The following is a 56,602-nucleotide window of genomic DNA, read 5'->3' as shown; positions in this document are numbered from 1 at the left end:
TTTTCTAGCGAGTTAATAAATGGCTGCACGTCCATTGTGCGTGGTTCGACAGGCTCACCATGAGGGAGAGTGAGGATTGCAGGGCGCTAAATCCTGAGACGTTTGCGAATGAACTTAATGCGCGACATTTCCGGTGAGCTTTGCAACCAAACCGTCTCCCTCATGGTGAGCTTGTCGAACCACGCACCACTGATGTGTGCAACTCTTCTAACGCTCCGGCAACTTCAACGGGCTGCCGGTTTTGATCGTACGGATAGCGAAGTTTGAGCGCACGTCGGAAATGCCAGGGATAACGAGCAGTTTTTCTATGAGAAACCGCTCGTAAGCACTCAAATCCTCGACCACCACTTCTGCCAGAAAATCCGCTGTTCCGGAAATCAGAAACGCGCCGGTGACTTCAGGCATGGCAATCAGCGCGGCCTGTTGTGCGTCAGAGTTTTCACGGCTGTGCTGGCCCACCTTGATTTCGACGAAGACAGTCAGGCCAAGGCCAACCCCTTTACGATCGATGTCCGCACGATAGCCGCGAATAACGCCGGATTTTTCCAGATTGCGGATACGGCGCAGGCAGGGTGAGGGCGAGAGATTCACCTTCTCGGCAATTTCCACATTTGTGGCGCGTGCATCCTGTTGCAGCACCTCAAGGATACCAATATCGAATTTATCAAGATTTGGCATAAATCACCTTTTAGATAGATGAAACTTCCCGAATATTGCTTAAGCACTAATCACAGTGGCATCAACTTGCAAGGACATGCTCATGCACTTGGAGGTAATCTCTTTTCAACAGAAGTCATTCGGACAAATTTGAAAGGAAACTCCAATGGTCGCTATCACTCCTGAAATCAACAAGTCCAACTCGCTCGGCGCCGGCTATGCCGGGGCGCTGATTACGGTTTTCATCTGGGCAACGTGGATTATTGCCACCCGCCACAGCAGTGGCGCGCATCTCGGCACAATCGATCTCGGGCTGATCCGTTACGGAGTGCCTGCGCTGGTTCTTTCCCCGGTCTGGCTGCGCACAGGTCTCATTCCACGCAACGTGCCATTGATCCTGCTGGCTGTCATGGTTTTGGGTGCGGGTGCAGTGTTCTTCCAGCTCACGACATTTGCCATTCATTCGACCCCGGCATCAGCCGTGGGCGTGCTTCTCGGCGGATCAATGCCGCTGGCCGCTGCTTTGATGGGCGTCGTGCTGTTCGGCGAGCGGCCAGATCTGTCGCGTAGTCTGGGTCTTGCTGCCATCCTCGGTGGATTGGCAATTCTGCTGATACGCGGTCTGGCTGCGCATGAGATTACATGGATCAGCTTCGTCTTCCTGCCGCTGGGTGCGCTGCTATGGGCCGGTTATACCCATGCCTTCCGTCGTTCGGGGCTGACGGCTCTGGAGGGTGGCGCACTGATCGCTGTCTGGTCCTTTATCATCCATGTTGGCCTTGCTTTGGTCTTCGGCACTACAATCGCCAGCGTTCCGCTGCCGGAAATTGGCCTGCAGTTTTTGAGCCAGGGCGTGCTGTCGGGTCTGGCCGCCATGCTCGCCTACGGCATAGCAGTTCGCGCCCTTGGCGGCAGTCAGGCTGCTGCCTTTAGTGCCCTGACACCCGTCCTTGCAACTTTTGGTGGAGCTATCTTCCTTGACGAGCCGGTCGGCGTCTGGGAAATTGGGGCAGCAGTGATTACTGGACTCGGCGTTGCGCTTTCCACCGGTGTTCTTTCGCATCGCCTTAAGGGGTAATGTGAAACGGCAGGCGTTCGTTGACCCGGCAGTCCTTTTCGATGGAAAGAGCCGCAATGGACAAGCCGAAGAAGACCCCTAAAATTAATCAGGCCATGGTTGAAGCCTATGATGAATATACACATCTGACACTCGACCGCCGTGCCTTTATGGACAAGCTCGCCAAACTGGCGGGTTCGGGAGCCGCCGCCGCTGTCATCGCTCCGATGCTGGCGGCGAATTCCGCACAGGCTGCCGTTGTCGCATCAGACGATCCCCGGCTTCTCACCAAAGACGTGATTCACTCCGGACCTTCGGGTGACATGAAGGGCTACAGTGTCCGCCTTTCAGACACGACAGAGAAATTGCCGGTGGTGGTGGTCATTCATGAAAATCGCGGCCTCAACGATCATATCCGCGATATTGCCCGGCGCATGGCGCTGGAAGGATTTACGGTCTTTGCGCCGGACTTCCTCTCATCGGTTGGAGGTACACCTTCAGATGAAGACAAGGCGCGGGACTTGATTGCCAATCTCGACCCCAACAAGACCATTGCCGAAGGGGTGGCAACGATCTCGTCTCTGAAGGAGGCGAAATATGCCAATGGCAAGGTGGGCGTCATGGGTTTTTGCTGGGGCGGCGGATTGGTCAATGATCTTGCTGTCAATGCGCCGGAGCTTAACGCCGGCGTGGCTTATTATGGCCGCCAGCCAAAGGCCGAGGACGTGGCAAAGATCAAGGCGCCGTTGCTTTTACACTATGCCGGGCTGGATACGCGGATCAATGCGGGCATTGATGGCTACCGGAAGGCTCTGCAAGACAGTGGCAAGACCTTCGACATCGAAGTCTATGAAGGCGCGAACCACGCATTCAACAATGATACGTCAACAGCGCGTTACAGCAAGGAAGCGGCTGATCTGGCCTGGAGCCGGACTGTCGCATTTTTCAAAAAATATCTGAGCTAGGTAATCCCGGTAATGATGTTCGCAGAACATCTGTGAAACCAATTGCTTGCCAGACCGTTCCAAGCGTTGCTAGTCAGAATTAAATAGAACGTGACGAGGACTGTCTTCATGCGATTTTCAACCGCCATTTTGGCTTTCGCCCTGCTCTGGGCCACTTGCCAATCGAGTTTAGCGCAGGAGGCGGTTTTTCCGGAAGGCTCGAGTGTGGGCCTGGTTGTGCCGAAAGGTATGCAGCCGTCGTCAGCATTCAGCGGTTTTCAGGATCTGACCAAAGGATCATCCATCGTTCTGACTGAGTTGCCGGCGGAGGCTTACGCGCAAATTGCGGCGAAGTTCAATGCCGAAGGTTTGCTGCCAACGGGCATCGTTGTTGCGGGTCAACCCGAGGACTGGTCGGTCAAAGGGGCATCCCATGCAAAGATGATCCACGGCAGCCAGATTGCGTCGGGTGTTAAATACCGCAAATGGCTTGTTCTTGCGCAGGGGCCGACGACCACGACGATGATTACCGTGCAGATTCCGGATGGGGTTCCGGACGGCCTGTCCGATGCGGATGTCGACAACACCCTGCGGTCGATAACCGTTCGCACACCGCCAACCATGGAAGAGCAAGTGGCGGCCTTGCCGTTCAAAGTTGCGGATATGGCTGCTTTCCGCCCGATCCGCGTCATTGCAGGTGCAACCTACATTCTGACAGACGGTCCGCAGGACGTGCCCGCCAATTCCTCGCAGCCAGTTGTCATCATTGCTTCAAACCTTGGAAAGGCGCCCGAAGCGGCCGAGCGTATGGATTTTTCCAAACAGGCATTTGCTTCGCTGACCGGCATCAAGGACGTCCGCTCCGACAATGAAACAAGTGCCGTGGCGGATGGTGGGGAATGGGTGGAAATTGATGGACGTGCCACGGATTCGGCCAGCAGCGATCAGTTGTATGTGGCGCAGATCGCGCGGTTCGAAACGAATCGCTATGTCCGGGCAATCCTGATTGTGCGCGATAGCGAGAAGGATAAATTTGCCGATCGTTTTCGCAGACTCGCCAAGTCCATGACTTTCAATTAAAATTAGTCATGGATAAAACGTACCGACTCACCAAAGACGAGATACGGCCATTGGTACGCAATTACGGTGGCTGTATCGCAACGGATACGATCACAATCGACGGGTATCCCGTGCGGTTCATGTACCGGGAAGACCCCGACAACGAAATGGACAGCGGCTGGCGTTTTCTTTCGGGTTTCGAAAGTGACGACTACATGGAAGATCCTGAAAATAGCGGGATTTTCGATGTGAACACCATCGCCAATTATGATCCCAGCATTATACCTCTTCTCGACTCTCCCATCGGCAGCGTTTTTGAACGGACCGGCGAGCAGGAGCGCTTTATCCGGGTGACGGATTGGGAGCCGAGCGAGGATGATGACGATGAGGACTAGGATTAGTTTTCCTTGAGTTTGATCGCCTTTGCTGCTGTTTTGACCAATTTCCGCTTGAACCCTTGCGGTTATCTCACACAGAGTTACAACTGGACAAGTCGCGTGCACTGACTGAAAATGCAGGCGAATTAGACGAATCCTCGATTGGAATTCGGGAGACCGGAATGGCATTGGCTGATGCAGGGGCAATGGTGCGCAATGAAAATGGTATTGCGACCGTTGTTTCTATTCTCAAGAAGCGGTTTGGCGACAGCGCGCAGACGGGTAAATCCATCCGCGAGCAGCATGCTCATACGACAAGCTATGTTCCCAATCAGGCCCCGGATCTGGTCGTTTTTGCCGAGACAACGGAAGACGTGCAGGAAATCGTGCGCCTGTGCGGCGAATGGCACGTGCCGATCATTCCGTTTGGAACCGGTACTTCGCTGGAAGGCCAAGTAAACGCCCCGGCAGGCGGTGTCTCAATTGATCTGTCGCGGATGAACCGTATCCTCAAGGTCTATAATGAAGACCTGAATGTTGTTGTAGAACCCGGTGTTACCCGCAAGGAACTCAACGAATATCTGCGCGATACCGGCCTGTTTTTCCCGATTGATCCGGGTGCCAATGCCAGCCTTGGCGGCATGGCGGCCACGCGCGCATCGGGCACCAATGCTGTGCGTTATGGCACGATGCGGGAAAATGTGCTGGCATTGAAGGCTGTCATGCCGGATGGCCGTTTGATCAGTACGGCCAAGCGAGTGAAGAAGACCTCGGCCGGTTATGATTTGACTCGCCTGCTTGTCGGGTCGGAAGGCACACTCGGAATCATCACGGAATTGACCCTGAAGCTCTATGGAATTCCGCAGGCGATTTCCGGTGGCATCTGCGCGTTTCCAGATCTGGAAAGCGCCTGCAACGCGGTCATCGAAACCATCCAGATGGGCATCCCGGTGGCGCGTATCGAACTGGTCAATAGTTTGGAAATGCAGGCGATGATCAATTATTCCAAGCTGGATTATCCGGTCGCGCCCTATCTGTTTCTGGAGTTTCACGGCAGCGATGCAGGCGTGGCAGAACAGGCCGAATTGTTTGGAGAGATTGCCGCAGCCAATGGCGGCGGCGAGTTCAAATGGACAGCCAATCTGGAAGAGCGTGAAAAGCTCTGGTCAGCGCGGCATAATTCCTATTTTGCCTGCATGACGCTCGCACCCGGCAAGCAATCCTTGTCCACGGATGTGTGCGTGCCGATTTCCCGGCTTGCCGAATGCATTGTCGAGACAGAGAAAGACATCGAGAAGAGCGGTCTGATCGCTCCGATTGTTGGGCATGCCGGGGACGGTAACTTTCACGTGCTGATCCTGTTCGATGACAAGAACCCCGAAGAAATCCAGAATGTGGAGGCTTTCGTCGAACGGCTCAACCTTCGGGCGATCGCCATGGATGGAACCTGTACGGGCGAACACGGTATCGGACAGGGAAAGATCAAATTCCTGCGGCTTGAACTCGGCGGGGCGGTTGATGTCATGGAGTCGATCAAACGGGCGATCGATCCGGGCAATATCATGAATCCGGGCAAGATCTTACGGCTGTAACCTGGCACTTTGATTCCGCATCTTCGCCCAATTTGTGAACGATGCGGTGTATAAGGTGCCCGGCATACGGGAATGGAGTTGAAATACTGACACGCCTCTTTGTCCTGATCGGCGGATTATTGGTACTGGTGCTGACTGCAGCGCTGGTGGTGCCGTACTTTGTCGATTGGGCCGGCTACCGTTCATCATTCGAGCGTGAAGCTTCAGCCCTGCTTGGACGGCCGGTCACGGTTGCTGGGACCGCCAGTGCACGGCTCTTGCCGTTTCCTTCCGTGACATTCTCCAATGTAAAGGTTGGTGATCCCGGTTCCGAGCCGGTCATGACTATCGACAAGTTCTCGATGGATGCGGAGCTTGCACCCTTCCTGCGCGGTGAAATTCTGATTTTCGATATGCGTCTGGAGAAGCCGACTGCCTCGGTCAATATCGACAAGAGCGGCATGATTGACTGGGCAATCCGTCCGCAGACATCGTTTGGTTCAGCGCAGGTGAAGTTGGAGAATATGCAGATTACCAATGGCTCGGTGGTCATTCGTGATGCATCGACCTCTACCGTGCGTACAGTCAGCGATCTCGATGCAAGGCTATCGGCAGCCAATCTGAGCGGACCGTGGAAATTCGACGGGACGCTGCTTTTCAATGGCGAGCGCACGGCTATTTCCGCCTCCACGGGAAAGGTGAAAGCCGATGGCTCAATCAATCTGCACGCGCGGGTCTCGCCCGATGGTATACCTGCGGTGCTGGAAACCGATGGTGGACTGACGCTGGATAGCGGTGCATTGAAATATGCGGGTAATATCAGCATCCGGTCCGCTGACGAGATGCCTGCCAATGCGGGTTCCGTGAAAAATGCCAAAACAGCTGCCCCCGAAGATAAACCGCTTCTTTCCAGCGTTCGCGCTACGGGCCGCTTTGAAGCAGATCATGCGAAGATCACCATTCCCGAATTTCGTATGGAACAGGGGACGATCATCGATCCCTATATCGTCAACGGCAATGCGCTGTTCGATTATGGCAACAATCCCCGGTTTGAAATCAAGGCGGATGGCCAGCAGGTTACATTCGACAATCAGAATGACGATGCCAAGGGGAGCAGGCCGAAGCCGCATAATGCCGCTCAACGTCTTGGCGTATTCCGGCGGCTGATGGACCAATTGCCGATACCGAGCGTGCCCGGCTCTATCGATTTGAAACTTCCGGCTATTGTGGCGGGCGACACGACGATCCGTTCTGTGACAATTGATGCCGAGCCCTCTGCGGGTCAATGGAAGATCAATCAGCTCAAGGCGGAATTGCCGGGGCGGACCCAGTTTGAAGCCAACGGCATGCTGCAGATCGGCGCGGATTTCGGCTTTGACGGGAAATTGCTGGTCGCATCGCGCCAGCCTTCGGGACTTGCCGCGTGGCTGACCGATACGGTGGATGAGGCAATCCGGCGGCTGCCTGGCGCCGGTTTTTCGGCAGATGTGAAGCTGCATGACGAATTGCAGCGCATGGATAATCTGGAAGTAGCATTGGGCGGAGCCTCGTTAAAGGGTTCGCTGATCCGCAGTGCCAAGGGCGAATCTGTGCCACTGACCCAATTAACGCTGGAAGGCGGTGCACTGGACGGCGATGCATTGGAAGCCTTTGCTGCCATTTTTGGCAGGAACGCCCCCTCCGAAGCAGGTAACGGAGCGCCGCAATTGGCGGGGCAGGACCTTGATGTTCGTTTGAAAGCAGGACCTGTGAGCCATGGCGGTTTGGTTGCTGAGTCTTTGGATACAGGCTTTCGCTTGCGCGATGGCGTTTTTGATATTGACCGCCTGATCATCAACAATCTTTCCGGTGCTACGATTACAGCGACCGGCAAGATGGAGCCATTCAAGGACGAGGCGACTGGATCGCTGGATGCGACCATTCTTTCGGACAATCTGGCACCGTTCGTCTCGGCGCTTGCCAAGCGATTTCCTGATTTCCCATTTATTGCGGCTCTGAACGACCATGCTGCCAAATATCCTGATCTGTTTCAGGATACGCAGCTGAGCATTCTCGCCAATGCCCTGCATGGGAAGAATGCCTCGGACGAATTCTCTCTGAGCACTGCCGGTAAAACCGGTGGCATGGATATCACGCTTTCCGGAACGACCAGTCAGGGCACTGACAAGCTCAGAGCGCTTGAATTGACCATGAATGCCCGCAGCGACCATGGTGAGCCCCTGATGGCCCTGATGGGGCTGCCTGCACTGCCCCTGGGACTGGTCGGCGAGCTTGAGGCTGATCTTGCTTTGAAGGGCAATGGCAAGGATGGCATTCAAACCCAGCTATCGCTGAAAGCGCCTGACGGTCAGGCGCTGATTGACGGAAGTTTGCGCAGCATCAACGGCCTGTTGAACGGCGAGGGCCGGGCTTCGATCAAGGCCGGTGATCTCGAGCCGTTTCTTGCAACGGCAGGTTATTCGCTGCCGGGATTTGGCAGCGGTATGCCGGTCGATATGGCCAGCAGTTTCCAGCTGGCGAAGGGCAGGCTTGTGCTGCCGGATCTGAACGGCAAGGTAGATGATACGAAAATAGGCGGGCGGCTTGATCTGGGTGTCGAGAACAATATCCCGGATGTTCAGGGTAATCTCGCGTTCACCAGGCTGGATCTCAAATCTCTGGCAGAATTCATGCTTGGTACCGGCGCTGTCGATGAAAGCGGCGAAAAGTTCTGGCCGAAGGAGACCTTTGCCCGTGCGCCGCTTTTTCCGGTGGGCTTCAACCTGAAAATCAGGGCCGATGAGGCGGATGCCGGTATTCTTGGCCCCGTCACCAAATTGCAATCAAGTGCTTCGCTCAAAGATGGATATTTGCGGCTTGATGATGCGCAGGGTGAAATCCTTGGCGGTACGTTCAAAGGCATGTTCGAGCTGCGCAATACGAGCGGCAATGGTTTGGCAACCGGGCAATTTACGCTGGATCAGGCAGCGCTGGATGACCTTTATACGCCAGACGACAAAGAGCCATTGATGGGCACCGCGAAAATTGCGGCATCGGTCAATGCCAGTGGCACGTCCGTGACCGAAATGATGGCGTCCGTCGCGGGTTCGGGTGTCATCTCAGTTGAAGACCTTGCTATCGATGCGATCAATCCGGACGCGCTGAAACCCATCCTTGGGGATGCCGATACGCTGCAGGGTTCAGTGACCAGCGATGCCGTGAACGCGGTGATTGGCAAATATCTGCATGCCGGTCCCTTCAATGTCGGTTCGGCGGAGTTTGCCTTCACCATTGCGGGCGGGATGGCGCGCACTTCAACATTCCAGCTGAAAAGTGCGGGCGCAACTCTGGCCGCCGACCTGCGGCTCAATCTGCCTGACATGACTGTTACTTCACAGGGACGATTTGCATTCGATCCGGGCAAACTGGTCGTTGCCGGAGCTGAACCGGTGGTCGAATTCAGCGGTGAAGGGCCATGGCGCAATCCGAAGTGGACGTTGAACCGGCAGCCGCTCGAACAATTCTTGACCCAGCGCACGCTGGAGCGGGAGCAGCAGCGGGTCGAAACCATGCAGGCCTCGCTGGTTGAAAAGCAACGGCTTCGGCGTGAAGTGTTGCTTTATCAGAGCGAGGCGACCGAGCGGCAGAAACTGGCTGAAGAAACAAGATTGAGGGCAGAACAGGAAGCCGCTGCGCGTGCCGAGGCTGAACGGCTGGCAGCGGAAAAGGCAGCGGTGGAGAAGGCGGCGGCAGAAAAGGCCGAGGCTGAAAAACGTGCGGCTGATGAGGCTGCCCGTAAAGCGCGCGAACAACAGCCCGCACCAAATGGCGGGGCACAAGCGCAGCCGCAAGGCAGTGGCGCGCTTAACAAACAATCGGTCGATGATTTCCTGAAAACACTGGGTCCAACGGTTCAATAGCGCTGTTGGTTGGACGCTGACACGATGATTGTGCGTGGTTCGACAAGCTCACCATGAGGGAGATGGGTGGTCTGCAGCGCTAATTGCCGTGGTGCAGATTATATTCCCTGCACTCCTCACTCTCCTCATGGTGAGCGCTGTTGGATTGGACGCTGACACGATGATTGTGTGTGGTTCGACAGGCTCACCATGAGGAAGATGGGTGGGCTGCAGGGCTAATTGCCGTGGTGCGATTATACTCCCTGCATTCCTCACTCTCCTCATGGTGAGCCCGTCGAACCACGTACCATCGCCTTGCAAGGATTCAGGAATCAAATCAGAGATTTAGGGTGTGGTCTTCGTGTCAGTCCTGACCCACTCCAAGGCGTAAATCCGCAGCGCCGAGGACAGGTTGGAATTGCGGTCGCGGCCTTCATCGATCTCGGCAATCAGGCCTGCAAGTGTCATATCGCGGCTTTGGGCAATCGACGTGATAATGTCATAAAAGGCATCTTCGAGGGAAAAGCTGGTGCGATGACCGCGAATGGTCACTGAGCGTTTGCGGACAAGACTCACGTCTTGTCGGCTTCATCATCGCCAGAAGGCTGGTTGCCTTCAAGGCGGTTGCTGTCAAGAAACAGGTCAGCTTTCCGGCTGGCTTTGTACTCAAACTGTTTCTCGGTTTTGGTACGGCCGAACACAATCCTGTTTTCGGCCGCACTTTGTTCTTTGGCGTCCTTCGCCTTGCGTTTTCTGAACAATCGCAGATTGACGACGTCGGCCATCTCAGCGGTTACTTTTTCTTGCGGAAGGAATCCAGTGAAACCACGGAGGCCGATGCCTTCTCGCCGGTTTCCTCGCGCGGAGCATCAGCTTTCTCGCCGGCCTTCGCGGGCTTTTTGGCTGGCTTGGCTGAAGACTTGGCTTTTGTTGCCGCTGGCACAGCCTTGGGCTTCTCGGCAGGCTGCACAGGGGCAATACTGGTAATGCCCTGATCGTTGTCGCCAACCGTTTCCTCAACTTCAACATCAAATTCCAGTTCGAAATTGACGGAAGGATCATAGAAGCCACGAATGGCAGAGAACGGCACCACAAGGCGCTCCGGTACGTCACCAAAGGACAGGCCAACTTCAAACAGCGTATCGGTGACCTGCAGGTCCCAGAACTGATGCTGCAGAACGATGGTCATCTGTTCAGGGTATTTTTCATGCAGGCGCGTTGAAATACGTACACCAGACGCGCCCGTCAGGAAGGTGACGAAAAAATGATGGTTGCCGGGAAGACCAGCCTTGGCGACTTCACCAAGGACTTTGCGGATGACGCCGCGTAGCGCTTCCTGGGCCAATATATCGTAGCGGATCATATCTTGTGGCATGCACTCTTATCCCATGGATTCGCCCCTCTCTGTCAAGCAGAGATGACAAACACGTTTGAGCTATTATGGCGCATGGATAAAGGAAATGCGACCGCTTGTAAGCTCTCTGATTAAATTAGCTCGTAAACTCATAAATCTGGCTGAAATGGCGCCTGAAACGGCAAGAAAATGCGCGGAGAGGCGAGAAGGGCGAGGCCTTTCCCCTGGCTGAGCGGTTCGACACTGCAGCTTGCAGCCGTTTCAGCGCCTGGGGCTATAGTCCGTTTCCCCGGTTAAAATGTCATCCAACGGCCTTGGCGAGAGGTGCTGGAGCCGCAATATTTACCACCGGCGCCGAATAGGCTCGCAGGAAGGTACGGACTGCATTGCGCGCCGCATTTTCGAGTTCCTCATCGCTTGGCGTCTCGCCAAACAGGGTGATCATTTGCAAATCGGCGTTGACCAGAGCCAGAAACTGCCGGGCGGCCAAGTCAAAATCATCTATTTGCAGGACGCCGCCATAGGAAAGACGGGCAAAGAGCGCGGCAAGGGCGGTTCCGATCTTTCCCGGTCCGTGCTTGCGCCAGCCTTCGAACAATTGCGGGTAACGTTCCCCTTCGGATTGGACGAGCTTGCGCAAGAATTTGCCATCCTGATTGCATAGGCAATTCTTTGTCAGCCCGAGGGCAAATGTGCTGAGATCGTCTTCAAGATTGTCGGGTTTATCGGGAAATGTCGCCAGAATTGAAAAAAGGCTGGAATTGGTCCGGTTGGTCACGTCTTCAACCACTGCGGTAAAGAGGGTTTCCTTTTCGCGGTAGTGGTTGTATATAGTCTGGCGTGAAACGCACGCTTCCGCGGCGATTTCATCAATACTCGCTCCGGCAAAGCCTTCCCGGCAAAACACCTCAGCCGCTGCATCCAATATCGATAGCCGTTTTGAACATTGACCACGTTGAGTATGGCCGGTCGCCTTATGCGCTGCTTCTTTTGGATTTTTCATAAAGCCAAGGTAATGCGCATTGACGTTTTAGACAATGGTGTCTAGTTTGACACTTGTGTCTAAAAATATTGACACTTTGTTTTTGCTATGTGAGGTCGCGTCGTCTCCCAAGCACGCGTAATTGCATCGCACGTTGTAAAAATTCTGAACCACTCCTGAGAGCAACGCAGCATCCAAGCTGATGAGCTTGTTGTTGCCGTTTTCTGAAAGATAAACACCATGACAACTTCTTTCTTTCGTACAGCCCTCATTCTTGGTCTCTTATCGGCCATCGGGCCATTTGCGATCGACATGTATCTTCCGGCGCTGCCATCAATCGGCAAGGATCTGAGCGCCGAGAACAATGTCGTACAAATGAGCCTTCTCGCCTTCTTCATCTCCTTTGCGATCTTCCAGCTGATCTATGGACCCCTGTCGGATATGTGGGGCCGCAAGGCGCCGCTCTATATGGGCATCGGCCTGTTTGCGGTGGCCAGTGTGGGTTGTGCTCTGTCGAAGGATATTGAAACCCTGATTGCATTCCGCTTCCTGCAGGGCATTGGCGGGGCAGCGGGTATGGTCATTCCACGTGCGATCGTGCGTGACATGCATACGGGTGTTCAGGCTGCACGCCTGATGTCTTTGCTGATGCTGGTTTTCAGTATTTCGCCAATTCTTGCTCCGCTGACAGGCAGTGCCGTCATCAGCGTCTATGGCTGGCGCGGTGTGTTCTGGGCGGTGATGATTGCAGCCTTTATCGGCCTCATCCTGCTGTCGACACAGCTGAAGGAAACCCGGCCCAAGGATGCCCGGCAGGAAAGCAGCCTTCGCAGCGCTTTGGCAGCTTACCGTCTGCTGATGGGCGACCGGAATTTTCTGACACTCACCTTTATCGGCGGTCTGAGTATCTCCAGCTTTCTGGTTTACCTCGCCAATTCACCGTTTGTGCTGATTGATCACTACGGTCTCACGCCAACCCAGTATAGTATTGCGTTCTCAATCAATGCCGTGTCGTTTTTCACGGTATCGCAGCTGACGGGTTGGCTCGGTGAACGCTTTGGCCTGGTGCGGGTGATGCGTGTGGCGCTGACGGCATTTTCGTTCACCATGGCTGCCATGGTTGTGGTTATGGCGCTCGGCTTCAACCAGTTGCCGGTCTTGGCCACATTCCTGTTCATAGGCTACGGCTTCCTCGGTCTCGTTATCCCGACAACGGCGGTTCTCGCGCTTGAAGATCACGGCGAGATCGCCGGTACGGCATCCGCCTTGATGGGAACGCTGCACTTTGTGACAGCTGCCGTTGCAATGGTGGTTGCCGGACTGTTCTTCGATGGAACTGCATTACCAATGGCTGCAGGCATTGGCCTCTGTGCCGTCGGAGCCTTCGTTCTGACGCAGGCAACGATCGGTCGCCGCCGGATCGTTGAAGCGGAAGCTGCAGCGGAATAATAACCGCGCTTCTATCAGACGAAAGCAAAAGGCCCGGAACGCGCTGTTCCGGGCCTTTTCTATAGCGGTAACGGAATGTACGCTGCGCGTCGATCGATAAAATGACAAAAGATGTGCCGAACCCAAATGGGTCTGGCAGCACGGCAGATTTCAGAAAGGAAAGTGGAGGTTTCTGTTGCCAGGTACCTCCGAACCCCGCCTAGAAGTGCGAACCCCTAGGACTTAATTTGAAGCTATCGCACCGCATTAAGCGGCGAGACGTGCTTCCGCATAGTTGTCGTTTGCAACTACTGAGTTAGCCCGATAACGGTGGTACTATGCCGGGCAAAAGAGCGATTTTTACACCCTTGTCGATCCTATTTCGCCCCCGCCACAATGCACTCTCGCAACTGCACTCTGGTGGAGGCGCCGGGTACCGCCCCCGGGTCCAATAGGCTTATTGTATCGTCCGTTTATCACCATAGCTGGCCGAAACCAGCAGGACCTATATAGGTGGTGTCGCGACGAAATGAAAGAGTGGCATTGACACGTTCCTGTTGGTGAGGAATGTTTCCTGTGTCTAATGAGTCATCGCCTCATGCATCTGCCGGTTGTGCGATGTCTTTCGTGTCAGGGAGGTTCCAGTGCCAGGCATTGAATCTCACAATCAGGGGTCTTTCCATGAGTGACTATCTAAAAGACGTACGTCATTATGATGCCGGTGCAGACGAAGCGACAGTCGCAAAAATCGTCAAACATCTCGGAATTGCTCTGCGCAACAGGGATTCCTCTCTGGTTTCCTGCTCTGATCCGGAAGAGCTCGGCCGTGTTCGCACCAGCTGGGTTGGCAAGAAGCTCGGTGTTACCGACGCTGCCAAGGCTGATGCGGCAATTCAGGCGGTTTGCGCGATTATGAAGGATGACCGCTCGAAAGGCCGCGTCACTTTCTACTATCTGACGGCAAAAGAACTCGGTCTGCTCGGCAGTCTCTGATTTTTCTCGGATGAAAAATCATCCCCGGTGATTCGCCGGGGATGATTGTCGTTCCTGACTGTGGATCACACAGAAGTTTTACGCATTGATAGGGCGAATCTGCTAAAGAGGTGCCATGCGCACTTATCTTGATCTTCTTCAGCACGTGCTCGATTCGGGCGTTGATCGCGGTGACCGGACCGGTACCGGCACGCGTTCCGTCTTCGGATACCAGATGCGTTTTGACCTTGCCGCCGGTTTTCCCGTTCTGACAACAAAAAAACTGCATCTGAAATCGATCATTCACGAACTGCTGTGGTTCCTGCAGGGCGATACCAACATTGCCTATCTCAAGGAAAACGGCGTTACGATCTGGGATGAGTGGGCTGACGAGAATGGCGATCTGGGACCAGTCTACGGCTATCAGTGGCGCTCGTGGCCAGCGCCCGATGGCCGTCACATCGACCAGATCGCGAATCTTTTGAGCGAGATACGCAAAAACCCTAATTCACGGCGCTTGATTGTCTCGGCATGGAATCCTGCGCTTGTGGATGAAATGGCGCTGCCGCCATGTCACTGCCTTTTCCAGTTCTATGTGTCGGACGGCAAACTCTCCTGCCAGCTTTATCAGCGCTCTGCCGATATTTTTCTTGGTGTGCCCTTCAATATTGCTTCCTATGCCTTGCTGACACTGATGGTGGCGCAGGTAACCGGATTGCAGCCGGGAGATTTCGTTCACACGCTGGGCGATGCCCATCTTTACTCAAACCATTTTGAACAGGCAAAATTGCAATTGGCCCGTAAACCCGGTCATTTGCCAACTATGCGCATAAACCCGGATGTGACAGATCTCTTCGCCTTCAAATTCGAAGATTTCAGTCTTGAGAACTACGTTTCAGAAGCGAGTATCAAGGCACCCATCGCCGTATAGGCCATTATCGGGAGACCATTGTGCTGAAACGCTTATGTTTGTCTGCTCTGCTCGCCTTGTTTGCTCAACCATCCCTGTCGCTGGCGAATGACACGTCTGCCTCACTCTCGACCGGGGGACTGGTTTTCCTGCGCAGCCAGGACATATGGATGCAGCAGGAAGATCTTTTCATTTCGGAAAAGCAGGTTCGGGTCGATTATATCTTCAAGAACAGCGCCAAGGTTGATGTTGAGAGCATAGTTGCATTTCCGATGCCGGATATGGTGGCTGAAAACGATTCAATGATCTCAATTCCGCATCGGGAGTCGGATAATTTTCTCGATTTTACGGTCACGGCAGACGGACAGCCTATTACGCCCACGTTGCAGCAAAGGGCAGCGACCGACGGTCTTGATGTTACGGATATTCTGGCCGGAAAGGGTATACCGGTCTCACCTTTTGACAGCAAAGTGGGTGCGGCAATCAATGCCTTGGATGATCAAACCAAGGAAGACTGGATCAGTCGCGGCCTTCTTATTGAAAGCAGCGAGTCCACCGATGGTAAAGTTATCTTCAATCCGGGCTGGACGTTGAAGTCGACTTTCTGGTGGTCGATGAAGTTTCCGGCCGGGAAAGAGCTTCGCGTCTCGCATCGCTACAAGCCCAGCGTTGGCGGTGGTGTAGGGCTGAGATTTGATCCGACGGGGAAGGCCCCGATGGCGGATGATGCGGAGCACACCCGCAAATATTGTCGTGATAAGGACTTCAACCAAACTGTTGCCAAGATTGTGGAGAAAGAACCACCGAACTCCTATCCACTTTACGAAAACTGGATTTCTTATGTTTTGACGACAGGAGCCAATTGGGCGGGTTCCATTCAGAAATTCAAACTGACAATCGACAAGGGCGACCCGGACACTTTGATCAGTTTCTGTGGCAAGAATGTCAGGAAAACCGGACCAACGACTTTTGAAATGACTGCCGAGAACTTCTTGCCGCAGGAGGATCTCAACATACTGCTTCTGGAAAGGAAATAGGGCTTGATGATCAGCTTTGTTGTTGCTGTTGCACAGAACGGCGTTATCGGTCGCGATAACGGGCTGCCTTGGCGGCTCTCATCGGACATGAAGCGCTTCAAGGCGATTACCATGGGCAAGCCGATCGTCATGGGTAGAAAGACATGGGATTCGCTCGGCAAACCGTTGCCTGGCCGCACCAATATCGTGATTACCCGTGATCCGGCGTTTTCCGTCGAAGGCGTTATCGCGGCGCGTTCCGTGGACGAGGCCCTGATGATTGCAGGCAGCCATGCCAGCGCCGACAAAGTGGACGAAATCTGCGTGATCGGTGGTGGCGAAATCTATCGCCAGCTTCTGGACAGAGCGGACCGTCTGCACCTGACTTGGGTTCTTGCAGATATTGAAGGGGATGCATTTTTCCCGGCGATTGATCCGAAAATCTGGAAGGAAGTTTCGCAGGAGGAATTTCCCGCCGGTGAAAAAGACAACTATGCAACCCGCTATGTCGTTTACGAGCGGTTGTAGAAATTGAGCGCCGTGTTGCAAGCGGTATGAAAATTTCGTGATAAACGGTCATAATCATTCATCTTTTTACCAAATCCGCATGAAAAACCGCGCTGCGCGTTGAAAGCGGGCCTCGCCATCCCTATAAACGGGATATCGGGTTAGCGGGACGTTGCCATGGGGTGGCGAATCTCGTTCCAAAACATGAGGTAGGAATGCCCTGGAGTAATCAGAACGGTGGCGGCGGCCCTTGGGGTGGCGGCGGTAACAATAACGGTGGCGGTGGTGGCCCTTGGGGTCAAAAACCGCAAGGAGGAGGCCCCGGAGGCAATCCGCCCGACCTTGAAGACATTATCCGCCGTGGTCAGGACCGTCTGCGCCAGGCGATCCCCGGCGGTCCCGGCAGTGGCACAACGATTTTCGGTCTGGCCGCGCTTGCGCTGGTCGCATTCTGGTTGTTCCAATGCATCTATACCGTCCAGCCTGATGAGCGGGCCGTCGAATTGCGCTTTGGTAAACCCAAGGCTGATATCGCCGAACCGGGTCTGCATTTCCATTTCTGGCCAATCGAAACCTACGAAAAAGTCGAGATCGTTGAAAAGCAGAAGAAGATTGGCGGACAGGGCGTTTCCGGTGCCAAGGAAGGTCTCATGCTTACGGGTGATCAGAACATTGTAAATGTTCAGTTCTCCGTCCTTTACAGGGTTTCGGATCCGGTCGCTTATCTCTTCCATGTTGAAAGCCCTGAAAACATGGTTCAGCAAGTATCCGAAAGCGCGATGCGCGAAATCGTTGGCCGCAGTCCGGCGCAGGATATTTTCCGCGACAATCGTGCCGGGATAGCCAATGACGTGCGCGGCATCATTCAAAAGACGCTTGATGAATATGGTGCGGGTATACAGGTCAACGCGGTTTCAATTGAAGATGCTTCTCCACCCCGTGAAGTAGCGGATGCCTTCGATGAAGTGCAGCGTGCGGAACAGGACGAAGACCGGTTTGTCGAAGAGTCGAACCAGTATTCCAACCAGAAGCTCGGTCAGGCTCGCGGTGAAGGTGCGCAGATCCGCGAAGATGCAGCCGCCTACAAGAACCGTATCGTGCAGGAAGCACAGGGTGAGGCCCAACGTTTCACATCGGTCTATGACCAGTATGTGAAGGCGCCGGAAGTTACCCGTAAACGTCTGTTCCTTGAAACAATGGAGCGTGTACTGAAAGATTCGAACAAGGTGATTGTTGATCAAAACAATGGCCAGGGCATCGTTCCCTACCTGCCATTGTCTGAGATTACCAAGCAGCAGCGCCCGGTAGAGGGAACAAAGTGATGAACCAGAACCGTCTTCCTCTTATTGCCGGTCTGATCGCGTTTGTCGCTTTGCTGGTCTATTCCTCTATCTTCGTTGTCAATGAACGCCAACAAGCCATTGTCTTGCGCTTCGGTCAGATCGTCGATGTAAAAACCAAGCCAGGTGTTTACTTCAAGCTGCCATTCGGTTTCCTTGAAGCCGACAGTGTGCAGATGATCGAAGATCGTCTTCTGAGCTTTGAACTGGATAATATCCGGGTTCAGGTTTCAGGCGGCAAGTTCTATGAAGTCGATGCGTTTCTGGTCTATCGTATTACCGATCCGCGCAAGTTCCGCCAAACGGTGTCGGGTGACGTGACATTCGCTGAATCGCGTTTGCGCACTCGTCTCGATGCATCGTTGCGTAGCGTTTATGGTTTGCGGGGCTTTGAGGCTGCGCTTTCCGACGAGCGTGCCGGAATGATGCGTGAAGTGCGTGAGCAGCTGCGTCCTGACGCCGAGTCACTCGGTCTTGAGATTACCGACGTGCGTATTCGCCGGACGGATTTGACTCAGGAAGTTTCACAACAGACGTTCGAACGCATGAAGGCCGAACGTCTCGCGCAGGCTGAATTCCTTCGTGCCCGTGGCCGTGAAGCTGCACAGCGGATCAAGGCGATTGCGGATCGTCAGGTTGTCGAGATCGTTGCGGAAGCCCGCAAGGAATCGGAAATCGCCCGCGGTGAGGGTGAAGGGGAACGCAGCCGAATCTTTGCGGATGTTTTCTCGAAAGATCCGGATTTCTTTGCGTTCTACCGTTCGATGTCGGCCTACGCGACAGCGCTGGATAATACCGGAACAACGATGGTGCTTTCGCCCAATTCCGAGTTCTTCCGTTATTTCCAGGACGCCAACGGAACATTGCCGCCGGTCAAAGGCAGCACACCACCAGTTCCTCCCAAACCTGCCCCACAATAGGGGCAGGTCAGAATGATTGATTTTCTGGATGCCGTAGGGTTGTTTCTCGTTTTCGAGGGACTGCTCTACGGCTGTTTCCCTTGATCGCAAAACGCGTTGCGCGGGATGTCAGCGGACAGCCTGACGGTTTTCTGCGGGTTGCCGGAGTTGCATCCATTGCGCTTGGCGTGGGTGTGGTCTGGCTCGCACGAGGATAATGGCGATAAAAATTCGCCATTATCAAACTTAGAGCCGTTGGTCATATTTTCGTCTACTCTCACGGCTCTGTTGTATTCCACTGCTGTTTATTTTTAATCTGACCACACAGACAAAGGCCCGAACGCATGGTTTTCACTACTGGTCGCCCATTTTTCCGTTCTGCCACTGCCGCGCTGGCTTTGTTTGCGCTGACCGCCACGAATGTCACGCCTGCCTTTGTGACTGTCGCAGCGGCCCAATCGGCTCAACCCCGCGCGCAAGGTCCGGCATCTGTTGCCGATCTCGCCGAGGGGCTGCTTGATGCTGTGGTCAATATCTCCACGTCGCAGACGGTAAAGGGACAGGATGGCGATTCAGGACCCGTTCCAATGCCAAAGGTACCCGAGGGCTCACCGTTCCAGGAATTCTTCGATGAGTATTTCGGCAAACAGGGACCGGGAAAGAGCAATCCTTCCCATAAGGTTCAATCTCTCGGATCGGGCTTTGTCATCGACGCCGAGCAGGGGATCATTGTTACCAACAACCATGTGATCGCGGATGCCGACGACATTGAAGTCAATTTCACCGACGGCTCCAAATTGAAAGCCGAACTGGTTGGCAAGGATCTCAAAACCGATCTGGCGGTTCTCAAGGTCGACCCGAAAAAGCGCAAGCTGGTCGCGGTCAAGTTTGGCGATTCTTCGAAAGCCCGCATCGGTGATTGGGTGATGGCTATCGGCAATCCGTTCGGCCTTGGCGGCACGGTGACTGTCGGTATCGTCTCAGCCCGCAATCGCGATATCAATTCCGGTCCGTATGATAATTTCATCCAGACGGATGCTGCGATCAACCGGGGTAATTCCGGTGGTCCGCTGTTCGATATGTATGGTCAGGTCATTGGCATCAATACGGCTATTATCTCGCCAACAGGCGGATCGATCGGTATCGGGTTTGCCATTCCGGCTGAACTTGCATCAGGCGTTATCGCGCAGCTGCGGGACCATGGTGAAGTGCAGCGCGGCTGGCTCGGTGTGCGTATTCAGCCTGTTACGGACGATATCGCTGAAAGTCTTGGCATGACGTCCAGCAAGGGTGCGCTGGTTGCCGGCATTATTGACAAGGGCCCGGTTGCGAATGGTTCAATCCTTGCCGGCGATGTCATCACCAAATTTGACGGCAAGCCGGTCAACAATGTGAAGGATTTGCCGCGCGCCGTTGCGGAAAGCCCTGTTGGCAAGGAAGTTGACGTTGTTGTGATCCGCAAGGGCAAGGAGCAGACCGTTAAGGTTACGCTCGGCCGGCTTGAGGATACGGATGCCAAGACCAAAGAAAAGAGCCCGTCCCAGAGTGATCAGGATGAGGATACCAACCAGGATGTTGATGTTCTTGGCATGACCCTTGGTGCTCTCGATGAGGATACAAGGAAAACATTCGGTATCGCAAAAGAGGTCGAGGGTGTGCTCATCACGGAAGTGCAGGCCGAATCGGTGGCTGCCAACAAGCGCATCGTGGCGGGTGACGTGATTGTCGATATCGCTCAGGAAGCGGTGAAGACCCCGGAAGATGTGGCTGCGCGCATTGAAAAACTGCGTGATGAAGGCCGGAAAAATGCATTGCTGATGCTGGCTTCGAAGACCGGAGAGTTGCGGTTCGTCACCCTGCAGATGAATTGATCACAGGCAAAATGATCAAGAAAAGGCGGCCAATGGCCGCCTTTTTTATTTGCACGATCAGACCACGAAATCAGTCTTTCGGTAGCCCTGAATATAAAGAAGCGCCGTCAGGTCGCTGTGGTTTATGCGTACTTTCGCCTGTGCCGCCACGGACGGTTTGGCATGCAGCGCGACGCCGGTCCCCGCCAGTTGCAGCATGCCCAGATCATTGGCACCGTCGCCAACGGCCAAAGCTTCCTGCGGCGAGAGATTGAAGCGGTCGCAGATCGAATTCAGTGCTGCAACTTTCGCCTCACGTCCCAGAATGGGCTCGCTGACTTCGCCGGTCAGATTTGTGCCGTCGTCAAGCAATGTGTTGGCACTGTTTTCGTGAAAACCGATCATCGCCGCGATGCGCTGGGTGAAGACCGTGAACCCGCCGGAGACGAGTGCTGTATAAGCGCCGTGTTTCTTCATGGTACGCACGAGTTCCGGACCGCCCGGCATCAGGGTGATCCGGCTGGCAATGACCTTGTCGATGACGGTGTAGGGCAGGCCTTTGAGCAGGGCAACGCGTTCGCGCAGGGCGGGTTCAAATGCTATTTCGCCATTCATGGCGCGGGCAGTAATCGCCGCGACTTTGTTGCGCAAACCAGCTTCTTCAGCCAGTTCGTCAATGCATTCCTGCTGGATCATCGTCGAGTCCATGTCGGCGATAAGGATTTTTTGCGCCTTGTATCCTGATCCTGCACAACAATATCAATCGGCTCGCCGTCTACGATCCGCGCAAGCTCGGCATAGCTCTCGGTGACGTTCGAACCTGTTCGCAGCGCAATATCACATGCGATTCCGTCAGCCAGCCAATAAAGTCCTGTTGCATTGACTGCCGCTGAGGCTTTAATCCCGAGCGAGGCGCTGAGACTGGGTGAAGCCGGGTTGGCGATGAGCGTGGCCATCAAGGGCATGAGTATTTCCTGATTGGACGATTGACGTGAAAAGTAGACAGACAATCCTGATAGCCGGACCAACGGCCAGCGGCAAGTCAGCGTTAGCGCTGCAGTTGGCCGAACAGACAGGCGGTCTGATCGTCAACACCGATTCCATGCAGGTCTATGATGTGCTCAACGTTCTGACGGCACGGCCCGGACCCGGCGACCTCAAGGCCGTACCGCATTTGCTCTACGGCCATGTTCCCCCTGCAGTTGCCTATTCCACCGGCCGCTGGTTCGCCGATGTCGAAGCGCTTGTAAAAGAAACAGAAACTGAAGCTAAGCCTTTGATCTTCGTCGGCGGCACAGGGCTGTATTTCCGCGCGCTTCTGGGCGGGCTCTCGGCTATGCCGGATATTCCCGGGAATGTTCGAAACTACTGGCGCCAGCAGGATGCCGAAGCTGGCGCAGCGCAGTTGCACAAGATTCTTGAACAAAAAGACCCCTTGGCGGCGGCTGCGCTTCGCTCGACAGACAGCCAGCGCATCGTTCGGGCCTTGGAAGTGATCGATGCTTCGGGGCGATCGATTATCGAATGGCAAAAGGAAACCGGCACGCCTTTGATCGATACGTCGTCCGCCCGCAAGATTGTCATTGATCCCGATCGCGCCTGGCTCGGCGAGCGTATTGCGGGACGATTTAACGCCATGATGGAAAATGGAGCAGTGGAAGAAGTCAAAGCCTTGCTGGGGCTGGGCCTCTCGCCTGATCTGCCAGCTATGCGCGCCATTGGTGTCAGCGAGATTGCGGCGGTGCTCGAGGGGAGCCGCACTCCTGCGCAAGCAATAGAGCTTTCCACCATTGCCACACGGCAATATGCGAAACGGCAAATGACATGGTTCCGCAACCAGCTTGGCGAAGACTGGGAGCGAATTTCCTATCCCTAGGGGTTGTCAGGTTTTATCGTTGCGGAAGGAGCGGATGAGGTCGCTGGCACGGAAACCTTCCGGTTCTGATCGCGCCGGCTTTCGTGGTTCCTCAATAATCGGCGAGGACTCAGCGGCGCGCCATTGTGTCCGTACCGGTATTGCCGGTATGGGCGCAGAAACCCGTTGCTCAATGGCAGGTTTATCAAAAGCACTAAAATTGCTGGCCTTGTCTTCGATCGCGCTGTTATCGGCGGCGTTGAGCTGGCGCATACGCGTCAAAACAGCGTCCAGTGATACATGCGCATCTCCCGACCGCATGGCCTCCTGCTGCTGGGTCATGTGCGCGGCGGGCAGATGCTGCGGAGCAATGGTTTCAAACATCATACGCATCGGGGTAGGTACGGCTTCACCGAAGGCGATGGCTTCGCGGTTGGCAATGGATGAGAGGAGCCCGATAGCGCTTTGCGATGCGCCGCTGATCGCACCGCGAATAATTTCCTGATCGCGTTCATTGCCAAGACGCATGGCGAAAACCGTACTGCATTGAGACAGAATCGTGGGGTCGAGTTCGCCCGGCCGCTGGGTGATGACCGAAAGATAGACGCCGTATTTGCGGCCTTCCTTGGCGATACGCGCAATGGCCTGGCGCGTTGGCCAGAAACCTGCACTGGCATCTGCCGGTATGTAACGATGTGCTTCTTCACACACGACCAGCGTTTGCACATTGCCATCGCTGGACACAGCCAGATCGAAGGCCAGACGGCACAGGACCGAGGCAACGGAATTGACGACTTCTGACGGCAATCCGGCCAGCTGGAAAACGCAGATCGGTCGGTCGTTCTTCGGCACACGGAAGATATGGCCGATTGTCTGACGCATTGTATCAAGCGTGGTTGGTGCCGAGAACATGAAACGATAGCGCGGATCCGCGATCAATGCCTGCAACCGGTAGCGCAGGGCTTTCATAGTCGGACGATCGGTCTTGCCGTCCAATTGGCCAATACGCTCGTCGAGCAATTTGATCAGATCCGCCATGCGATAGGGCGACGGCGTGTCGGCTGTCATTGAGGCGATATCGCGCTCTTTTTTCAACAGCGAAGAGGTGGATGCCGCTTCAGCATTGGCAAAGCGTTCTTTAGCCAGCGGTATGAGATCACGCAGAATATCGACTTCGGCAGGAATGGACGGGCGTCCGCGAAAGACGGCTTCGCCAAATTCCTCGAGACGGAACATCCAGTACGGCAAGTCAAATGTGTTGTAATCAATGGAAATGGCGAGATCCGGAAATGCACTGGCGAATTCATTGTGCGGATCGAGAATAAGCACACGCAGATCAGGACGCTGCGAGATGATCTTGCGCAGGAGCAAGGTTACCGCACTGGATTTGCCGACACCGGTACTTCCGAGAACAGCGAAGTGGCGCGAGATCAGGTTATCGACCGAGATCAGGGCGGGGATTTCAGCGTTCTGCGAGAGATGGCCGATGGAAACCGTATTCTTCAGTGTTGATGTGTAGATGGTTGCCAGATCGGCAGCGCGAATACGGTGGGCGATAGCACCCATATGCGGGTACGTCGTGATACCGGAGGAAAAGCGCAGCTTGCCGTCATCTTGCGTATCCACCTGACCGACGAGTTCGATGTGGATGTGGATGCTCTGGTCGACATCCGCTTGCCATTCTGGATTGGGAAGATCAACCTTGTAAACCAGACCGACAACACGGCTGGCCGCGACCTGAATGGAAATGAGCTGACCGACAGACCAATAATCTTCAGACGCGGTTATGGATGGACCGGTCTTGGCATGGATGATGGCTTTATCGCCATTGCACTCGATGACATGCCCGTCGGTCCGGTTGCGGACGGCGGGCCTTGTTGTCGTGGTGGGTAAGGCTTCGAAGCTCATGTGTGGCGATCAACCCCGGAACTGACGGCAGATTTTGCACCATAATCGCGAGGCATTGAGAATATCTTAGCAAGGAGTTCGGCATTTGACGGATATTGCGCCGTGCATCCCGAATGTTTGCAAACATTTCAATTTTGCCGTTGACGGATAGAAATTGCTTAATTATCGTCCGCGACCATGAAAACAGTTCTTATCGTCGTGGGACCGCGCATGGGCAGGGTGTTATAAACATCCGGCGAAAGCTCCCATGCGCGAAACACAGGCTCCTTCGGGGGCCTTTTTTATTTCCAAACCTTACGCTAAACGAAAACACCTTCTGGAAGGCCGAGAGCCGCAGAATAGACGGGAAGAGATCGATGACTGCAGACAAACAGGATAGTGACAGCCGCCCATCGCAACGCCGGGAAATGACCGGTGCCGAAATGGTCATTCAGGCGCTGATTGATCAGGGTGTTACGGATATTTTCGGTTATCCCGGCGGCGCTGTTCTCCCGATTTATGATGAGCTCCACCAGCAGGACAAGATCAATCACGTTCTGGTTCGCCATGAGCAGGGCGCTGGTCATGCGGCTGAAGGCTATGCCCGTTCCACCGGCAAGGTTGGCGTTATGCTGGTGACATCAGGCCCCGGCGCAACCAATGCGGTGACGCCGCTGCAGGATGCGCTGATGGATTCCATCCCTCTGGTTTGCATCAGCGGCCAGGTGCCGACAACGCTCATCGGTTCGGACGCGTTTCAGGAGTGCGATACAATCGGTATCACCCGTCCCTGCACCAAGCACAATTGGCTGGTAAAGGACGTCAACGATCTGGCCCGTGTTCTGCACGAAGCCTTCCATGTTGCGCGCACTGGCCGTCCGGGCCCGGTTCTCGTTGACGTTCCCAAGGACGTTCAATTTGCCACCGGTATGTACACACCGCCGGAAACGTCGCGGCGCACCAGCTATCGCCCGAAGGTTGAGGGAGATATCGAGGCGATCAAGCAGGCTGTTGCCCTGATGGCGACAGCAAAGCGTCCGGTCATCTATTCGGGCGGTGGTGTTATCAATTCCGGCACACAGGCCAGCCAGTTGCTGCGTGAACTGGTTGAACTCACCAATTTCCCGATTACATCGACCCTGATGGGATTGGGCGCCTATCCGGCATCGGGCAAGAACTGGCTGGGCATGTTGGGCATGCACGGCACGTATGAAGCAAACATGACGATGCATGATTGCGATGTCATGGTTTGTATCGGCGCGCGTTTCGACGATCGTATCACCGGGCGTCTCAACGGCTTTTCGCCCAACTCCAAGAAGATTCACATCGATATCGATCCATCTTCGATCAACAAGGCAGTGCGCGTTGACGTTCCTGTCATCGGCGATGTGGGCCGGGTGCTTGAAGACATGATCCGCCTGTGGCGTGCATCCTCCGAGCGTCCTGATAAAAAGGCGATGGGCGAGTGGTGGTCACAGATCGATAAATGGCGCGCGCGCAAGTCACTGTCCTATACGCACAACAAGGACGTGATCATGCCGCAATATGCGCTGGAACGTCTTTACGAGCTGACCAAGGATCGTGACACGTTCATCACCACGGAAGTGGGCCAGCACCAGATGTGGGCGGCGCAGTTCTATGGCTTTGAAAAGCCGAACCGTTGGATGACGTCTGGTGGTCTGGGTACGATGGGTTATGGCCTGCCCGCAGCATTGGGTGTGCAGATCGCCCATCCGAATTCACTGGTTATCGACATTGCCGGTGACGCTTCAGTGCAGATGACGATGCAGGAAATGAGCGCGGCGGTACAATATGAAGCGCCGATCAAGATCTTCATTCTGAACAACCAGTATATGGGTATGGTGCGCCAGTGGCAGCAATTGCTGCATGGTAACCGCCTGTCGCACTCCTATACGGAAGCTCTGCCTGATTTCGTCAAACTGGCGGAAGCCTATGGCGGCCATGGCATCCGCTGCGAAAAGCCGGGCGAACTGGATGATGCGATTCAGGAAATGATCGATGTCAAGAAACCGGTTCTGTTCGATTGCCGCGTTGCCAATCTGGCGAACTGCTTCCCGATGATCCCTTCCGGCAAGGCGCATAATGAAATGCTTTTGCCTGACGAAGCGACCGACGAAGCCGTTGCCAATGCTATCGATGCCAAGGGACGGCAGCTCGTTTAAGATACCGGAGAGGAACACCATTATGAATGCTCAAAATCTAGCCTCCGGCTCGGCGTATTTCATCGCCAAGGAGACAGAGCTACCGATCACCACAGTTCTATCGGTACTCGTTGACAACGAACCGGGCGTGCTTGCCCGGGTCATTGGCCTGTTTTCCGGCCGTGGCTACAACATCGAAAGCCTGACCGTTTCGGAAACCGAACACGAGCAGCACCTGTCGCGCATCACAATCGTGACGCGGGGCACGCCGCATGTGCTTGATCAGATCCGGCATCAGCTGGAGCGTATTGTTCCGGTGCACCGCGTTGTTGATCTTTCCGTACGTGCTGACGAGCTTGGCAATGACAAGCCCATCCAGCGTGAGCTTGCATTGGTGAAGGTTGCGGGTTCCGGCGACAATCGCAATGAAGCCTTGCGTCTGGCCGATGCGTTTCACGCCAAGGTTGCGGATGCCACCACGGAACATTTCATCTTCGAGATTACCGGCAAGGGCTCCAAGATTGACCAGTTCATCGCCATCATGAAGCCGCTCGGTCTCGTGGAAATTTGCCGGACCGGCGTCGCCGCGATGAATCGCGGTCCACTGGGTATGTAACCGGCAGAACAAGCCCGCAATCGACATCAGGGATATGTAATTGTATCCCTGACAAGATTGTGATTGAGCCATGTCTGCCCGACGCCTACCGTTTTCAAGAACATCAGGTCTGGTTTGTCATGTCGCTCGAAATTTTCTTCACATTGCTGGTTTTTGCATTCGTCACGTCGATCACGCCGGGACCGAATAATTTGATGCTGCTTGCGTCAGGCGTGAACTTTGGTTTCAAGCGCACTATCCCGCACATGTTCGGCATTGGCAGCGGGTTCTTTACGCTGCTGATTGGTGTTGGATTGGGTTTGGGCGCGCTGATCCAGACCGTTCCGGTTGTATATACCGTTTTGAAATTTGCCGGCGGCGCATATCTGGTTTACCTCGCCTACAAGATCGCCACGTCGCGATCCCTTGGGAATGTGAATGAGAACGCCCGGCCAATGACATTTTTGGAAGCGGCGGCTTTCCAATGGATCAACCCGAAGGCATGGGTAATGGCGGTAACTGCCATGGCGACCTATACATCGCCCCAGGCCTATTACATTACGGTTCTCATTGTGGGCATCGCTTTTGCAATCGTGAACGTTCCTTCGGTGTCCACTTGGGCAGCCTTCGGCCAGTTCATGCGCGGCTGGCTGTCCGACCCCGCGCGGCTGAAATGGTTCAACATCACGATGGCAGCTTTGCTGGTCGCCAGCCTTTGGCCAATGCTTCGCTGATCTTGCGTGAAATGCGGGAGGCGCATAAGTTTCCACCATGTCCCATGATCATGACCACCCCCACGACAATGAACTTGACCCTATGGCTGCGCGGGTGCGGGCATTGGAGACGATCCTCACCGAAAAAGGTCTGGTTGATCCAAAAGCGATCGATGCCATTGTTGAGACATACGAGACCAAAATCGGACCGCGCAATGGGGCAAAAGTTGTCGCCAAAGCTTGGGTTGATCCGGAATTCAATGCCTGGCTGAGGCGCGATGCAACCGCGGCTATCGCTTCGCTGAGTTATACCGGGCGTCAGGGCGAACATATGCAGGCAGTGTTCAACACGCCTGAGACCCACAACCTCGTCGTTTGCACTCTGTGCTCGTGTTATCCGTGGTCGGTGCTGGGTTTACCGCCGGTCTGGTACAAGTCGCCTCCCTATCGCTCCCGAGCAGTGATCGATCCGCGCGGTGTTCTGGCGGAGTTTGATCTGATTTTGCCTGATACCATGAATATCCGCGTGTGGGATTCAACAGCAGAACTGCGATATCTGATCATTCCACTGCGCCCGGAAGGGACTGAAGGCTGGAGCGAAGAGCAGCTTGCCGAACTGGTAACGCGCGACTCGATGATCGGCACCGGTTTGGCACGTGTACCGGAGGCCGCATGAACGGAGCACAGGATATCGGCGGACAGATGGGCTTTGGTCCGGTCAATCCGGAAAAGGACGAGCCGTATTTCCATGCGTCATGGGAAAAGCGGGCGCTTGGTCTGACATTGGCGGCCGGCGGCATGGGGCACTGGAATATTGATGAGAGCCGTCATGCCCGCGAAAGCCTGCATCCGGCCGACTATTATTCGTCCAGCTATTATGAAATCTGGACCAAGGCATTGGAAGTCCTGCTTCAGCGGCACGGATTCATTACCCCTGAAGAACTGAAGCAGGGTCGTTCGCTGGGCAAAGGTGCTGAGCCAAAACGCGTGCTGAAAGCGGAAAATGTTGCGGCTGCTCTGGCAAAAGGCGGTCCCTGTGACCGGCCTGTCGAGCAGGCACCATTGTTCAAAGCCGGAGATCGTGTGCGGACACGCAATTTCAATCCTGAAACCCATACCCGTCTGCCGCGCTATGCGCGCGGAAAGGTGGGATTTGTGGAGGCGGTGCGAGACGGTTTTGTTTTCCCCGATAGCAATGCGCATGGTCTGGGCGAAAATCCGCAATATGTTTATACCGTGGTTTTCCATGGCCCGGAGATTTGGGGTGAGGGTGCTGATCCAACGCTGACCCTCAGCATAGATGCCTGGGAGAGTTACCTTGAGCTTGCGTGAGTTGATCACGCATTCGCAAGGATTGGGCGATGGAATTGACGCTCCTGTTTTCGCTGAGCCATGGCAGGCGGAAGCTTTTGCGCTGGTTCTGGCCCTGCATGAGCAAGGCTTGTTCACTTGGGACGAATGGGCGCTAGCGCTTTCGTCGGCACTGAAACAGCCGGGCGCGCTGGATGATGCCAGTGACTATTATCATTGCTGGGTCGCGGCACTGGAATCATTGATCGCCATAAAGAACGTGACAAATTCAGCTGATATCGATCATGTGACTGCTGCCTGGCAACGTGCCGCGCATGCAACCCCGCATGGTCAACCGATCCTGCTTGAGAACGATCCGGAAAGGTCCTGAGATGCATGGAGCTTCGACAATTTGCCGAGCGGCGAGCATTTTGCTGGTTTTAGCGATTGGCAGTTTCTCCATGCCGGTACGGGCGCAGGACGCGCAATGGCCGGTTTCCAGCGAAGATGATTTGCGTAAAGCCATTACGGGCGCAACAATCACGGGCGAGGTAAAGGCGCAGCCGCCTTTCAATTTTACTGAATTTCTTGGACCAGATGGCAAATCGCGCGGCAAGCTGATTGAATGTTGCAATCCGGACAAGGTGTTGACCAACGGTACGTCGTATGCGGGTGAATGGACGTTGGAAAAGGACAATCTCTGCCTACTCTATGAAGGCGAGGAGCAGAAGGTCTGCTGGCGCTTGCAGGTGAAGGGTGATCAGTTTCGCATGACGGACGATAAATCCGGCTATTCTGGCGAGGGCAAAATTCGCAGCGGAAACCCGGATAACCTATAGTCTAAGACCCATTTTCTCCATTTTCCTTGCCCTTTGACACCGAATCCTGTCAGTCAGAGCGATGCAATTATCACCACAACAGGATGAGGCGCTTGGCGCCGTTTCCAAATGGCTGAAAGACGGGCGCAGTCCGATATTTCGGCTGTTCGGCTATGCCGGTACCGGCAAAACCACATTGGCTCGCTATTTTGCCGAGCATATTGACGGCGACGTTCAATTTGCTGCGTTTACCGGCAAGGCTGCGCAGGTTCTGCGATCAAAGGGCGCTGCCAATGCCCGGACATTGCACTCGCTGATCTATCGCCCGCGTGGTGAAGAGGCGGTCGAAGACGAAACGACCGGCAAAACCAGCATCGCGCCGACATTCTCGCTGAACCGCCAGAGCCCTGTCTCCAAGGCGAAGCTCATCGTGGTTGACGAGTGCTCCATGGTTGACGAGCAACTCGGCCGTGATCTGATGAGTTTCGGCACGCCCATTCTGGTTCTGGGCGACCCGGGACAGTTGCCGCCGATTTCCGGTGGCGGTTTCTTTACCGAGCACGAGCCGGACTTCCTGCTGAGCGAAATTCATCGGCAGGCACGCGACAATCCTATTCTCCGGCTCGCACTCGATGTGCGTGAAGGCCGGGAATTCGGTTTTGGCGATTTCGGCGCAGCCAAAGTCATTTCCAAGACCGATGTGACGCAGGATTTGGTACTTGGCGCCGATCAGGTGCTGGTTGGTACCAACCGGACCCGCCGCCGCTACAATCAGCGTTTGCGCGAGCTGAAGGGTTTCTCAGCCTCGTTCCCTCAGGCGGGTGACAAGCTCGTCTGTCTGCGCAACGATCCGGCCAAGGGGCTCCTCAATGGCTCGCTCTGGAAAGTCATGACCTCGTCGCGCGAGACGGTGAAGCCGGGTATCAATTTGCTGGTTGCACCGGAGGATGAAGAGCCGGGCAGGGGCGTTGCCAAGATCAAGCTTCTGAAAGCGCAGTTTGAAGATCCTGACACAGAAATCCCGTGGCAGACCAAGAAGCGCTACGACGATTTCGACTATGGCTACGCGCTGACGACGCATAAAGCACAGGGCTCGCAATGGAACGAGGTTGTTCTGTTCGATGAAAGCTATGCGTTCCGGGACACGCGCGAGCGCTGGCTTTATACGGCAATTACCCGCGCTGCTGAACGCCTGACGATTGTCCGGTAAATTGCTGACGGATGGCTGTACGATGAACTTCCAGTGGATCGACAGGATTGATGGCTCCCATCAGCAGGATCTCTACGCCTTGTATCTTGAGGAATGGTGGACCAAGGATCGCAGGTTTGACGATGTCGCGCGCATGCTGGAACATACGGACATTGTCATCGGCTGTTGTCTGGATGGAAAGCTGGTCGGTTTTGCACGTGTGCTAACGGACTATGTCTACAAAGCGATGATTTTTGACGTCATTATCGATCAAAAACTGCGCGGATCGGGATTGGGGCGGGACATCATGGATCGCATCACCGGCCACGAGCGGCTGCAATCTGTGGCAAGCTTTGAACTGTATTGCCCAGATCGTCTTATCCCATTTTATGAAAAACTTGGCTTTGCCAAGAGCACGTCGTCATTGTTGCGCTATCAGCGTTAGAGTTGCATTCGAAACCGGAGCATGTCTTGTTTTAGCCGCCAGCAAACGCTGCGCGGTTTGGAGATGTATTTGAGCTTGGTGGCGATCGAGACTTTTGCTGACAGTAAAACGCGCGATACCAGCGCGGGCGGCATTGTCATCTCGGTCCTGCTGCATGTGTTGCTTGTGTTCGCCTTGATTGCCTTGGCAAGACCGTTCCGTATTGATGAGCCTGTTGAAGACGTTATTGATCTTGAACTTGTGCCTGCGCCAGCCATTCAGCCGTCAGCGCCCGATGCGGCTGTGCCACCACTGCAAGCACCAGCCAAACCAGCTATCCCTGATACACGGGCACCAGTGGAAAAACCTGCGGTCCCTGAGCAACCTGCGATGCAGAAAGCCACAACGATGTTGTCAGCGGGCGTGCTGGCTGATCCGCGCAGCAAACAAACGCGGGAGGCGCTTCCGACACTGGAAATTGCCACGAGACTTGAACAGATTTGCAACTTGGAGGCGATGGCGCAGGTTGCAAAATGGGATTCAAATTACAAACCAGACCGTGTTGTTGCCTATGCCATGGCTGACACGAAGGTCAAATCCGGGATCATTTCGGCAGATGGTGCGGCGATGCGGAGCGAGGGAAACTGGTACAACCTTGTGTTTCGATGCGGGATTTCACCCCAGACGCAGAAAGTTGAAAGCTTTGAATTTTCGGTCGGCAGCCTGATCCCGCGTGATCAGTGGTCCGAGCATAATCTGACGCCGGTTCACTGAGAAAGGAGCTTTTTCGCGATCAGTTGCCGCCACGCATTCCCATAGACCAAAAGCCGACTTCCAGCCGCGTTGCCACCCGAAAGTGCCGGTTGAGCGTCTTCCATCGTGCTGATGCTTGTGGTGACGAACCAAGGCGGGCGCGTGTGCTGCTTTCAATCAATCGTCCAACCGCATGGCAGGTATCCTGATAATCCTTGCCTGCATATGTATCTATCCACGGTTGATATCGATTGTTCTTGGTTGCAACGGCCGCAAGGCGTGTACCGATTTCGCCATAGCCCAGAACGCAAGGAGTGAGTGCTGCGAGCAGATCCAGAAAATCGCCTGACAATCCCGCATCGATCACATAGCGGGTATAGGAGAGGTTTTCGGGCTCTTCTTCTGTATCAAGCAATGCCTGCCGGGAAATTCCGGCTTGTGCGCAGATTTCCACGTGCAAGGGCATTTCATGATTGACCAATGCGTTGACGGTTGCAGATGCCAGTTCAAGTTCTTCATGGCTTTCGGCTTTCAGGACCGCCATTCCCCATGCACGGGAGAAATGGAACAGGAAAATATAATCCTGAACAAGATAATGCAGGAAAGCTTTCTGTGGCAGAGAGTCGTCGGCAAGCCCGCGAACGAACGCATGATGGGTGTAGGCGGACCAGTCGGACGTTGCGTTTTCACGCCATTGCGCAAAAACAGGCGAGGAAAAATCGGTAAGGTTCATAAATCTGCACTCTTTGCGGGCAAGAAATAGCGAGCTGATGGCGGGATGAACATTCATCTTTCGGTCTAGACGAAATTCCAATGTTTAATGTTCTTTTTCTGCTGTAAAGATCAGGGCAGCATTTCCTGATATGGATTCCAGCAATGACAGCCTCCCTTTCCGTAAACCTCAATGCCATTGCCATGTTGCGCAATCGTCGCGATCTGCCGTGGCCTAGCGTCATCGGTTTGGGGCGTATCGCGCTTGCGGGTGGTGCATCCGGATTGACGGTGCATCCGCGTCCGGATGAGAGACATATCCGCTTTACTGATCTGCCGGAAATCCGGGCTTTGATTGATGATGAGTTCCCGCAAGCCGAGTTCAATATTGAAGGATATCCGACAGCGGATTTTCTTGATCTTGTTTCCAAGAATGAGCCCGAGCAAGTTACCCTGGTTCCGGACGATCCGGCACAGGCAACCTCGGATCATGGCTGGGACCTTAACAAGCACAGTGAGTTTCTAGCGGCGGTTATCCAGCAGCTGAAACGCCAATCGGCCCGGGTCTCGCTGTTTATTGACCCCGACCCCGATGCTCCGGCGCTTGCCAAGGCGCTCGGGGCGGATCGCGTCGAATTGTACACCGGACCCTACGGCGCCGCTCATAATGATCCACGCCTTGAAGCTCTGGAACTGGACAAGCTTGCAAAGACGGCAGAAGCTGCGGCCAAGGCAGGAATTGCGGTCAATGCCGGACACGATTTGACTGTCGCGAACTTGCCTGCTCTTGTCAAAGGAGTGCCAAATCTGGTGGAGGTATCGATCGGACATGGACTGACTGCGGATGCTTTGACCTACGGTATGTCCCGCGCTGTGGAAAGATTCATGAACGCGTTGCAGGTCTAGGGCTTTGATTCGCGTGCATGATTTGCGATGCCATGCATTTTTGCATAAGATCGGATGGTAGCTATGTTAAAATGGCGGTTGATATTGCGCTGCAACACGACTAACTCGTCCGCCCACGCTGTCAGAGCGAGGGAAAACCTGTATGAGTGACCAGCAAGTTGGCGACGAAAACTGTTTAAACGGTACCGCCGCCTATGAACCGGAGCCGCATCACAAAGAAGCTTTTTCGGTTCTTGTGCTTGGTGCACTCGGTGTCGTTTATGGCGACATCGGTACGAGCCCGATCTATGCGTTTCGTGAAGCGCTGCATGCTGCATCTACGGATGGTGTTTTAAGCCGGACGGATGTGCTGGGCGTGGTCTCCATGATTTTTTGGGCACTGACGCTGATTGTTACGATCAAGTATGTTTTTTTCGTGCTGCGTGCCGATAATGATGGTGAAGGCGGCATTCTTTCACTGATGGCGCTGGCGCGATCAAGCTTTAAGTCACGGCCTCAGCTGATTTTGGGCCTTGGTATTGTCGGTGCTTCACTGTTTTATGGTGACGCGGTGATTACTCCAGCCATCTCGGTGCTTTCCGCGGTCGAAGGGCTTGAGATCGTTACCCCGGCGCTGACGCCGTTCATCGTCCCGATTACCATCGTGATTCTGCTCACACTGTTTTCCGTCCAGCGATTCGGCACTGCGCGCGTCGCCACCATCTTCGGGCCAATCACTTTGCTGTGGTTTCTGGCCATTGGCTTCTTCGGTGCCTGGCACCTGACGGACGATCTGAGTATTTTTGCTGCGATGAACCCCTATTATGCGGTTGAGTACATCGTCGATAATCCACAGACGGCGTTTGCGACAATCGGAACCGTGTTTCTTGCCGTCACCGGTGCCGAAGCACTCTATGCCGATCTTGGCCATTTTGGCCGCAAGCCAATTGCGACAGCGTGGGTATGGGTCGTGTTTCCGTGCCTGTTGCTGAACTATTTTGGCCAGGGCGCTTTCATTCTGGCGCATGGCGAATCCGCCAAGAACCCGTTCTTCGAGATGTTCCCCCATTGGGCACTTTTGCCAATGGTGCTTCTTGCTACCGCTGCCACCGTTATTGCCAGTCAGGCGGTTATCTCAGGGGCTTATTCTTTGTCGCGGCAGGCGGTTCAGCTCAATCTGCTGCCACGCCTCAATATTGAACATACGTCCGAGAAACAGTCGGGGCAGGTCTATCTGCCTCGCGTCAACATGCTGCTCGGGCTTGTCGTGATCCTGCTTGTGCTTGGTTTTGAACGCTCAACCAATCTTGCATCGGCCTATGGCATTGCCGTAACGGGCAATATGCTGGTGACGTCTATCTTGCTCTTCATTGTCATGAGCCGCATCTGGAAATGGCGTCTTTGGATTGCTGTCAGTCTTACAGCGTGTTTCCTGATTGTCGATCTGACCTTTGTCAGCGCCAACCTGATCAAGGTTGTCGATGGTGGTTGGGCTTCGCTGGTTGTCGCCTTCCTGATCGTATTGATCATGTTCACCTGGGTCCGGGGCAGCCGCCAGCTTTTCGAAAAAAACCCGCAAGGGCGAGGTTCCACTCGATCTGATCTCCAAGAAGATGGCGCAGAACCCGCCGCCGCTGGTGCCCGGTACGGCTGTGTTCCTGACAGGTGATCCGCGCAGTACCCCAACGGCGCTGATGCACAGCTTGAAGCACTACAAGGTTCTGCATCAGAACAATGTCATTCTCACGGTTATCACCGCGCCATCGCCGCTGGTGAAGAAGAGCGAGCGGGTAAAAATTGAACCGATCAATGATCTGTTCATGCGCGTCACGCTGACATTCGGTTATATGGAACGTCCCAACATTCCCCGCACGCTGGCGATCTGCCGCAAGCAGGGCTGGAAGTTCGATATCATGACGACCTCGTTCTTCCTGTCGCGGCGCTCACTTAAGGCATCTGCCCGTTCGGAAATGCCGCATTGGCAGGACCGGCTGTTTATTGCGCTGGCGCGCACGGCAAGCGATGCCACCGAATATTTCCAGATACCGACCGGCCGTGTTGTCGAAATTGGCACACAGGTGAACATCTGATCCATGAGACGCGATGACAGGTTGAAAGACCTGCATCGCCTCTATATGCCCCGTAATATCAGAATGACGGGGCCGGGATGAACAAACTCCAGATCGCTATTGTCGGCGCCGGGCCAGCAGGTCTGGCAGCTGCGCTCTATCTCCATCGGGCCGGCCACAATGTTACGCTGTTCGAGCGGTTCTCCACACCTTCACCCGTCGGATCTGGCCTTATCCTGCAGCCAACGGGATTAACAGTGCTTGATGATCTTGGGCTCTTTGACGCCATCGCGTTACTGGGTAATCGGATTGATCGTCTCTATGGTGCGGACGCTCTATCCGGGCGTGCCGTTCTCGACGTCAAATACGCTTCGCTGAAAGGCGGACGCCATGGCATCGCTGTGCATCGGGCGGCGCTGTTTGATGTTCTGCATCAGGCGATCTTGCGTGAAGGCATCGATATCGAGACAAATGTGGCCGCCTTTTCCCTGGAAACAAGCGGATCGCAGACGTGGCTGCTAACCGGCACCGGCCGCAAGATTGGTGCTTTTGATCTTGTTGTTGATGCCAGCGGGTCGCGTTCAAAGCTCAAGACCTTTGCTTTCAATCCCTGTGAACCAAAGCCGCTGGCCTATGGTGCTTACTGGGCTTCGCTTGAATGGCATCCCGGTGGTTTCGAGGAGCGCTCGTTGTTGCAGCGTTACCGCAAAGCGGGCGTGATGATCGGCGTACTGCCAATCGGCAAAACCGGTACGAACGGCCGCAATATGGCGGCGTTTTTCTGGAGTACCAAGCCCGACGACGCAGAAGGTTTGCGCGCGGCTGGAATCAGCAGCTGGAAAGATCGCGTTCTGTCGCTTTGGCCGGAATGTTCCGTTTATCTGGATCAGATTGATGGTTTCGATGATATGACGCTGGCGCGGTATGGTCATCATACGCTTTCTATGCCTGTCGGACGCAATCTTGCGGTCATTGGTGATGCTGCCCACTCAACCAGTCCACAGCTGGGGCAGGGTGCCAACATGGCGCTGCTGGATGCACGGGCACTTGCTCACGCGTTGGCGCATTCAACCGAACTGGACGCAGCGCTGTCGGCCTATGCGGCCTCACGCCGGGTGCATGTGCGCGGGTTTCAAGTCTTATCGCGCGCCTTCACGCCGTTTTATCAATCGGATTCCACTCTGCTGCCATTTGCGCGGGATCGGGTTGTGCCAGCCATGGCCCGCATTCCACCTGCACCGCAACTGTTGGCATCCATGGTATCGGGTACCTTGATTGACCCATTCAAGCCAATTGGTTTGCGGGAAAAGGTCTGGATCTAGGAATATTTTTTATCCCCACTTGCCAAATGATTTTCCGGGCTCTAGAACCGAACCGTAACGTACGGTACGGTAACTGAAGCCGCCGAAATGATGTGGAAATCGGTAAAGTGCAGCCTGCAAGTGAAACCAGCGACAATGTATTGACGGAGCGTCAGCGAGACGTTCTTGATGCGGCGCTTGGTCTGCTGGTGGAGGCGGGTGATGCGCTAACGATGACCAGCGTTGCGCGCCGTGCCAGCTGTTCCAAGGAAACCCTCTACAAGTGGTTTGGCGATCGCGACGGCCTTTTGACCGCGACGGTTCAGTGGCAGGCTTCGAAGGTCCGCGGTGTCCCGGTCAAACGCGATGGGCTTGATATTGTGTCGCTGACAGGCGGGCTTGAACGCTTTGCATCGGATTGGTTGCGGGTTTTGTCAGGCAAAATATCCGTTGCCCTCAATCGTGTGGCTGTCAGTCACGCCGGCAGCGACAAGCGCGATCTTGGCGCCATCGTGCTTGAAAATGGGCCGTTCGCCATGGCCCGCCGTCTCATGCCTTTGCTGGAGGTTGGCCGCGAGGCTGGATTGCTGACGTTTGACGATACGGAAGAAGCATTTCGCACCTTTTTCGGACTGGTTGTCCGGGACGTGCAAATCCGGTTGCTGCTTGGCGACCGGTTCGAGTTGACTGATGTGACAATCGACGGCGAGGCCCGGCGCGCGACACAACAGTTTTTTGCTCTTTATGGAGCTCATAACCACGTGGCCGAACGAGGCCGCTCTACGCAACGCTGAAGGGAAGAAATCAATGCGCGTATATTATGACCGCGATGCGGACATCAACCTGATCAAATCGAAGAAGGTTGCCATTATCGGTTACGGTTCGCAGGGCCGTGCCCATGCGCTGAACCTCAAGGATTCCGGTGCCAAGGATGTGCGCATTGCACTGCGTCCGGGCTCCGCGACAGCCAAAAAGGCTGAAGCCGATGGCTTCCAGGTTGTCAGCGTTGCTGAAGCAGCCAAATGGGCCGATCTGATGATGATGGCCACACCTGACGAACTGCAGGCTGACATCTACAGGGATCACATTGCGGACAACATCCGCGACGGCGCTGCTATTGCTTTCGCGCACGGTCTGAATGTGCATTTCGGCCTGATTGAGCCAAAGAAGACCGTTGACGTTGTCATGATCGCGCCAAAGGGCCCTGGCCATACGGTTCGCGGCGAATACCAGAAGGGCGGCGGCGTTCCTTGCCTGATCGCTATCCATCAGGATGCTTCGGGTAATGCGCATGATCTTGCTCTGTCCTACGCCTGCGGCGTTGGTGGCGGCCGTTCAGGCGTTATCGAAACCAATTTCCGCGAAGAGTGCGAAACCGATCTGTTTGGCGAGCAGGTAGTTCTGTGCGGCGGTCTGGTTGAGCTGATCCGTGCCGGTTTCGAAACGCTGGTTGAAGGCGGTTATGCGCCTGAAATGGCCTATTTCGAATGCCTGCATGAAGTAAAGCTGATCGTTGACCTGATCTATGAAGGCGGTATCGCCAACATGAACTACTCGATCTCGAACACTGCTGAATGGGGCGAATATGTTTCCGGCCCACGCATCATCACTGCCGAAACAAAGGCCGAGATGAAGCGCGTTCTGACAGACATCCAGACCGGCAAGTTCACGTCCGACTGGATGCAGGAATACAAGGCCGGCGCATCGCGCTTCAAGGCTATCCGCCGCAACAACGACAAGCACCAGATCGAAGAAGTTGGTGAAAAGCTGCGCGGCATGATGCCATGGATCGGCAGCAACAAGCTGGTCGACAAGGCCAAGAACTAAGCTTCTGAGTTTTACTTAAAACGAACGCCGGTGGAGCAATCCACCGGCGTTTTCATTAGAGATCGCAGGCGCGGCGCGGGCCACTTCGTGGCTGATAGGTATTGTCGAAGGACCTGTAGGATTGATAGCGGTCCTGACAGCGCTGGGTCGAGGTTTTGCCCGGTGAATTGATGATCGGCTTTCTGCCGCGAAAATCGTTGCAGCGTGTCGACCCCGTGCAATTGGGACTGGCAATGTTTGGCGAGCTGTCGAGGCCAAGGATAATGGGCGCGCGTGGAACCGGATCATTGCCACGGGGCGCGGGCCGGTATGGCTGAACCTGCGCCACTGCGATACCGGCATTGGCAGTCAACAACAGGCCAAGCGCAGCAAGAATGGTTATCAGGTTCTTTGTCATGATCATGTCCACTTCGTTCTGTTCACTCATATAGGACTTCGTGTCCCGCCTTGCCATCGCCCGGTACCGAATTGGTTGCAGTAATAACGGTTTCGCTACTGGTTGTGATCCGGCAATCAGGCTACCTTCATGCTCAAACAACGTTCTGCCGCGGGCGTTGGTTTCATAAACCAGGGTATTTGAATGTCCGTACGCATCGCCACGTTCAACGTCGAGAATCTGATGAACAGGTTCGATTTTTCAGGCTTCAAGAACAATCTCAACAAAGATCGCACACTTCAGCTCTTCCAGATCCAGGACGAAGCGCAATACCGGCAACTTGAACAGGCGCGGGCGATAGCCCATGCGGATGATACGCGCCAGTTGACCGCACTGGCCATTGCCGAAACCCACGCCGATATCCTGTGTCTGCAGGAAGTGGACAATATAGGCGCGCTCAATGCCTTTGAGTTTGGCTATCTGTTCAAGATGGTCGGCGAGGGCTACCGGCACAAATATATGGTGGAGGGCAATGACAGTCGGGGGATCGATGTTGCTGTGCTGATGCGCGACCAGACCCGCTACGGCCAGCCGATCGAATTTGTCGAGATGACCAGCCATGCCCATGTCACCTATAATGATTTCGGTTTGCATAATGCGGAACTCGCGGCACTTGGTATTGAACCGCACGAGCGGGTCTTCAAGCGTGACTGTCTGGAGATTGATGTGCGGATCGGCGGGCGTCCGTTTACGCTTTTTGTCAGTCATTTCAAATCCATGGGATCGCCGCGCAATGGCATGGATGGACGGGCCGCCTCTATGCCGGTTCGCATGGCGGAGGCAAAGGCTGTGCGGCGCATTATCGAAGATAAATTTGCAGCTCACGGCGGCTCTGCCGATAAGCATTGGGTTATCTGCGGCGATTTCAATGACTATCGTGAGCGCGTCATTATCAATGGCGACTCGCTGGCTGGCTATACTTTCAATCCAGTCGGCGAGCCAACAAGCAGTGTGAATGTGCTGCTCGAAGGTGGTTTTTGCGAAAATCTGGTGGAGCGCCGCCCTGTCATGGATCGTTGGACGCTTTATCACACGCGCGGACCGGAAGAGCGGCACCTGTGCCAGCTGGATTATATTCTGGCGTCACCGGCGCTGGCACGCACCAATGCCGATGCTATTCCGGATATCATCCGGCGCGGGCAGCCGCACCGCACGATTTTTCCTCCGGAGCAGAAGGTGGAACTGTTTCCGCGCATTGGCTGGGATCGCCCCAAGGCAAGTGATCATTGTCCCGTAGCTGTTACCTTTAACGTGGTCTGACCGATGTTCGGTATTGCAGAAGGAACCGTCATTCCAATCAAAAATGCTGTCGTCCGCGTAGAAGCGGGTCTGCTCGGTTATGACGTGCAGCACCGCGCTGAGATCGCCGCCAATTGGGCACGCGAGAGTGCGGCCAATCCTTCGCTTTTTGATGGCTCTTTCTTCATGGCTGTACAGGCGGATATTGCTGACGACGTGTTTCAGGCGATCTATAAACGCACGACATTTGCGACGATGATGCACTGGAAGCGGAATACCTCCACTGACAAGCCATGGCACATATTCAGTGTCGGCGTCATCGTTTCAAGCGACAACAAGCTGATCGCGGGGCAAATGGGACAGACGACCTCGGTGGCAGGCCGTGTTTATTTCCCCGCCGGGTCTTTCGATCAGAATGATCTGGTCGGTGATCGACTGGATTTTGATGGGAATGCGGTTCGCGAAGTCGCTGAAGAAACCGGGCTTGATCTGATTCAAGCGTCAAGGCGGGACGAAATGGCGTATCTTGTGACGGCCAACCGAAGCATTGCCGTCTTCCGGCGTTATTATTTTTCGCAAACCGCAGATGAACTGCTTGCCTCGATCCGTGCTACAATCGCCTCACAAGCGGATCCCGAGCTTGATGATGTGCGCGCCGTGGCGGCGGCAGGTGAAATGGGCGAAGCGACGCCCCGGACGTTCAGCACCTTTGCCAACTGGCATTTTCGCTGACGGCAATGTCACCGTCACAAGGTTTGGCTTGAACCAGTCCCGTCAGGCTTTACCTTCGCCTCAGTTTTGATGAGGAGCGATAAAAATGACCGGCCGATTTTATCAAGTCTATGATGTCTTTACCGACGAGGTTCTGACAGGAAATCCTTTGGCGGTCGTTCACGACTCCGCAGGTCTTGACGACGCGGCCATGCAGAAAATCGCAGGTGAATTCAATCTTTCGGAGACCGTCTTCGTCCTGCCTGCTCAAAATCCTGCGCATACGGCAAAGATTCGGATTTTTACCCCCGATTATGAGATGCCCTTGGCCGGTCATCCAACCGTGGGATCGGCCGTGGCTCTTGTGCAAAGGCGCTTTCCGGATGTTTCGGAAGATCAGGAAGCGCTGATCATTCTGGAAGAAAATGTTGGGCCCGTCCGCTGCGGCGTGAAACTGACCAAGGACGCAGCTTTTGCCGAATTCGATCTGCCCAAATTGCCGCAACAGGTCGCGTACAATTACGACCAGATAGGTATCGCAAATGCCTTGCGGCTGGAACCGGGGGATATCGGGTTCGAAAACCATGTTCCGACCATTTGGGACGCCGGTGTGCCTTATCTGCTGATTCCAATTCACGGACTGGATGCAGCGGGGCGTATTCGAATCAATCAGGAGGCCATGCGAGAGATTGCGCCAAGGATTGGCCACAGACAGCTGCCCATCTATGTCTATTGCCGCGAAACGACACTGCGTGACAGCAATTTTCATGCGCGCATGTTTGTCAGCGATGAGGGGACCTATGAAGACCCGGCCACGGGTTCAGCCACGGCCGCCTTTGCCGGTGCCATTCATCATTTTGACCAGCCACTTGATGGATCATTGCGGCTTTGGCTCGAGCAGGGGCAGGAAATGGGACGTGCATCGCGCCTTCGGCTTGAGCTGGATATTGTCGACCAGAAGTTCACCGGCGGACGTATTGGCGGCTCGGCGGTGAAGACGGCCGAGGGCCAGCTTTTCGTTTGACGAACTTTAATGGCCTGTTCTGTTCATAGCCGACATAAAGTTTTGAAGAAGGGCTGGACAGGCTGGATTTGCCCCGTTATAGAGCCCCCACCTTCGGTCGTCACAACGGCTGACGGGCACATAGCTCAGTTGGTAGAGCAGCTGACTCTTAATCAGCGGGTCGTAGGTTCGATCCCTACTGTGCCCACCATTTCTTTGAAAAAAGGGCCGCATGGCCCTTTTTCTTGTTCGCACGGCAAACATCATCTGCCCAACTGCTAGAGGAGACTTTCCATGAGCATTCGTCGTATTGAAGCCGGTCCACGCATGAGCCAGGCCGTAATCCATGGCAACACCGTTTATCTCGCAGGTCAGGTAGGAACACCGGGCAAGAGCGTCACCGAACAGACCAAGGATGTTCTGGCTTCGGTCGAGCGTTTGCTCAAGGAAGCCGGTTCCGACAAGTCCAAGCTGCTGCAGGCCATTATCTGGATGGCGGACATGAAGGACTTCGCCGAGATGAATGCTGTCTGGGATGCATGGGTTGACCCGGCAAACACACCAGCACGCGCGACCGGTGAAGCCAAGCTGGCTACGCCTGATTACAAGGTCGAAATCATCATCACGGCAGCAATCTGATTCTTCGGGCATTTGCCCTGAGGACGTGATGTTGTGAAAAGAATGCAGTCATTCTGGTAGAAATCATCAGATTTACCGAGATGATTTGCAGGACTTCCAAGCAAATCGGCTTGGATGCACTGGATTTTTAGCGCGGGAATGAATAAAGTCCGCGCTTCTCCGGATTGCCGTTGTGGTAATTCATCAAACGCTTGTCTGATTGTGGTTGATAGACCGCAAGACGAGGCAAGCATGGGTAAGGAAAACGATTGCAAGTTCTCGTCCGTGATAACAATGTTGAACAGGCCCTTCGGGTTCTGAAAAAGAAGATGCAGCGCGAAGGTCTCTTTCGCGAAATGAAGGCGCGCCAGGCTTTTGAAAAGCCATCCGAGCGCCGTGTCCGTGAAAAAGCTGAAGCCGTTAGCCGCGCCCGCAAGGCTGCACGCAAGCAGGCTCAGCGCGAAGGTCTGCTTCCTGGTCCAAAGAAGAAGGAACGGGTTGCCCGTCCAGCTTCCGCCGGTGGCGATTTCAACAACCGATAATCAATGACCGGCGACGCCGGTTTTTGTAAAACGCGACAGAACCCGCACAGCCACGCTGGAGCGGGTTTCGTTTTATGAAAATTCGGCCGCAAGTGCCCGGTTCACTTCCGTATTACCCGGTTTCAAAAAAGTGCCTTCTTGTGCGCGCCACCACGGCACGCCTATTCATGAACCATCGTGTTCAAGCCTTATGGAGACCCGTGAATGGCACCGAAACTGAATATCGTCCACGTCAGCACCCGCCCGGGCCGGGCAGGACAGCCTGTTTCAAAGTGGTTCTATGATTTCGTCAAACAGGATGGCCGGTTCGAGCCGGTTCTGATTGATCTTGCTGATCTCAACCTGCCGATTTTCGATGAACCGAACCATCCTCGGGCCAAGAAATACGAGCATGCGCATACGAAGAAATGGAGCGCACTCATCGAATCCGGCGATGCAACCGTTTTCGTCACGCCAGAATATGATTACTTTGCCCCGCCATCCCTGACCAATGCGATCATCTATCTCTGGCAGGAATGGAACTACAAACCGGTTGGTTTTGTCAGCTATGGCGGTGTGTCCGGCGGCTTGCGTTCGGTCGAATCGGTCAAGGGTCTGTTGGTGGGATTGCGGGCGGTTCCGATTCCGGAGGGTGTTCCGGTTCCGGCGTTTCAGCAGTTCATCAATGATGAAGGCGTGTTTCAGGCCAACGAACTGGTGACAACCGGTGCCAATACGATGACCGGTGAATTGCTCAAGTGGAGCAATGCCTTGAAGCCTTTGCGGCTTCCTGATTCTTGAGTGGCATCCCGGCTTTGCCAGGGTGCCGCGACATATGGGTCTTTCGATCCGCTTGACAAATGGCGGGTCGGAAGCTCAATTTAAGACATTCACCAGGGGGGTCCCGACAAGGGGCTGATATTCTGCTGGCTTTCGCAGCGCAGTGACCCGTTGAACCTGATCCAGTTCATACTGGCGTAGGGACGGTGCGAAAGTCATGCGAGTCTGCCTCGGCACATCATCCGTATTCGGATTCGCAATCTCTTTTCATCCTTCCGGCACAGAACTGGGTTTCCACGCTTAACAGCTAAGGAGCCTGATGATGACCGCAATTACCCCGACCGTTTCGGCAGGACCACTGCCCGCGTCGATCAAAATATACAAACCCGGACATATCCATCCGGATATACGCGTCCCGTTACGCCAGATATCCGTGCATCCGACCTCCGGTGAGCCGCCGGTGACAGTGTATGACTCGTCCGGGCCGTACACGGATGCAAATGCGGCTATCGATATCGCCAAAGGCCTGCCGCGTATCCGGGAAAGCTGGCTTGCTCACAATAATGATCTGGCTGCCTATGACGGGCGCCATATTAAAATCGAAGACAATGGATTTGTGACCGGTGATCGTCTGACGCCGGAATTTCCGGTTCGCAATCGTCCGCTCAAAGCAAAGGACGGAAAAGCCGTCACGCAACTTGCCTATGCCCGCGCGGGTATCATCACGCCGGAAATGGAGTTTGTAGCGATCCGCGAAAATCTCGGGCGGGAAGCGGCCCGTGCCAAGCTGGAGCGCGACGGCAATTCCTTTGGTGCATCAGTTCCCGACTACGTTACCCCCGAGTTTGTCCGCGAAGAGATTGCACGGGGCAGGGCGATCATTCCAGCCAACGTCAATCACCCTGAGCTGGAGCCTATGATTATTGGCCGCAACTTTCTGGTGAAAATCAACGCCAATATCGGCAACTCGGCAGTTACTTCCTCCATGGCGGAGGAAGTGGAGAAGATGGTCTGGGCGATCCGTTGGGGTGGCGATACGGTCATGGACCTCTCCACCGGCCGTAATATCCACAACATCCGCGAATGGATCATCCGCAATGCGCCGGTTCCGATCGGCACGGTGCCGCTGTATCAGGCGCTGGAGAAGGTTGGCGGCATTGCCGAAGACCTGACATGGGAAGTCTACCGCGATACGCTGATCGAGCAGGCGGAGCAGGGCGTCGATTATTTCACCATCCATGCGGGTGTACGGTTGCACTACATCCCGCTGACTGTGGAGCGGGTCACCGGCATTGTATCGCGTGGCGGTTCGATCATGGCCAAATGGTGCCTGCATCACCACCGCGAAAGCTTTCTCTATGAGCATTTCGAGGAAATCTGCGACATCTGCCGTGCCTATGATGTGAGTTTCTCGCTCGGTGACGGCCTGCGCCCCGGTTCGATCGCTGATGCCAATGACGCGGCCCAATTTGCCGAACTGGAGACGCTTGGCGAGCTCACGCAGATCGCGTGGGCCAAAGACTGTCAGGTGATGATCGAAGGCCCCGGTCATGTGCCGATGCACAAGATCAAAGCCAACATGGACAAACAGCTTGCGGTGTGCGGCGAGGCGCCTTTTTACACGCTGGGACCGCTCACCACGGACATCGCGCCGGGTTATGACCATATCACCTCCGGTATCGGTGCAGCGATGATTGGCTGGTTCGGTACTGCCATGCTTTGTTATGTGACGCCGAAGGAGCATCTCGGACTGCCGAACCGTGATGATGTGAAGATAGGCGTGATCACCTACAAGATCGCGGCTCATGCGGCCGATCTGGCAAAAGGCCATCCGGCTGCGCAGGTGCGGGACGATGCCCTGTCACGGGCGCGCTTCGAGTTTCGCTGGGAAGATCAGTTCAACCTGTCGCTCGATCCGGAGACAGCGCGGCTGTTCCACGATGAAACGCTGCCGAAGGAGGCCCACAAAGTTGCGCATTTCTGTTCGATGTGCGGGCCAAAATTCTGCTCGATGCGGATTTCGCATGACATTCGCGCCGAAGCGCAGAAAGAGGGCATGACAGCCATGGCAGAAAAGTTCCGCCAGGGCGGCGAACTCTACATGCCGCTGAAGTCTGAAAAAGCAGCGCTCGCAGCATCGGGTGACGATTTCTGATGCATGTGCTCGTAAAAGGCGCTGGCGTGGCGGGTTTGACAGCCGCCCACGAACTGATGGCGGGAGGTGCGGCAGTAACGGTGCACGACCCCCGCCGGGACAAGTCCGTGACTGCCTCGTGGTATGCGGGCGGTATGCTTGCGCCTTATTGCGAACGCGAGAGCGCTGACCAGCCCGTGCTCGGTCTGGGTCTGAAAGCCGCGGCTTGGTGGGAAAGCGTTCTGCCCGGCGCTGTCGTCAGGAATGGCACACTGGTTCTGGCACCGGCACGTGACAGTGGAGAGCTGGGACGTTTTGGCTCGAGAACGTCGGGGTTTGTCAATGTCGATGCGGAGGAACTGGCAGATATCGAGCCTGATCTTGCCGGACGTTTCCGCAAGGGTCTGTTCTTTAGGGGAGAGGCTCATCTTGATCCGCGCCAAGCTCTGATTGCGCTTGAAGCCAAGCTTGTTTTATCAGGCGTGCGTTTCCAGACCAATCCGACGCCTAACCGAGACGGTGAGTTCGATTTCGTTATCGATTGTACCGGCTATTCACGAACAAATCAGGCGTTGCGCGGGGTACGCGGCGAGATGCTGTTGCTGCAAACCAGTGACGTGACGCTGTCGCGGCCAGTACGCCTGCTGCATCCGCGTTTCCCCGTCTATATCGTTCCGCGTTCCGGCCAGATGTTTATGGTCGGCGCGACAATGATCGAGAGCGACGCAACCGGGCCGATCACCGCGCGCTCCATGATGGAATTGCTCAACGCGGCCTACAGTCTGCACCCGGCTTTCGGCGAAGCGGTAATCGTAGAAACGGGCGTCGGCGTGAGACCCGCTTATACGGATAATTTTCCGCGTGTAGAGCAAGAGGGCAATGTGATCCGTATCAACGGTTTATATCGCCATGGATTCTTGCTTGCGCCAGCCATGGCGATGCGGGCAGCGGCGATGGTTTTTGAACAGGAGAAGGTGAATTGACTATGAAACTCACGGTGAACGGTGAGGAACAAGAGGTCACCTCGCAAACGCTGAGCGAATTGCTGGGCGAACTTGAATATGAAGGCGACTGGCTTGCGACAGCACTCAATGGGGAACTGGTGAGCGCATCCGTCCGTCCGGCCTGCAATCTCAAAGATGGCGACAGGGTGGAAATTTTGACCCCCCGGCAGGGAGGCTGAGCAATGCTGAGTGTATACGGCAAGGAATTATCATCGCGATTGTTGCTCGGAACCGCGCAATATCCTTCGCCAGCGATCCTGATGGAGGCTGTGACGGCTTCGGAAACCAAGGTTGTTACGGTTTCGCTGCGCCGTGAGATGGCGGGCGGTAAATCGGGGGACAAGTTCTGGTCACTCATCCAGTCGCTCGGAGTGCACGTTCTGCCGAACACTGCAGGTTGTCATACCGTCAAGGAAGCGGTGCTGACGGCACAAATGGCCCGGGACATTTTCAAAACGGACTGGATCAAACTCGAAGTCATCGGCAATCATGACACCTTGCAACCCGACGTCTTCGCGCTGGTGGAAGCAGCGCGAATTTTGTCGGAAGATGGGTTCAAGGTTTTCCCCTACACGACAGACGATTTGATTGTGGCGGAGCGATTGCTTGAGGCTGGATGCGAAGTCCTGATGCCATGGTGCGCACCTATTGGTTCGGCCCTGGGGCCGCTCAATCTTCATGCCTTGCGCGCATTGCGGGGGCATTTCCCGGATGTTCCAATGGTCATTGATGCGGGATTGGGTAGACCGTCACACGCTGCAACGGTGATGGAATTGGGCTTTGATGCAATCTTGCTCAATACGGCGGTGGCCAAAGCCGGAGATCCGGTTGCAATGGCTGCTGCTTTCGCGATGGCCGCCAAAGCTGGAAACATTGCCTATCACGCGGGTATGCTGGAGCCACGCGATGTTGCGGTGCCATCGACGCCGGTCATCGGGAAAGCTGTTTTTACGTGAGGGGAGACTGAACCCTGCCGCCTCGTTACTTGGGTTTGGTTGCAACAGCATGGAGCCACTCGGTCGGCTCATTGTCATAGCCGCTGCCCATCAAGGACGTGATGGCAATGTCCTGCCAGCGGTGGTCCTGATAGGCCTCACGCAGCCAATCCGGCGAAGGATAATTGAAGTAGCGGCCGAATTTGTCCCGGCCTTCGGCGGCGCCTGCCTTGAAGCTGGCAAAGAATTTGCCGCCGGGTTTCAGGGCGCGGTGAATATGGTTGATAATATCGGGCAGGGCGCTGCGCGGCACATGCAAGAGACAGGCGCTTGCCCAAACTCCGTCATATGCGCTTTCAGCGGCAATATCCTGAAACTGCAGAACGCTGACAGGAATGCCGAGGCGTTTTTGTGCTTCAGCTGCAATTTCCGGCGATCCGTCGGTCGGTGTGACAAGGAAGCCATTTTTCAGCATATGTGCGGTGTCATCCCCGCCACCGCAGCCAAGCTCAAGGATGGCTGCGTTTGGGGCAAGAGTTGCAGATAGGTGTCGAGATGGTCAAAGGAGCGTGCTTGCGACTGATTGGCATAACGGACTGCCTCATCGGCGTAGAATGCCAGCGTTTCAGGGTCATTGGCGGTCATGAGTTCCTCGACGTAGATTGATGGACTGTACTCGTATTTGTTGCGTGGTTCGACAAGCTTGTCTGTTTGAAGTGTGTATACTGGCTTGGTCCACGTGCCCATTGACGGCACGTGGACCGATGGACCTGAGGCCGTTTCGACAGCCGGACGTTTGCCAGTCCGATGGTGAGCAAGGCCCGGTCCTTCGATGACACCCGAACAGTTGCCAGGGGCATCGACCCCGCATGACAAGCCAGGGGTTTTCATCATGACACAGTTTACGCGTTTTGTCGGCATCGATGTGAGCAAGGCTTACCTCGATCTGCATTGTTTGCCTGATGGGCTGGAACTGCGGGTGCCCAACAGCCGCGCAGGCGTTGGTCTTTTGCTGCAGCGCATCGGTGTGCTGGAAGGGGTTGCCTTTGGCTGTGAAGCCACAGGCGGTTATGAGGATTGCCTGCTGATTGTGCTGGGTGAAGCTGGCATGGCAGCCTATTGCCTGCATCCTTCCGATGTGCGCTCCCATAGCCGCCTGACGGGCCGGCGGGCCAAGACGGACCGGCTGGATGCGATCGCCATTGCCCGGGCACTGCAGGTTGCCGTTGCCACCCGCAAACCGGCGATCCGGTCCACAACCATGAGCGCCATCAAAGAGTTGACGACATTGCGCCGCCGGTTGATTGCCGGACTGAGTGAGCTGAAAAGCCACGAGGCGCGCATGGGCGATGCGGATGCTGCCAGCATCATTGGCGTGTTGATGGACCAGCACATCAAAGCCATCAAGACACTGGAAGCACATATACGCAGCGCCATAGCCCGCAATCCCGCACAGGCACAAACGGCAAGGCGCATCGCCTCGATGCCGGGAGCCGGTCCCGTCCTGACCGCCGAACTCATCGGCTCCATGCCCGAGCTTGGCACGCTATCCAGCCGTCAGGCGGCCAGCCTGACCGGCGTTGCTCCGCATCCGCGCCAATCGGGAAACAGCAGCCGCAGCGGAAAGTGCCAGGGCGGACGGGCAGGCATCCGCCGCGTCCTCTATATGGCATCCTTAAGCGTCATACGTTGCGCAAAACACCCGCTCGCCGCCTTCTATCAAAGGCTCAGAGCCAACGGAAAGCCCTTCAAACTGGCCATTGTCGCACTCATGCGAAAGCTCATCGTCACCCTCAACGCAATGATCAAAAACCAAACAGATTGGCAACCAAACATTCAAACATAAACACAGTTGCTCACCATGAGGGAAAGTGAAGATTGCAAGGAGCCATATCCTGCAATCTTTCCGGTTAACCTTTCAGCCGCACTCTCCCTCATGGTGAGCTTGTCGAACCACGCGCCACTCAAATCCGGCACCAATCCCGTTTGAAAAATCAGCTGTCCAGCACCGCAGGCAATTTGCCATTGCCGCCATAGGCGAGGCAATCGGCAATAGTTGTCTTGTCCAGCACGCCGCGCGTCACATTGGCGACTTCGCTGAAAACATGGCGGATTTCGCAATTGTCTTCGCTTTCGCAATCCTCGCAACGGCGATAAGCAATCTTGCTCAGGCAAGGCAGTGGCGCAATCGGCCCGTCGATCAGGCGCAGGACTTCGCCAAAGGTAATATCCTCCGCCGGTTTGAGCAGCAAATAGCCGCCCATCTTACCGCGGCGGCTCATCACGATGCCCTGATGTTTCAGGTCGAGCAGAATTTGCTCAAGAAACTTCTTTGGAATGTTCTGCTCTTCCGCGATGTCCGAAATGAACAGAGCTTTTTCGGCGTCAGCCCGTGCCAGAACGACCAGCGCCCTGAGAGCATATTTGGCTTTTTGCGATATCATTTTCTTTGCCTGACTACCGTATGTGATGCAGTCATAGTCCCTCGCGTGACATTTTCTAGTACAAAAATGTTAAAAAATTGAGTTTTTTGAAGGCGGGCGAATGTCTTAAAAATGGCCGTTAAGGCTCTGAAAAATAATAATTCATTAAGAATTAAGCTCCGAAGAAGTTTCGAAAGCGTTAAAACCAATACACGATTAAACAGGTAGTGATTGTTGACAAATTTTTTCAACCGGTCATCATTGAGTATCGGTTGACCTCTCGAGGCAACTGCACTCTGCAACCCAATCGTTTATGGAGGTCGCAATGTACAGTGAAGTATCAGGCATTTTTAATCGGGCCGAACGCCTATGGCGTGAGGTATTCACCGCCGAAACTCTTGATGTCGATGCACGCGATCCGAAGAAACGCGATAGTGACGAGGCTTCCGCCAAGCGTCATCGCAACTGGACCGAGGAAGATTTCCTCTGGTGCTGGCAGCATCGCGGCTTCTGGTAAGACCGCATTCTTTCTCGACATACTGCCTCGCGCTTTGGCGAGGTAGAAACGGGTTGCGTTCCTGACGCCTTTTCAGGGGCGGATATTTCATTTTAGACATTTATTGGAATAAAGTTTTAGCACGAAGGCAATTGTTGGAACGTCAATTCTTCCGCTCCCGGAAAATTGACGGCATTCTCAGAAAAAATATCCGTTCTCCTATGAAATCGTCGGGTGGGATGGGGCTGGGTCAATAATGACAGTGCGAGCCGTGCTGTCTGCTTGGGAGAATGCAATGAAGAAACTGTTCCTCTACGCCACGGTTGCGCTGGCGCTTGGTCTTGGACCTGTGAAGGCGGCCGAGCCGACGGATATTCTCAATGTATCCTACGATGTTTCGCGCGAGCTTTATGAGCAGATCAACAAAGCGTTCAACGCAGCGTACAAAAAGGAGACGGGTAAAGACATCACGGTCAACCAATCGCATGCTGGCTCTTCAAAACAGGCGCGGTCCATTCTTGAAGGTCTGGAAGCTGACGTCGTGACGTTTAATCAGGTGACGGATGTTCAGGTCCTGCACGACAAGGGCAACTTTATCCCTGCCGACTGGCAGTCACGTCTGCCGAACAAATCCTCGCCCTATTATTCCTTTCCGGCGTTTCTGGTTCGCGCAGGTAATCCGAAGCATATCAAGAACTGGGATGATCTGGTTCGCGACGACGTGAAAGTGATTTTCCCCAATCCCAAGACATCGGGCAATGCGCGCTATACCTATCTTGCTGCCTATGCCTATGCGCTTGAAGCCTTCAACAAGGATGATGCAAAGGCGCAGGAATTCGTCAAGAAGCTGTTCGCCAATGTTCCGGTCTTCGATACCGGCGGCCGTGCGGCAACCACAACTTTCGCCGAACGCGGCATCGGCGATGTGTTGATCACCTTCGAAGCGGAAGTGCTTGGTACACGCAAACAATTGGGCGAAACCAAATATGATGCAATTGTTCCGCCCGTCAGTTTGCTGGCCGAATTCCCGGTGACTGTTGTCGACAAAGTGGTCGATAAGCGCGGATCAAGGGCCATTGCAGAGAGTTATCTGAAGTTTCTCTACACGCCGGAGGGGCAGGATATTCTGGCCCAGAATTTCAACCGGGTGAACGACGAGACCGTCAAAGCGAAATATGCAGCGCAGTTTCCCGCAACGCGTCTGGTGACGGTCGAGGATGTGTTCGGTGGTTGGGATAAATTGTCGAAAGAACATTTTGCCGAAGGCGGCATTCTCGACAAGGTTTTCACCAAGCGTTGATTTGAAATTTGAACAGGAGAACGGCGCAGTGTTGAAGCTGCGCCGCATTCTTTTCAACCCTTGCTTGCTTTCGCGGGAGCAGGCCTTAGAAACTGACCATGTCATTGTTTTCAAAATCCAGTCAGCGAGGAATATTGCCGGGGTTCAGCCTGACCCTTGGGGTAACTTTGCTGTATTTTACGATCATTGTTGCGCTGCCATTGCTGGCGATGCTGTACAAATCATTCAATCTTGGCTGGCCGGAATTCTGGACGATTATTTCTTCCGAGCGGGCGCTTGCAACCTATCGGATCACCGTCGGGGCGGCGGCGCTCGCAACCCTGTTCAACGCATTGTTCGGCCTCCTGTTGGCTTGGGTGCTTGTCCGCTATGATTTTCCGGGCAGGCGCTTGCTTGATGCGGTAATTGATCTGCCATTTGCCCTGCCCACGGCGGTTGCCGGCCTTGCTCTTGTGACGGTATTTTCCGCCAATGGCTGGTTTGGCCAGTTTCTTGAACCTCTTGGCATCAAGGTTGCCTACGCGCCGCTCGGGATCGCGCTTGCCATGATGTTCACCAGTATCTCCTTCGTCGTCCGTACGGTCCAGCCGGTGCTGGAGGACGTTGCGCTTGATGTTGAAGAGGCGGCCCGATCGCTCGGCGCCACGAACTGGCAGATATTTGCCAAAGTCATTTGGCCAGCTATTTTCCCGGCATTCATTGCCGGTTGCAGCCTGTCATTCGCCCGTAGTCTTGGCGAGTTCGGGGCAATTGTTTTCATCTCGGGAAACTTACCATTTGAAACCGAGGTCATGTCGTTGCTGGTTTTCATCAGGCTTGACGAATATGACTATCCGGCAGCGGCGGCGCTCGCGACGGTGATGCTGGTTATGGCGTTCCTCATGCTCTTTATCACAAATTCCATCCAAGCCTGGCAGCTCCGTTATGCAGACCGCAACTGATCTCGGCGCACCAGCTGTCCAAGCGCAATCCTCGCGGCGTCATGGCCAGCAACCCGGACGGCTGTCGCATTGGCTGTTGATCGTGTCGGCCATCGTTCTGTCTGCGCTTTTCATCGGTGTGCCGATAGCGGTGATCTTCACCTACGCATTGCGTGAAGGCGTTGCCGTCTATTTCACGCAGATCACCCAGCCCGCTACGGTCCATGCCGTCTGGCTGACCGTGTTGACAGCCCTTGTCGTCGTGCCGATCAATATGATCTTCGGCATCTGCGTGGCATGGCTGGTGACGCGTTTCCGCTTTCCGGGGCGGGGATTGCTGATTACATTTGTCGAGATACCGTTTTCCGTATCGCCGATTGTTGCAGGTGTGACCTATCTCTTTCTCTACGGCAGTCAGGGTCTGCTCGGACCATTGCTGGAAACCTACGACATCAAGATCATGTTTACGGTCCCGGCAATCTTTCTCGTCAGCCTGTTTGTCACGAGCCCCTTTGTCGCACGCGAGCTCATCCCTCTGATGCAAGCGCAGGGCAGCGAGGATGAGGAAGCTGCCATCACCCTTGGTGCGACCGGGTTGCAAACCTTCTTCTATGTAACACTGCCCAATATTCGCTGGGCCCTGCTTTACGGCGCTGTGCTTTGCAATGCGCGCGTGATGGGCGAGTTCGGTGCGGTGTCGGTGGTGTCCGGCGCTATTCGTGGCCAGACAAACACGCTGCCATTGCAGATTGAACTGCTGTTCAACGACTACAATGTAACCGGCGCGTTTGCCGCCTCATCGACCCTGGCATTGATTGCGGTGGTTACGCTCGTCCTGAAATATCTTCTGGAACGGAAGCAATCAGCCTAGATACAAATGCTTCAAGCGGCGCGCTGGGTGCGAAAAGAGTGGACCCGGCGGCGCATGGAGTCGGCCAGAATATAGCCCTCTCGCCACGAACCAAAGCCACTGGCGACGTTGATATGACCGGCGTTACGCATATCGACAAAGCCGGAGCCCCAGATTTCCGCCAGAGCCTGCGCTTTGTTGAAGGACATATAGGGGTCATCGCGGCTTGCCGCGACGATAGAGGGAAAACCAAAATCATGGCGGGGTAAAGGCGCGAAGCTGCGGAATTTCGAATCCTGCACGGCCATGCGCTCCGCATCTGCAGGTGCGACCAGAACAGCACCTGCGACGTGGGCCGCGGAAGGGCGACTGGCAAGATGGGCGACAAGAACGCATCCCAGGCTATGGGCAACAAGGATGGCGTTCGGCGTTTCCGAAATCGCAGCTTCCAGCACGTGCAACCATTGAGAAAGTACCGGGTTCTCCCAATCTTCCTGTTCAATGAGCCGGGCGGAATCGTCATCGGCCAGCCACTGCTGCTGCCAATGGCCTTTTTCAGAGCCGCGATATCCCGGAATTATCAATGTCGTCATCAGTGCTCATCCTTCCAATCTCGGGAGGAAATATTGAAGTCAGAGCCTGAAAATAGGTGTGCCGCCCCGTTCATTGAAGGAATAGGGCTCTAAAGTCAGAGAGGAATGGAAAATAATTCCAACGCCAAATTCTGGAATCGTGAAATCCACAAGAGCTTTTCTAGCTCTCGGTGTCCTTCTTGTACCAGCGCAGGAGCAATTGAGAACGCTCAAAGAACAGGACGACAAGCAGCGACAGAGCAAACGGGATCAACAGATAGAACAGGCGGAAGATGATAAGGGCCGCGAGTACATCAGCCTGATTCATATCCGGCAGGCCAGTCAGAAACACCAGTTCCAATACGCCAAGGCCACCCGGGGCATGGGAAATGAGCGCGGCGGAGAAAGAGATGAGGAAGATGCCGAGGATAATCAGGAAGCCCGGATTACCGGCTTCAGGCAGCGTAAAGTAAATGATGGCCGCTGCACCGATGAGTTCCAGTGGTCCAACAATCAATTGTTGAGCCACCACAGCGAGGCGCGGATATTCAAGGGTGAATTTGCGGATGCGCAATGGGCGCAACTGTAACCAGCTGCCGAAAACATAAAGACAGACAAATGCCAGAGCGCCAAACCCCAGGAGATAGCTGACGGACAGCGGCAGTTCGTCGTTGAATCGTTGCAGGATATCGGGCTCGAGCAGCAGCACAATGGCGCTGAGCGTGATCGTTCCGAGCATGAATGTGAACGAACAGAAGGCGATCAGCAGGGCGATTTCCGGGCCGCTCATTCCCTGCGAGGAATAGGCCCGGTAGCGGACAACGGCACCCGATATCATCGACGCGCCAATATTGTGCGAAAGCGCATAGGTGGTGAACGAACAAAGCGTAATAAACACCCAGGAAATTTTGCGCCTGAGATGCAAGAGAGCAATGCGATCGTATCCGGCAAGTGCAGCATAGGCGAGAAGCGAGGCGAGAGCAGCCAGAATCCAGCGATGTGTAGGGATTGCATAAAGGCTATGGATCACGTCATCCAGCGAAATGCTCCGCAGCTCCCGGTAGAGAAGCCATGCGGAGACACCAACTGCAGCCAGTCCGATCACTGGCCAAACGTAATCCTTTAATTTCATGCTCATTCCTGCCTAGTCATTCTCACCTGGCTTGCGCCGCGAACCCCGTTTTTGTCGTTATGCTGTGACCGGTTCCTCTGGTTTGGGCTGATCGAGATCGAGAATATGCGCAACAATACCACGGGCGATTTCCCTTTCACCCATGATCACTGCATCTGCCCCCAAATCCTGCAAATGCTGAACTTCTGCGTCCGAATGTGCACGGGCCAGAATACTGATCACCGGGTTGGCCGCACGCGCCTTGACCA

General features: G+C 54.9%; 59 protein-coding genes, 1 tRNA gene, 1 other RNA gene, 2 pseudogenes and 1 riboswitch (1 of these 64 cut by a window edge). Of the genes and pseudogenes, 47 read left to right on the top strand and 16 right to left on the bottom strand.

Going from position 1 to position 56,602, the window contains the following annotated elements; genetic code table 11:
• Positions 1–207 precede the first annotated feature (207 nt).
• Entirely contained in the window at positions 208–678 is a 471-nt protein-coding gene (locus HB779_RS18300; protein ID WP_188343669.1) for an Lrp/AsnC family transcriptional regulator, read from the bottom strand.
• Between the two features lie 145 nt (positions 679–823).
• Here HB779_RS18300 and HB779_RS18295 point away from each other — a divergent pair, with 145 nt between their 5' ends.
• From HB779_RS18295 to HB779_RS18270, 6 genes are all read left to right on the top strand, one after another.
• Positions 824–1,735, top strand: a complete 912-nt coding sequence (locus HB779_RS18295) for a DMT family transporter (protein WP_188343668.1) — start codon at positions 824–826, stop codon at positions 1,733–1,735.
• Positions 1,736–1,791: 56 nt separating this feature from the next.
• Positions 1,792–2,679, top strand: a complete 888-nt coding sequence (locus HB779_RS18290; protein WP_188343667.1) for a dienelactone hydrolase family protein — start codon at positions 1,792–1,794, stop codon at positions 2,677–2,679.
• Positions 2,680–2,787: 108 nt separating this feature from the next.
• The gene (locus tag HB779_RS18285; RefSeq protein WP_188343666.1) at positions 2,788–3,738 is read left to right on the top strand and encodes a hypothetical protein; all 951 of its coding nucleotides are present in this window, start codon (positions 2,788–2,790) and stop codon (positions 3,736–3,738) included.
• Between the two features lie 8 nt (positions 3,739–3,746).
• On the top strand, positions 3,747–4,112 hold the full coding sequence (locus HB779_RS18280) for a DUF2185 domain-containing protein (protein ID WP_188343665.1): 366 nt from the start codon (positions 3,747–3,749) through the stop codon (positions 4,110–4,112).
• Between the two features lie 164 nt (positions 4,113–4,276).
• Positions 4,277–5,686 carry an FAD-binding oxidoreductase gene (locus HB779_RS18275; protein ID WP_188343664.1) on the top strand — a complete coding sequence of 470 codons (1,410 nt, stop codon included), beginning with the start codon at positions 4,277–4,279 and terminating at the stop codon, positions 5,684–5,686.
• Between the two features lie 41 nt (positions 5,687–5,727).
• A complete protein-coding gene (locus HB779_RS18270) occupies positions 5,728–9,564 on the top strand; it encodes an AsmA family protein (protein ID WP_256440615.1) in 3,837 nt (1,278 codons plus the stop codon).
• Positions 9,565–9,888: 324 nt separating this feature from the next.
• On the opposite strand, the gene HB779_RS18265 is transcribed toward HB779_RS18270, so the two are convergent.
• From HB779_RS18265 to HB779_RS18250, 4 genes are all read right to left on the bottom strand, one after another.
• Positions 9,889–10,119 carry a ribbon-helix-helix domain-containing protein gene (locus tag HB779_RS18265; protein ID WP_188343662.1) on the bottom strand — a complete coding sequence of 77 codons (231 nt, stop codon included), beginning with the start codon at positions 10,117–10,119 and terminating at the stop codon, positions 9,889–9,891.
• Complete coding sequence (locus HB779_RS18260) at positions 10,116–10,328, bottom strand: DUF4169 family protein (RefSeq protein ID WP_188343661.1); 213 nt, start codon at positions 10,326–10,328, stop codon at positions 10,116–10,118. The genes HB779_RS18265 and HB779_RS18260 overlap by 4 nt, the downstream gene beginning before the upstream one ends.
• Before the next feature lie 8 nt (positions 10,329–10,336).
• Entirely contained in the window at positions 10,337–10,918 is a 582-nt protein-coding gene (locus tag HB779_RS18255) for an SspB family protein (protein WP_188343660.1), read from the bottom strand.
• A 280-nt stretch (positions 10,919–11,198) separates the two neighbouring features.
• On the bottom strand, positions 11,199–11,900 hold the full coding sequence (locus tag HB779_RS18250; RefSeq protein WP_188343659.1) for a TetR/AcrR family transcriptional regulator: 702 nt from the start codon (positions 11,898–11,900) through the stop codon (positions 11,199–11,201).
• 219 nt (positions 11,901–12,119) lie between these two features.
• On the opposite strand from HB779_RS18250, the gene HB779_RS18245 reads away from it, so the two are divergent.
• On the top strand, positions 12,120–13,328 hold the full coding sequence (locus HB779_RS18245) for a multidrug effflux MFS transporter (protein ID WP_188343658.1): 1,209 nt from the start codon (positions 12,120–12,122) through the stop codon (positions 13,326–13,328).
• A gap of 161 nt (positions 13,329–13,489) precedes the next feature.
• On the opposite strand, the gene ssrA is transcribed toward HB779_RS18245, so the two are convergent.
• Positions 13,490–13,846, bottom strand: a transfer-messenger RNA (tmRNA) gene (gene ssrA / locus HB779_RS18240).
• Between the two features lie 142 nt (positions 13,847–13,988).
• Here ssrA and HB779_RS18235 point away from each other — a divergent pair.
• From HB779_RS18235 to HB779_RS18200, 8 genes are all read left to right on the top strand, one after another.
• A complete protein-coding gene (locus HB779_RS18235) occupies positions 13,989–14,300 on the top strand; it encodes a DUF2853 family protein (RefSeq protein ID WP_188343657.1) in 312 nt (103 codons plus the stop codon).
• Positions 14,301–14,415: 115 nt separating this feature from the next.
• Positions 14,416–15,210, top strand: coding sequence for a thymidylate synthase (locus HB779_RS18230; protein ID WP_188343656.1), 795 nt, complete (start codon positions 14,416–14,418; stop codon positions 15,208–15,210).
• A gap of 20 nt (positions 15,211–15,230) precedes the next feature.
• Positions 15,231–16,226, top strand: a complete 996-nt coding sequence (locus HB779_RS18225; protein WP_244642418.1) for a DUF4424 domain-containing protein — start codon at positions 15,231–15,233, stop codon at positions 16,224–16,226.
• Positions 16,227–16,232: 6 nt separating this feature from the next.
• Positions 16,233–16,733 (top strand): dihydrofolate reductase, encoded by a 501-nt coding sequence (locus tag HB779_RS18220; protein ID WP_188343655.1) that lies wholly within the window; start codon positions 16,233–16,235, stop codon positions 16,731–16,733.
• A gap of 194 nt (positions 16,734–16,927) precedes the next feature.
• Positions 16,928–18,034 carry an FtsH protease activity modulator HflK gene (gene hflK, locus HB779_RS18215; RefSeq protein ID WP_188343654.1) on the top strand — a complete coding sequence of 369 codons (1,107 nt, stop codon included), beginning with the start codon at positions 16,928–16,930 and terminating at the stop codon, positions 18,032–18,034.
• Complete coding sequence (hflC, locus tag HB779_RS18210; protein ID WP_188343653.1) at positions 18,034–18,972, top strand: protease modulator HflC; 939 nt, start codon at positions 18,034–18,036, stop codon at positions 18,970–18,972. The genes hflK and hflC overlap by 1 nt, the downstream gene beginning before the upstream one ends.
• A gap of 80 nt (positions 18,973–19,052) precedes the next feature.
• Complete coding sequence (locus HB779_RS25780; RefSeq protein ID WP_371823870.1) at positions 19,053–19,169, top strand: DUF2065 family protein; 117 nt, start codon at positions 19,053–19,055, stop codon at positions 19,167–19,169.
• A 126-nt stretch (positions 19,170–19,295) separates the two neighbouring features.
• Positions 19,296–20,822 (top strand): DegQ family serine endoprotease, encoded by a 1,527-nt coding sequence (locus tag HB779_RS18200; protein ID WP_188343652.1) that lies wholly within the window; start codon positions 19,296–19,298, stop codon positions 20,820–20,822.
• Positions 20,823–20,879: 57 nt separating this feature from the next.
• On the opposite strand, the pseudogene serB reads toward HB779_RS18200, so the two are convergent.
• Positions 20,880–21,766 (bottom strand): annotated as a pseudogene (serB, locus tag HB779_RS18195) (phosphoserine phosphatase SerB).
• A 20-nt stretch (positions 21,767–21,786) separates the two neighbouring features.
• On the opposite strand from serB, the gene miaA reads away from it, so the two are divergent.
• Complete coding sequence (gene miaA / locus HB779_RS18190) at positions 21,787–22,677, top strand: tRNA (adenosine(37)-N6)-dimethylallyltransferase MiaA (protein WP_188345998.1); 891 nt, start codon at positions 21,787–21,789, stop codon at positions 22,675–22,677.
• 6 nt (positions 22,678–22,683) lie between these two features.
• On the opposite strand, the gene HB779_RS18185 is transcribed toward miaA, so the two are convergent.
• Entirely contained in the window at positions 22,684–24,564 is a 1,881-nt protein-coding gene (locus tag HB779_RS18185; RefSeq protein ID WP_188343651.1) for an ATP-binding protein, read from the bottom strand.
• Between the two features lie 356 nt (positions 24,565–24,920).
• Between HB779_RS18185 and HB779_RS18180 the strand changes: the two genes are divergently transcribed.
• The 10 genes from HB779_RS18180 (at position 24,921) to HB779_RS25470 (ending at position 32,508) form a co-directional block, all read left to right on the top strand.
• Positions 24,921–26,726 (top strand): acetolactate synthase 3 large subunit, encoded by a 1,806-nt coding sequence (locus tag HB779_RS18180; RefSeq protein ID WP_256440613.1) that lies wholly within the window; start codon positions 24,921–24,923, stop codon positions 26,724–26,726.
• Between the two features lie 22 nt (positions 26,727–26,748).
• Positions 26,749–27,321 (top strand): acetolactate synthase small subunit, encoded by a 573-nt coding sequence (gene ilvN / locus HB779_RS18175; RefSeq protein WP_188343650.1) that lies wholly within the window; start codon positions 26,749–26,751, stop codon positions 27,319–27,321.
• A gap of 119 nt (positions 27,322–27,440) precedes the next feature.
• The gene (locus tag HB779_RS18170; protein ID WP_188343649.1) at positions 27,441–28,034 is read left to right on the top strand and encodes a LysE family translocator; all 594 of its coding nucleotides are present in this window, start codon (positions 27,441–27,443) and stop codon (positions 28,032–28,034) included.
• A gap of 37 nt (positions 28,035–28,071) precedes the next feature.
• A complete protein-coding gene (gene nthA / locus HB779_RS18165; protein ID WP_188343648.1) occupies positions 28,072–28,689 on the top strand; it encodes a nitrile hydratase subunit alpha in 618 nt (205 codons plus the stop codon).
• Complete coding sequence (nthB, locus tag HB779_RS18160) at positions 28,686–29,345, top strand: nitrile hydratase subunit beta (RefSeq protein WP_188343647.1); 660 nt, start codon at positions 28,686–28,688, stop codon at positions 29,343–29,345. Before nthA ends, nthB begins: the two co-directional genes overlap by 4 nt.
• A complete protein-coding gene (locus HB779_RS18155; protein WP_244642416.1) occupies positions 29,332–29,694 on the top strand; it encodes a nitrile hydratase accessory protein in 363 nt (120 codons plus the stop codon). The genes nthB and HB779_RS18155 overlap by 14 nt, the downstream gene beginning before the upstream one ends.
• Before the next feature lie 40 nt (positions 29,695–29,734).
• Entirely contained in the window at positions 29,735–30,142 is a 408-nt protein-coding gene (locus HB779_RS18150; protein WP_188343645.1) for a hypothetical protein, read from the top strand.
• 61 nt (positions 30,143–30,203) lie between these two features.
• Positions 30,204–31,331 carry an ATP-dependent RecD-like DNA helicase gene (locus tag HB779_RS18145; protein ID WP_188343644.1) on the top strand — a complete coding sequence of 376 codons (1,128 nt, stop codon included), beginning with the start codon at positions 30,204–30,206 and terminating at the stop codon, positions 31,329–31,331.
• 22 nt (positions 31,332–31,353) lie between these two features.
• The gene (locus tag HB779_RS18140) at positions 31,354–31,755 is read left to right on the top strand and encodes a GNAT family N-acetyltransferase (RefSeq protein WP_188343643.1); all 402 of its coding nucleotides are present in this window, start codon (positions 31,354–31,356) and stop codon (positions 31,753–31,755) included.
• A gap of 78 nt (positions 31,756–31,833) precedes the next feature.
• The gene (locus HB779_RS25470; protein WP_244642687.1) at positions 31,834–32,508 is read left to right on the top strand and encodes a DUF930 domain-containing protein; all 675 of its coding nucleotides are present in this window, start codon (positions 31,834–31,836) and stop codon (positions 32,506–32,508) included.
• 19 nt (positions 32,509–32,527) lie between these two features.
• Here HB779_RS25470 and HB779_RS18130 read toward each other — a convergent pair whose 3' ends face one another.
• Entirely contained in the window at positions 32,528–33,220 is a 693-nt protein-coding gene (locus HB779_RS18130) for a TenA family protein (protein ID WP_188343642.1), read from the bottom strand.
• A gap of 143 nt (positions 33,221–33,363) precedes the next feature.
• Between HB779_RS18130 and HB779_RS18125 the strand changes: the two genes are divergently transcribed.
• From HB779_RS18125 to ilvC, 5 genes and pseudogenes are all read left to right on the top strand, one after another.
• A complete protein-coding gene (locus tag HB779_RS18125) occupies positions 33,364–34,104 on the top strand; it encodes a pyridoxine 5'-phosphate synthase (RefSeq protein WP_188343641.1) in 741 nt (246 codons plus the stop codon).
• A 142-nt stretch (positions 34,105–34,246) separates the two neighbouring features.
• Positions 34,247–36,173 (top strand): annotated as a pseudogene (locus HB779_RS18120) (potassium transporter Kup).
• A 77-nt stretch (positions 36,174–36,250) separates the two neighbouring features.
• On the top strand, positions 36,251–37,474 hold the full coding sequence (locus HB779_RS18115; protein ID WP_188343640.1) for an NAD(P)/FAD-dependent oxidoreductase: 1,224 nt from the start codon (positions 36,251–36,253) through the stop codon (positions 37,472–37,474).
• A 107-nt stretch (positions 37,475–37,581) separates the two neighbouring features.
• A complete protein-coding gene (locus HB779_RS18110; RefSeq protein WP_188343639.1) occupies positions 37,582–38,247 on the top strand; it encodes a TetR/AcrR family transcriptional regulator in 666 nt (221 codons plus the stop codon).
• 13 nt (positions 38,248–38,260) lie between these two features.
• Complete coding sequence (gene ilvC, locus HB779_RS18105) at positions 38,261–39,280, top strand: ketol-acid reductoisomerase (RefSeq protein WP_188343638.1); 1,020 nt, start codon at positions 38,261–38,263, stop codon at positions 39,278–39,280.
• A 55-nt stretch (positions 39,281–39,335) separates the two neighbouring features.
• Here ilvC and HB779_RS18100 read toward each other — a convergent pair whose 3' ends face one another.
• Positions 39,336–39,707 carry a BA14K family protein gene (locus HB779_RS18100; protein WP_188343637.1) on the bottom strand — a complete coding sequence of 124 codons (372 nt, stop codon included), beginning with the start codon at positions 39,705–39,707 and terminating at the stop codon, positions 39,336–39,338.
• A 153-nt stretch (positions 39,708–39,860) separates the two neighbouring features.
• On the opposite strand from HB779_RS18100, the gene HB779_RS18095 reads away from it, so the two are divergent.
• The 11 genes from HB779_RS18095 to HB779_RS18045 all read left to right on the top strand — a co-directional run bounded on the left by HB779_RS18095 (position 39,861) and on the right by HB779_RS18045 (position 48,682).
• Positions 39,861–40,976, top strand: a complete 1,116-nt coding sequence (locus HB779_RS18095; protein WP_188343636.1) for an endonuclease/exonuclease/phosphatase family protein — start codon at positions 39,861–39,863, stop codon at positions 40,974–40,976.
• 3 nt (positions 40,977–40,979) lie between these two features.
• A complete protein-coding gene (locus HB779_RS18090; protein WP_188343635.1) occupies positions 40,980–41,687 on the top strand; it encodes an NUDIX hydrolase in 708 nt (235 codons plus the stop codon).
• Between the two features lie 85 nt (positions 41,688–41,772).
• Positions 41,773–42,690, top strand: a complete 918-nt coding sequence (locus HB779_RS18085; RefSeq protein ID WP_188343634.1) for a PhzF family phenazine biosynthesis protein — start codon at positions 41,773–41,775, stop codon at positions 42,688–42,690.
• Positions 42,691–42,804: 114 nt separating this feature from the next.
• Positions 42,805–42,880: transfer RNA gene (locus HB779_RS18080), tRNA-Lys, on the top strand.
• An 83-nt stretch (positions 42,881–42,963) separates the two neighbouring features.
• On the top strand, positions 42,964–43,308 hold the full coding sequence (locus HB779_RS18075; protein ID WP_188343633.1) for a RidA family protein: 345 nt from the start codon (positions 42,964–42,966) through the stop codon (positions 43,306–43,308).
• A gap of 248 nt (positions 43,309–43,556) precedes the next feature.
• Positions 43,557–43,829 (top strand): 30S ribosomal protein S21, encoded by a 273-nt coding sequence (rpsU, locus tag HB779_RS18070; RefSeq protein WP_188343632.1) that lies wholly within the window; start codon positions 43,557–43,559, stop codon positions 43,827–43,829.
• 204 nt (positions 43,830–44,033) lie between these two features.
• The gene (locus tag HB779_RS18065) at positions 44,034–44,609 is read left to right on the top strand and encodes an NADPH-dependent FMN reductase (RefSeq protein WP_188343631.1); all 576 of its coding nucleotides are present in this window, start codon (positions 44,034–44,036) and stop codon (positions 44,607–44,609) included.
• Positions 44,610–44,693: 84 nt separating this feature from the next.
• Positions 44,694–44,810: riboswitch (TPP riboswitch) on the top strand.
• Positions 44,811–44,910: 100 nt separating this feature from the next.
• Positions 44,911–46,743, top strand: a complete 1,833-nt coding sequence (thiC, locus tag HB779_RS18060; RefSeq protein ID WP_188343630.1) for a phosphomethylpyrimidine synthase ThiC — start codon at positions 44,911–44,913, stop codon at positions 46,741–46,743.
• Positions 46,743–47,705 (top strand): glycine oxidase ThiO, encoded by a 963-nt coding sequence (gene thiO, locus HB779_RS18055; protein ID WP_188343629.1) that lies wholly within the window; start codon positions 46,743–46,745, stop codon positions 47,703–47,705. Before thiC ends, thiO begins: the two co-directional genes overlap by 1 nt.
• A gap of 2 nt (positions 47,706–47,707) precedes the next feature.
• Positions 47,708–47,905: a sulfur carrier protein ThiS gene (thiS, locus tag HB779_RS18050; RefSeq protein WP_188343628.1), complete on the top strand. Its 198-nt coding sequence runs from the start codon at positions 47,708–47,710 to the stop codon at positions 47,903–47,905.
• Between the two features lie 3 nt (positions 47,906–47,908).
• On the top strand, positions 47,909–48,682 hold the full coding sequence (locus tag HB779_RS18045; RefSeq protein WP_188343627.1) for a thiazole synthase: 774 nt from the start codon (positions 47,909–47,911) through the stop codon (positions 48,680–48,682).
• Between the two features lie 25 nt (positions 48,683–48,707).
• On the opposite strand, the gene HB779_RS18040 is transcribed toward HB779_RS18045, so the two are convergent.
• Together HB779_RS18040 and HB779_RS25775 are read right to left on the bottom strand one after the other, a co-directional pair.
• A complete protein-coding gene (locus HB779_RS18040; RefSeq protein ID WP_371823939.1) occupies positions 48,708–49,178 on the bottom strand; it encodes a class I SAM-dependent methyltransferase in 471 nt (156 codons plus the stop codon).
• Positions 49,130–49,555, bottom strand: coding sequence for a hypothetical protein (locus HB779_RS25775; protein WP_371823869.1), 426 nt, complete (start codon positions 49,553–49,555; stop codon positions 49,130–49,132). Before HB779_RS25775 ends, HB779_RS18040 begins: the two co-directional genes overlap by 49 nt.
• Here HB779_RS25775 and HB779_RS18035 point away from each other — a divergent pair.
• Positions 49,554–50,507 (top strand): IS110 family transposase, encoded by a 954-nt coding sequence (locus HB779_RS18035; protein WP_188343404.1) that lies wholly within the window; start codon positions 49,554–49,556, stop codon positions 50,505–50,507. The two genes, HB779_RS25775 and HB779_RS18035, sit on opposite strands and share 2 nt — an antisense overlap.
• Before the next feature lie 148 nt (positions 50,508–50,655).
• On the opposite strand, the gene HB779_RS18030 is transcribed toward HB779_RS18035, so the two are convergent.
• Complete coding sequence (locus HB779_RS18030; protein ID WP_188343626.1) at positions 50,656–51,105, bottom strand: Rrf2 family transcriptional regulator; 450 nt, start codon at positions 51,103–51,105, stop codon at positions 50,656–50,658.
• Between the two features lie 304 nt (positions 51,106–51,409).
• Here HB779_RS18030 and HB779_RS18025 point away from each other — a divergent pair, with 304 nt between their 5' ends.
• The 4 genes from HB779_RS18025 (at position 51,410) to cysW (ending at position 54,671) form a co-directional block, all read left to right on the top strand.
• On the top strand, positions 51,410–51,601 hold the full coding sequence (locus tag HB779_RS18025; RefSeq protein ID WP_188343625.1) for a hypothetical protein: 192 nt from the start codon (positions 51,410–51,412) through the stop codon (positions 51,599–51,601).
• Positions 51,602–51,875: 274 nt separating this feature from the next.
• Positions 51,876–52,880, top strand: coding sequence for a sulfate ABC transporter substrate-binding protein (locus HB779_RS18020; RefSeq protein ID WP_188343624.1), 1,005 nt, complete (start codon positions 51,876–51,878; stop codon positions 52,878–52,880).
• 98 nt (positions 52,881–52,978) lie between these two features.
• Positions 52,979–53,821: a sulfate ABC transporter permease subunit CysT gene (gene cysT / locus HB779_RS18015; protein WP_188343623.1), complete on the top strand. Its 843-nt coding sequence runs from the start codon at positions 52,979–52,981 to the stop codon at positions 53,819–53,821.
• Positions 53,805–54,671, top strand: coding sequence for a sulfate ABC transporter permease subunit CysW (gene cysW / locus HB779_RS18010; protein ID WP_188343622.1), 867 nt, complete (start codon positions 53,805–53,807; stop codon positions 54,669–54,671). Before cysT ends, cysW begins: the two co-directional genes overlap by 17 nt.
• Before the next feature lie 11 nt (positions 54,672–54,682).
• On the opposite strand, the gene HB779_RS18005 is transcribed toward cysW, so the two are convergent.
• The 3 genes from HB779_RS18005 to ybaL all read right to left on the bottom strand — a co-directional run.
• Positions 54,683–55,246: an alpha/beta hydrolase gene (locus HB779_RS18005; protein WP_188345995.1), complete on the bottom strand. Its 564-nt coding sequence runs from the start codon at positions 55,244–55,246 to the stop codon at positions 54,683–54,685.
• A 157-nt stretch (positions 55,247–55,403) separates the two neighbouring features.
• On the bottom strand, positions 55,404–56,354 hold the full coding sequence (locus HB779_RS18000; RefSeq protein WP_188343621.1) for a lysylphosphatidylglycerol synthase domain-containing protein: 951 nt from the start codon (positions 56,352–56,354) through the stop codon (positions 55,404–55,406).
• A gap of 57 nt (positions 56,355–56,411) precedes the next feature.
• Positions 56,412–56,602: the final stretch of a YbaL family putative K(+) efflux transporter gene (gene ybaL / locus HB779_RS17995; protein WP_188343620.1), read on the bottom strand. It continues 1,567 nt past the right edge of the window; 191 of the gene's 1,758 nt are visible here — the last part of the coding sequence; its start codon lies beyond the right edge, outside the window — the gene reads right to left on this strand; its stop codon occupies positions 56,412–56,414.

The organism is Phyllobacterium sp. 628 (genome assembly GCF_014189505.1).
Classification (GTDB): domain Bacteria; phylum Pseudomonadota; class Alphaproteobacteria; order Rhizobiales; family Rhizobiaceae; genus Phyllobacterium.
The sequence above is the reverse complement of the archived record's forward strand: the minus strand, read 5'-3'. Positions and strand labels throughout refer to the sequence as shown.

Bases quoted from the DNA above. Each gene is read 5' to 3' on its own strand.
- HB779_RS18185 (WP_188343651.1), bottom strand. From the start codon at position 24,564: ATGAGCTTCGAAGCCTTACCCACCACGACAACAAGGCCCGCCGTCCGC.
- ilvN (WP_188343650.1), top strand. From the start codon at position 26,749: ATGAATGCTCAAAATCTAGCCTCCGGCTCGGCGTATTTCATCGCCAAG.
- HB779_RS18255 (WP_188343660.1), bottom strand. From the start codon at position 10,918: ATGCCACAAGATATGATCCGCTACGATATATTGGCCCAGGAAGCGCTA.
- HB779_RS18045 (WP_188343627.1), top strand. From the start codon at position 47,909: ATGCTGAGTGTATACGGCAAGGAATTATCATCGCGATTGTTGCTCGGA.
- HB779_RS18090 (WP_188343635.1), top strand. From the start codon at position 40,980: ATGTTCGGTATTGCAGAAGGAACCGTCATTCCAATCAAAAATGCTGTC.
- HB779_RS18290 (WP_188343667.1), top strand. From the start codon at position 1,792: ATGGACAAGCCGAAGAAGACCCCTAAAATTAATCAGGCCATGGTTGAA.
- HB779_RS18180 (WP_256440613.1), top strand. From the start codon at position 24,921: ATGACTGCAGACAAACAGGATAGTGACAGCCGCCCATCGCAACGCCGG.
- HB779_RS18000 (WP_188343621.1), bottom strand. From the start codon at position 56,354: ATGAAATTAAAGGATTACGTTTGGCCAGTGATCGGACTGGCTGCAGTT.
- hflK (WP_188343654.1), top strand. From the start codon at position 16,928: ATGCCCTGGAGTAATCAGAACGGTGGCGGCGGCCCTTGGGGTGGCGGC.
- HB779_RS18275 (WP_188343664.1), top strand. From the start codon at position 4,277: ATGGCATTGGCTGATGCAGGGGCAATGGTGCGCAATGAAAATGGTATT.
- cysT (WP_188343623.1), top strand. From the start codon at position 52,979: ATGTCATTGTTTTCAAAATCCAGTCAGCGAGGAATATTGCCGGGGTTC.
- HB779_RS18100 (WP_188343637.1), bottom strand. From the start codon at position 39,707: ATGAGTGAACAGAACGAAGTGGACATGATCATGACAAAGAACCTGATA.
- HB779_RS18235 (WP_188343657.1), top strand. From the start codon at position 13,989: ATGAGTGACTATCTAAAAGACGTACGTCATTATGATGCCGGTGCAGAC.
- HB779_RS18170 (WP_188343649.1), top strand. From the start codon at position 27,441: ATGTCGCTCGAAATTTTCTTCACATTGCTGGTTTTTGCATTCGTCACG.
- HB779_RS18085 (WP_188343634.1), top strand. From the start codon at position 41,773: ATGACCGGCCGATTTTATCAAGTCTATGATGTCTTTACCGACGAGGTT.
- thiO (WP_188343629.1), top strand. From the start codon at position 46,743: ATGCATGTGCTCGTAAAAGGCGCTGGCGTGGCGGGTTTGACAGCCGCC.
- HB779_RS18285 (WP_188343666.1), top strand. From the start codon at position 2,788: ATGCGATTTTCAACCGCCATTTTGGCTTTCGCCCTGCTCTGGGCCACT.
- HB779_RS18280 (WP_188343665.1), top strand. From the start codon at position 3,747: ATGGATAAAACGTACCGACTCACCAAAGACGAGATACGGCCATTGGTA.
- HB779_RS18130 (WP_188343642.1), bottom strand. From the start codon at position 33,220: ATGAACCTTACCGATTTTTCCTCGCCTGTTTTTGCGCAATGGCGTGAA.
- HB779_RS18020 (WP_188343624.1), top strand. From the start codon at position 51,876: ATGAAGAAACTGTTCCTCTACGCCACGGTTGCGCTGGCGCTTGGTCTT.
- HB779_RS18025 (WP_188343625.1), top strand. From the start codon at position 51,410: ATGTACAGTGAAGTATCAGGCATTTTTAATCGGGCCGAACGCCTATGG.
- HB779_RS18220 (WP_188343655.1), top strand. From the start codon at position 16,233: ATGATCAGCTTTGTTGTTGCTGTTGCACAGAACGGCGTTATCGGTCGC.
- HB779_RS18270 (WP_256440615.1), top strand. From the start codon at position 5,728: ATGCGGTGTATAAGGTGCCCGGCATACGGGAATGGAGTTGAAATACTG.
- thiC (WP_188343630.1), top strand. From the start codon at position 44,911: ATGACCGCAATTACCCCGACCGTTTCGGCAGGACCACTGCCCGCGTCG.
- thiS (WP_188343628.1), top strand. From the start codon at position 47,708: ATGAAACTCACGGTGAACGGTGAGGAACAAGAGGTCACCTCGCAAACG.
- HB779_RS18245 (WP_188343658.1), top strand. From the start codon at position 12,120: ATGACAACTTCTTTCTTTCGTACAGCCCTCATTCTTGGTCTCTTATCG.
- HB779_RS18140 (WP_188343643.1), top strand. From the start codon at position 31,354: ATGAACTTCCAGTGGATCGACAGGATTGATGGCTCCCATCAGCAGGAT.
- nthA (WP_188343648.1), top strand. From the start codon at position 28,072: ATGTCCCATGATCATGACCACCCCCACGACAATGAACTTGACCCTATG.
- ilvC (WP_188343638.1), top strand. From the start codon at position 38,261: ATGCGCGTATATTATGACCGCGATGCGGACATCAACCTGATCAAATCG.
- HB779_RS18075 (WP_188343633.1), top strand. From the start codon at position 42,964: ATGAGCATTCGTCGTATTGAAGCCGGTCCACGCATGAGCCAGGCCGTA.
- HB779_RS18145 (WP_188343644.1), top strand. From the start codon at position 30,204: ATGCAATTATCACCACAACAGGATGAGGCGCTTGGCGCCGTTTCCAAA.
- HB779_RS18125 (WP_188343641.1), top strand. From the start codon at position 33,364: ATGACAGCCTCCCTTTCCGTAAACCTCAATGCCATTGCCATGTTGCGC.
- HB779_RS18200 (WP_188343652.1), top strand. From the start codon at position 19,296: ATGGTTTTCACTACTGGTCGCCCATTTTTCCGTTCTGCCACTGCCGCG.
- HB779_RS18030 (WP_188343626.1), bottom strand. From the start codon at position 51,105: ATGATATCGCAAAAAGCCAAATATGCTCTCAGGGCGCTGGTCGTTCTG.
- HB779_RS18300 (WP_188343669.1), bottom strand. From the start codon at position 678: ATGCCAAATCTTGATAAATTCGATATTGGTATCCTTGAGGTGCTGCAA.
- hflC (WP_188343653.1), top strand. From the start codon at position 18,034: ATGAACCAGAACCGTCTTCCTCTTATTGCCGGTCTGATCGCGTTTGTC.
- HB779_RS18115 (WP_188343640.1), top strand. From the start codon at position 36,251: ATGAACAAACTCCAGATCGCTATTGTCGGCGCCGGGCCAGCAGGTCTG.
- HB779_RS25775 (WP_371823869.1), bottom strand. From the start codon at position 49,555: ATGATGAAAACCCCTGGCTTGTCATGCGGGGTCGATGCCCCTGGCAAC.
- HB779_RS18065 (WP_188343631.1), top strand. From the start codon at position 44,034: ATGGCACCGAAACTGAATATCGTCCACGTCAGCACCCGCCCGGGCCGG.
- HB779_RS18250 (WP_188343659.1), bottom strand. From the start codon at position 11,900: ATGAAAAATCCAAAAGAAGCAGCGCATAAGGCGACCGGCCATACTCAA.
- cysW (WP_188343622.1), top strand. From the start codon at position 53,805: ATGCAGACCGCAACTGATCTCGGCGCACCAGCTGTCCAAGCGCAATCC.
- nthB (WP_188343647.1), top strand. From the start codon at position 28,686: ATGAACGGAGCACAGGATATCGGCGGACAGATGGGCTTTGGTCCGGTC.
- HB779_RS18035 (WP_188343404.1), top strand. From the start codon at position 49,554: ATGACACAGTTTACGCGTTTTGTCGGCATCGATGTGAGCAAGGCTTAC.
- HB779_RS18230 (WP_188343656.1), top strand. From the start codon at position 14,416: ATGCGCACTTATCTTGATCTTCTTCAGCACGTGCTCGATTCGGGCGTT.
- HB779_RS18095 (WP_188343636.1), top strand. From the start codon at position 39,861: ATGTCCGTACGCATCGCCACGTTCAACGTCGAGAATCTGATGAACAGG.
- HB779_RS18295 (WP_188343668.1), top strand. From the start codon at position 824: ATGGTCGCTATCACTCCTGAAATCAACAAGTCCAACTCGCTCGGCGCC.
- HB779_RS18260 (WP_188343661.1), bottom strand. From the start codon at position 10,328: ATGGCCGACGTCGTCAATCTGCGATTGTTCAGAAAACGCAAGGCGAAG.